The organism is Brevibacillus ginsengisoli, assembly GCF_050113715.1.
GTDB classification, from domain to species: Bacteria; Bacillota; Bacilli; order Brevibacillales; family Brevibacillaceae; genus Brevibacillus_H; species Brevibacillus_H ginsengisoli.
Genome location: NZ_JBNJQR010000003.1, coordinates 114865 through 171535 on the forward strand (window position 1 = coordinate 114865; position 56671 = coordinate 171535).

Genomic DNA, 56671 nt, shown 5'->3' on the forward strand with positions numbered 1-56671 from the left:
ATGATACCTATGGCGGCAGCAGAGCCGGTCAAAGAAAAAAACGTGCAGGAACCTGGGCAGCTTACAGAAGATGATCCGGTATGTGCGGAAATCCGCTATAAAAAACTGATCACTGAAGCAGACCTGAGAAAGCTGCATATGAAAAACCTGACTGAAATCGTCATCGGTTCGAAAAGCATTTTGACACCGCTGGCAAACGATTTCATTCGGACACAACGGATAAAAGTACGTCGGGTATAATGGAGGAACCTTATGCTGATCGGTGAAGTGACAGGTAGTTTGTGGGCAACGAGAAAAGATGAGAAGCTGAATGGATGGAAGTTTCTCGTCGTAAAGCTGCATTTCAATGAAGGAAATAACGCGAAACAGTATATCGTCGCTGCGGATAATGCCGGTGCGGGAGTAGGGGATACAGTCATGATTACCCAGGGGAGCTCCGCCAGAGCTTCTGTAGGGAATCAGACTGTGCCTGTCGATGCCGTGATCGTCGGAATTATTGACTCAATCGAGATGGATCATGAATAACTCGGTTGGCATTCTGGAGCTTCGCAGCATCAGCAAAGGATTCGAAACAGCAGATGAGATGGTAAAAACGGCCGCTGTCGAGGTTCTAACGATGCGGCCCATCTGTCCCGGAAAATTCCTAATTATGATTCATGGCGATGAGGCAGCAGTCGAAGAAGCGATGAATGTAGGTACTACCATGGCGAAAGGACAGGCTGTCGATTCATTTGTGCTGCACGGCACCCATCCTGCCGTCATACAAGCATTAAAGCATCGGTATGAGCGTGGTGAAATCGACGCAGTTGGAATTTGGGAAACGTCTAGCGTAACATCTGGTTTGGCCTCATTCAACAAAGCGATTAAAGAAAGCAACATCCGCTTGGTACGGATGATCTGCGGTAACGGAATCGGAGGCAAATTCGTTGCTGTTATGACAGGGAGCGTAAGCGATGTTCGGGAAGCAATCGATATTTGCGTTCGCAATACGGACGAAAAACGCATCGTGAATGTTGCGGTCATTCCTGCGCCAAGCGAAGTGGTTAAAAAACAATTCGACTAACGTTCGGATGACAGCTTCAGATAAAGGCTTTCATCTATGCGAAAAGGACGTGAAAGTATGAGTATTAATGAAATTATTATATTTGCAATGGTGATTTTCATGGCACTCGGTGCCATCGACAAATGTATTGGAAACAAATTTGGTTTAGGTGAAAAGTTTGAAGAGGGCTTCAATGCAATGGGCGCTTTGACAATCTCTATGGTTGGTATCATTTGTTTAGCTCCTGTACTTGCCAAAGTATTAAGTCCTATTGTAGTCCCTCTCTATAGCGCATTGGGGGCAGACCCTTCCATGTTTGCGACCTCTTTACTTGCATGTGACATGGGCGGTTTTGCCTTGGCAGTTGAAATGGCGAAAACTCCTGACGCAGGATTGTTCGCTGGTGTCATTCTTGGTGCAATGATGGGTCCTACCATCGTGTTCAGTATTCCTGTTGCTTTAGGAATTATCCAAAAAGAAGATCATAAATACCTCGCTACAGGCATTTTGTCAGGAATCATCACCATTCCAATTGGTTGCCTCGTTGGTGGTTTGGTCGCTGGTTACAGCATGTCTTTGATTCTGAGCAATCTGGTTCCAATCATTTTGTTCGCTCTGATTATCGCGCTTGGACTCTGGTTTATCCCTGAAAAGATGATCACAGGATTTAACTATTTCGGACAATTAGTCGTTATCGTTGCTACAGTTGGACTTGCCGCTGGTGTAATCGAAAAATTGACTGGTATCGTCGTCATTCCAGGTATGGCTCCAATTGATAGCGGTATCAAAATCGTAGGCGACATTGCTGTTGTTTTGGCAGGTGCCTTCGCACTGGTATTTGTCATCACCAAGCTCTTCAGCAAACCACTGTTGAAAATGGGTCAAGCTCTTGGCATGAACGATATCGCCGCTGCTGGTCTGGTGGCAACACTGGCTAACAACATCCCAATGTTCCAAATGATGAAAGACATGGACCCAAAAGGTAAAGTAATCAACGTCGCGTTTGCCGTATCCGCAGCATTCGTATTCGGTGATCACCTCGGCTTTGTTGCAGGTGTTGCAAAAGAGATGATCTTCCCAATGATCGTCGGTAAACTGGTTGGTGGCGTCACCGCGATCGTAGTCGCTATTTTCATGGCAAACCGCATGTTTGGCTCCGATAAAGCGAATGAAGCGAGAAAAGAGGTAGCTTAATATGATCGATCAAAAAATGTTGGAAGAACTCGTTCGAAACATCATCGCGGAAAAATTGGCAGGACAAAGTAATAAAGATTTTGACTGTCACCGAGATCCAAGCGGAATTACCTCCGTCAAACTGCCTACTGTCAAGGTGGACGAATCCAATCGCATGGACACTGGCAAACCAGGTGACATCGTCTATACGAAGGATCTCTTTACACTAGAAGAAAGCCCTCGTCTAGGCTGTGGCATGATGGAAATGAAGCAAACCACTTTTGATTGGACACTAAATTACGATGAGATCGACTACGTCATTGAAGGACATTTGGATATCATAATCGATGGACGCAAGGTATCAGCAGATGCGGGAGAAATCATCCTGATTCCAAAAGGATCGAGTATTCAATTCTCCGTTCCTGATTACGCCCGCTTTCTGTATGTAACTTACCCTGCTGATTGGGCTTCCCAATAGGGCATAGGGACACTTCAAAACGTGCAGTCCTAAGACGTTCAGTCTGGGGTCTGCGCGTTTTTGTATGAGGAGTCGACAACCTGGTTATTGAATCTCTTATGAACGGATAGAAATAACCGCAGGAATCGGCTGCTTAGCCGATTCCTGCGGTTATTTTTGTTCGTAAATAGGAACGTAGATAAGTTTCTGATTTATATAAGTGGTCGGCTAAATGCTCAACGTCCTGTTGAAACACTCAGCAAGGACGCAACATCTTGTTGCATTGCTGACACTAATGCGTCCTGCATGGCGGCGACACTCCTGTTTATTCTGTAATCAATAAAAAGGCTATGTTTAACCTTAATGTTGATTCTAAGCATAAAGATAACCGCCTTCTGAGGGGGACGGTTATCTGAGCTAACGTCTCCGTTAGTTGAGCCCACAACGGCTTTCTATTGAGACAACTTCAGGATATATTCTTCAACTTCCTCAGATCGTGAATTGGAGTATCCCTTGTCTTCTCCTTTTATCTCAAAGCCACACTTTTCTAATACGCGAATGGAAGCAATGTTATCCTTCACCGCGCGAGCATAAAGGGGTCGAGTGGTTATACAATCCAGAAATTGAGAGAGTGCCTCACTCGCTAAACCTTTCCCCCAGTATTCTCGCCCGATCCAGTAGCTGACTTCCCGTTCACCGAACTGTTCAAAGCTTAGGACATGTCCTGCCACTTTTCCACAATAAATTACCGTCTTTTTAATAATCGTCTCATTGTTTAAAATTTTCACCCAATGTGCCTTAAAAGCGACATTATCCGAGGGGTCCTTTGCAGTAAAGGCGGCCATGAAATTGGCGGTCGTGTCCATTTGCTGTTCAAAAAAAATCGACAGGTCATCATCGATTACGTCACGCAACATCACGATTTCCATTTTACACCTCATTAAGGTAAAAGTTTTTCAAACCACAGATTAATTTAAACATTTATATCGAAGTATTCTCCTATTTGTTCAGCGTAGTATTTTCATACTCCTTGCTGTCAACATATCGGAACTAAGCCAAGTTATGTTGCAGATACTATCGTCCAAAGCATCAGCGAGTTTCTTTAATTGCTTTAGATTCAAAGGTTAATCAACTCCAGACCAAGATGTTAACCTAACTATAGAACAAATGTTCGAAATCGTCAAATATTAACAATGCAATTTAACATAACCAATAAAAAAAGATTGGATTCCTCCAATCTCAATGGGCGGTAGAATATTTGAGTGGAAGACGATTATCGTAACACTCGATCTTTCGCAGGCTGGCAGGGCGTAAGCAGCTCCAGGAGCTCTTCTTTTCGTCTGGGAAGCTCCTCTTGCGACGGAACATACCCGTGCTTTACCAGATGCTCGTATATTTCCATGAGCAAGGGTTTCTCCAGTTTACAGGCTTGCAGAATTTCCTGACGCTCTAGAACCTGCTTGGGGGAGCCTACTGCAATTACTTTTCCGTCACACATGATCACCAGTTCTTCCGCCCATTCGTAGGCGAGATTGATATCATGCGTGGATAGGACAAGTGTTTTGCCGCTTTGATGGAGTTCATCTAGCAATTGAATGAGCTTACGGGAATAGGCGGCATCCAGTCCGGCAGTTGGTTCATCCAAGATAATAATCTCCGGATTCATGGCTAGTACGCCGGCGATGGCGACCCGTTTTTTTTCGCCAAGACTGAGCGAGTGGATTGCCTTTTCTCGCATTGCCAGTGTGCCGGTTTGTTCCAAAGCCCAGTGAACAGCTTCTGCGACAGTTTCCTGGGAGAGACCCAGATTTTTGGGACCATAGGCGACATCATCATAGACGGTGGGAGAAAATAATTGTTCATCCGGATTTTGAAAGACCAGACCAATGCTTTTTCTCAACTGTTGCAAGCTTTTTTTCGAGTATTCGACGGGTTTCCCCTTGAAGTATACAGTGCCAGATGTTGGCTTGAGAATGCCGTTAAGATGCATGAATAAGGTGGATTTACCCGCGCCGTTGTTGCCAAGAACAGCAATCTTCCTTCCTTTGGCGAGCGAGAGGGTAACTCCCTTCAAGGCGTTGGTATGATCCCCATAGTAATAGGTGATATTTTGTGTGGAAATAATCGGATCCATCATGGGAATCCTCCTTACCTTACATATAGAAAGATTAAGAGAAACAATAATCCAAAAATCATGAACCAGTTTCTGACGGAGAAAACATAGCCGATCTCCCCAGCCGTAAAATCGCCGTATCCCCCGCGTGACTCGATGGCTTCATGCATTTTTGTCGCTTTTTGCATACTTTTCATAAAGAGTGAAAAGCTTAATCCTCCCAAGGAATGGATTCCCTGACGAAAAGTCGAATAGCCAAGTCGGGAAGCTTGCGATTGATAAATAATCCGTGATGTGTCGAACAGAATAAACACAAAGCGATAAGAAAAAGCGATAATTTCCAGAAGCACAGGTGATACATGCAGTCTCTTCAAAAGATAAAGAATGTCAGCCAAGGGTGTGGTTAAGATGAGCAGGAACAGACAGCTGACACTGCTTGTAGCCACGAAAAAAAGCTGGTATGCCGCTTTCAGACTTGCGGGGAGCGTATAAATCGTAAGACCTGCAAACTGCCAGCTTCCAATCGCCCCGTCCACAGGTGAAGCTTGGGTAGTTACCTGAAAAATGACGGTGACAAGACCCGTCAGGATGAAAGCCAGCGGCAGACATAAGAGTTTCAGATAAAACCTCCAGGGGATTTTAGCCAACAGGATGATAATGCTTGCGATCAGAAAAACCATAATACTAATGGAAGCTTCCCGGGCGAACATGGAAATGATGAGCATCGACAGGGAGAGCAGAGCTTTCTCCAGCGGATGAATCGACCGCAGCCGATTGGTATAGGAATATTTATCGATTAGAAACATATTTCTTGTGCTCCTCGGCGTCCATCTTTAAGAGCTTTTTGGTTCTGGACACTCCGATAAAATAGCCTAGGGCTCCAGCACCAATCGCTGCTTGCAGAGCGAACAGCAGACTTTCCACTTCACTGCCTGGAGGCGTCCAAATATTCTTGACCCATGGTTGGTAACCAGGCGCCAGGGACTGAATGACTTCTGTGGCTTGTCCATCCGTTCCCGAGAATTCTGAATGCGATTGAAACATGAACGGTATGACGATCAGACAGACAACGGCAACGAGTAGAATCCAGTTCTTATTCATGTTTGGTTTTCACTCCGATCGGTAATTTCAAGAGCGATAATTCCTGCAGGTTGTATTTCAATAGAAGGTTAATGACCACCACGGTGAGCAAGCCTTCACTGGCGGCAAGCGGCACCTGGGTGATCATGAAAATGCCAGCAAACTTGGCGAAAGAAGCCAGAACACCACCCGTTTCAGCCGGAAAGGCAAGGGCCAATTGAAACGAGGTAACCAGATAGGTGGTGATATTTCCGAGAAAAGCAGCCAGAAAGATCGAGACACGATAGGAGATTCCAAGTTTTTTGGCTAGGCAAAGGATGGCATAAGCGATCATCGGTCCGGCAACAGCCATAGAAAAAGCATTGGCCCCAAGCGTAGTGAGACCGCCATGGGCGAGAAGCAAGGCCTGAAATAAAAGGACGATAAATCCGACAAGGCTCATGGTTAAAGGTCCAAACAAGGCTGTACCCAGTCCGGTTCCGGTAGCATGAGAGCTGCTTCCGGTAACGGAGGGAAGCTTCAGCGCTGACAGAACAAAGGTAAATGCGGCAGAGAGACCCAGCAGCATTTTGGTTTCCGGTGCTTCTTCGACACGCTTGCGGACGGCCCTAACACCTAAAATGAGAAACGGAATATACACAGCCCACCACACGATCACCCACTTGAGCGGCAAAAACCCTTCGGATATATGCATGGCATAGGCGGTTTCATAAGAATTGATCCAGAAGTATCCGGTTAGCGCGAAAACTGTCAAAGCTGTAAGTGATTCTTGCCATTTGCGTTTCATCGCGTTCAGCTCCTAAAAAGATTGATTTCCATAAGCAAAAAGGCATTCTAAACCGTTGGGGGGTTAGAATGCCTAGCGTTAAAAGCCAATTGGACTTAAAGCACAATGACACAACCTATAATCCCGTAGGTTTGGTGCTGGATAAACAGGCAGGTATCCTGACTCATAGTCATCGTTCCCTGCGTCTTCCCATCTCCATTGACAGTGACATATGCAGGGAGCTCTCTATTTACAGTGGCGGGAACCGTGCCGGAATTAAACCGGCTTCCCTATTATGTTGATGTCTACATCAACACCTGTTTACGCTCTATGTAATTTTTCTTTGCGCCCTCAGTATAGCCCTTGCCGAGGGGTATGTCCATTGCATAAAGTGTGAATATTATTAGGTGATTGGTGCGATTCACAAAAGTTTCAATATTCGATAGTTAAAATGTTTTATGGATCAACATTTTTGATACAAGTAAAGAAATTCAATATTTGTCCACTTGTTTCTCAGGGATTTCTGAGGTTAACTGAGAGCAACGGCAAGAGATTGCCTGGAAAATGAATGGAAAAAGTGAATATGAGAATTGTTGAAAGTGCTCAGGTCGCTGAGTTAAAAGGGAAATCGGTTAAAAGCCGATGCAGCCCCCGCTACTGTAATTGCTGACGAAATCGTACTGACCCACTGGGAAACCGGGAAGGGACGAGAGTAGGGTGAAGCATGAGCCAGGAAACCTGCTTTTAACTTCTTATCTAGTTCTTCGGAGGGAAGAATGGGTAGTATACCATCCAATTTATTTGGATTTCCTATGCTCGAACAAATCCTTAGCCCCTTTGAAGGCTAGGGATTTTTTTATTCGTTACCAGTAAATGTCAAGAGGCGAAAAATTATTGGAGGGTGGCGTTGTTGATGGGCGGCAAGTTGCTCGTAATTGGATGTGGACCGGGAAGCATTAAGCATTTGACGGAAAGGGCGAGGGAAGCGATACAGGAAAGCGACTGCATCATTGGCTATAAAACCTACGTCGCGCTGATCGAGGAGCTGATTACTACCCAGGAAGTGGTCAGCAATGGCATGTCCGAAGAGGTCACGAGGGTGCAGGAGGCAGTCAGGCTTGCCCGACTCGGAAAAAAAGTAGCGGTTATCTCCAGTGGTGATGCCGGTGTATACGGAATGGCCGGACTTACTTACGAGATATTGATCGAACAGGGTTGGTCAGGGGATGAGGATGAAGACGTGCAAGTGGAGATCATTCCCGGTGTTTCTGCCATCCAATCAAGTGCGTCGCTCTTGGGAGCACCATTGATGCACGACGCTTGCACGATCAGTTTAAGTGATCACCTGACACCCTGGGAAGTGATCTCCAGACGGTTGGAAGCGGCGGCATATGCTGATTTTGTGATTGCCCTGTACAATCCGAAAAGTGGACGCAGAACCGCACAGATTGAAGAGGCGCAGAAAATTCTGCTGCGTACCAAATCGCCGGACACGCCGGTTGGCCTGGTGAAAAACGCCTATCGGGAGCAGCAGGACATCACGATAACCACCCTGGGCGATATGCTCAACCATGAGATTGGGATGTTAACCACTGTGATTATCGGTAATTCTTCCACCTTTGTGAGCGCGAATAAACTGATCACGCCAAGAGGCTATCAAAATAAATACTCGCTTGTGGAAAGCGAACAACGATTAAAAAAACATGAACGATTGCGGCATGAAAACGAGCCATGGGCCCTTCACCAAGGGAAAGCGGGTAATGCTAGCGACCCGACCTATACTATCGCGCTCGAAGCCTTGCAAAAAGCGGAGGATTATCAAACGAAGAGAAAGCTTGACGGGGAGGAATAAGAGTGAAAGCGCTGTTAATGGTTGCCCATGGTAGCCGAGACCCGGAAGGAAATGAGCGGGTTCTACAGTTTATCGAGTATCTGAAGCCATCGTTAGATCCCGACTTGCTGGTAGAGACGTGCTTTTTGGAGTTCGTAACGCCTGACATCCAGATGGGCATCGACGCGTGTGTACGGCAAGGAGCCGAGCAGATCGTCGTTATTCCGATTATGCTTCTTCAGGCCGGACACTCGAAAATACATATCCCTGCCGCCATTGATGAGGCCAAAAAAAGATATCCCCAGCTCCATTTTACTTATGGCAGACCGATTGGAATTCATCCCGAGATACTGGAAATTTGCAGAGAACGGCTGGAGGAGATCGGCGAAGAACCGTTGTCGCCTGATCCACAAACGGCTGTGCTGCTGCTTGGCAGAGGCGGAAGCGATCCAGATGCCAACAGTGACTTGTACAAGATTTCACGCCTGTTATGGGAAAGGTTGGGCTACAAGCTCTTGGAGCCAGCCTTTATCGGGGTAACAGACCCGCTTATGGCGGAAGGAGTGGATCGTTTAATCAAGCTTGGCGCCAAAAAGGTGATCATTCTTCCCTACTTTTTGTTTACGGGTATCCTGATCAAGCGATTGGAGAAAATGATGGACGATTTTCGGAGCGCTTATCCGCACTGTGAATTCCAGCTGGCCGGATATTTGGGACTCCATAAACGGCTGGTTACCACTCTGTTGGATAGGATAGAGGAAGCCTTGCAGGATAAGGTCCGAATGAATTGTGATACCTGCCAGTACCGGATGGAGGCGGGGGAACTCATCGGCCATCATCACCATCACGACCACCATCATGGTGAAGAGCATCATGCCTGCGATCATGGCCATCATGGTCATGGGAAACATGTTTGCTGCCATGATCACCACGGTCAGGGAGAACATGATTGTCATCATGGTCATCACGGCCACGATCATGCTTGCCACCGAGAGCATCATCCGGTGCAAGTGGCGGCGAGCGACAAATGATTCTTTTACTAGCCGGAACAAGTGATGCGAGAATCCTTGCCCGACTAATCAAGGAGCAGGGGATGAAGGTGACCGCCACTGTCGTCAATGAGCGGACAGCCAGAGAAATCGAACGCATAGGGGTACGGGTGCATGTAGGCAGAATGTCTGCGGAAGCTTTTACGGAGATGATTCAGAAGCAAGGAATTACGGCAGTGGTAGATGCCAGCCATCCCTTTGCGGAGGAAGCGAGTCTGAACGCCATACAAGCCACTGCTAACTGTCAGGTGCCCTATCTGAGGTACGAGCGGCCAAAGCTTGAGTTTATCCATTCATCCCTTATTCCGGTGGAAAGTTATCGGGAAGCCGCAGAACTAGCCACACAGAAGAAGGGAGTCATCCTGCTGACAACCGGAAGCAAAACACTCCCGCTGTTCGCCGAAAAGCTGAACAATCAACCGGACATTCGAGTGCTCACACGAATTCTGCCGCGAATGGAAAGCCTGCTGGTTTGTGAGAAACTCGGCTTTGCGCAGGAGAATATCATTGCGATCCAAGGGCCATTTTCCAAGGAGCTGAACAAGGCGATCTATCAGCAATTTGGGGTCACCCTGATGATCACCAAAGAAAGTGGACAAGCCGGGTCAGTTGACGAAAAAGTGGCAGCAGCCATCGAGCTCGGTATCGAAACGATTATGATCAGACGTCCTTCCATCACGTACGGTACCGTGTATAGCCAGTACGAGGATGTGATTAAGCATTTACAACGTATACGAGAGGAAGATGAGTCATGATTGATTTTAAGACTCAGTTTACGCCGGAAACCATCCAGCCAAAGCAAATTGAAGGTCTCAGCTTTGAATTGATTAACGCGGAGATTGGTGAGCATTCCTACAACGCACAGCAGTATCCAATTGTCCAACGTGTGATTCACTCTTCGGCCGATTTTGAATTGGGGAAAAGCATTCGCTTCCATCCTGATGCTGTCCAGGCAGGGATTCAAGCGATTCGCGCGGGGAAGAAAATCGTCGCGGATACTCAAATGGTGCAGGTGGGCATCAGTAAACCCCGATTGGCTAAATATGGATGCGAGGTGCTTAGCTACATATCGGATCCTGAAGTGGCCAAAGAAGCGGAGCGCCTGCAATTGACAAGGTCCATCATCGCGATGAGAAAAGCGGTCAAGGAAGCGGAGGGCGGAATTTTTGCCATCGGGAACGCTCCGACCGCGCTGCTGGAGCTTATCCGGCTGATCAAAGAAGGGGAAGCCAAGCCCGGGTTGATCATCGGTTTTCCGGTTGGGTTCGTCTCTGCCGCGGAATCGAAAGCCGAGCTGATGCAGCTGGATGTTCCATATATTACCAATGTAGGCCGGAAAGGCGGAAGTACTGTCGCCGTCGCCGCATTAAATGCTATTTCGATCATGGCGGACGCGGACAAGGTGTAGGCCATGACAGAGAATGCGAACGAACGGGGAGAAAAAGCGCTTCGTCAGGGCTATACGACCGGAGCGTGTGCAACAGCCGCTACTAAAGCAGCGTTAACCGCCCTGATTACAGGGGAATCACAAGCGGATGCAACGATTTTTCTGCCGGTTGGAAAATATGCAACCTTTACCATCACCTCCTGTGAGTGCCAGGAACAGCAAGTAACGGCAGGCACGATCAAGGATGGCGGCGATGATCCGGATGCCACTCACGGCAAACTGATCCAATCAACGGTTTCATGGATGGAGGAGCCTGGCATCAGCTTGGATGGAGGCATCGGAGTAGGGAGGGTCACGAAGGAGGGTTTGCCGATTCCGGTTGGCGAGGCAGCGATCAATCCCGTCCCGCGACAAATGATCCGGGAAGCTGCCCAGGAAGTTTTGGCGGAATACGGCGTAACCCGCGGGATTCAAATCGTGATTTCCGTTCCAGAGGGCGAAGAAATCGCGAAAAAAACGCTGAATGGCCGGCTTGGTATCATCGGGGGCATCTCCATATTGGGAACAAGGGGCATCGTGGTTCCTTTCTCGGTGGAAGCGTTTCAGGACTGTATCGTACAGGAGATCAAGGTAGCTCGCGCCTGCGGCAATGACCACTTGGTGATGTCAACAGGTGGACGAAGTGAAAAGTACGGGATGAAACAGTACCCTCATTTACCAGAAGAAGCTTTTATCGAGATGGGTGACTTTGTCGGATTTACCCTGCATGAGTGCAAGCGTCAAGGTGTACGTCGTGTCTCACTGGTTGGGATGATGGGCAAGTTCTCCAAGCTGGCTCAAGGGGAGATGAACGTCCACTCCAAAAGTTCAACGGTTGACTTTCCCTTTTTGGCGAGAGTGGCCAGCGAGACGGGTGCATGCGAGCAGGATGTGGAAGCGATCAAGCAGGCCAACACGACATCGCAGGTGGTTGAGCGGATGCGGGAAGCGGGCAATCAGGAGTTTTTCAACAGGCTTTGCGATTATTGCTGCGAGTCCGCAATCAGGGAAGTAGGCGAGGGCATCGAAGTGGAAACGAGCCTCTATACATTACAGGGAGATTTCCTGGGAAAGGCGGCACAATGATGACACAGCCAATGAAATTAATAGGAATCGGGGACTCCGGGAAGGCCAGCCTGCTTCCGATCTATGAACGCTGGATTGATGAATGTGAGCGGTTGGTTGGCGGAGAGCGCCATCTCTCCTTTTTTCCAGATTACCGTGGAGAAAAAGTGGTGATCAAAGGGGGAATTGCCCCACTGATCGAGCGCCTCGTGAACGAGCCCAAACAAACGGTGATTCTGGCTTCCGGTGATCCGTTATGCTACGGGATCGGGGCTCTTCTTGCGAGACAGATGAAAGTCGAGATTTATCCGTATCTTAGCTCGATTCAGCTCGCTTTTGCCAAAATGGGAGAGTCTTGGCAGGATGCTTATATCACCAGTGTGCATGGACGCTCGATCAAAGGACTGGCCCAACGGATCGACGGAAGACATAAGGTGGCGCTCTTGACCGACGAGGAGAACCATCCGGGCATAATTGCCAGTTACCTCAAATCGTTTGGCATGACCGAATATCGCGCGTTTATTGCCGAAAATCTGGGCTCAGATACGGAGCGCGCGGGCTGGTATGAGCTTGACGAGCTGGAACATACGACATTTTCACCCTTAAACGTCGTGATATTACATAGCAAAAGCCGCCCGCCGGAGTGGACGATCGGGATTGAAGACGATCAGTTTTTCCAAAGAAAGCCGGAGAAAGGGCTGATTACCAAGAAAGAAATTCGCACCCTTTCGCTTAGCGCACTCAAACTGAAAAAAGATAGCATCGTCTGGGACATTGGCACCTGCACAGGCTCCATGGCCATTGAGGCGGCTAAAATCGCCAACGAGGGCATGGTGTACGCGATTGAAAAAAACGAGCCTGATCTGGAGAACTGCCGAAAAAACATGAGCAAATTTCGCGCGGATATTACACTCGTCCACGGCAGGGCACCCGAGCATCTCGAACAATTTCCTGATCCAGATGCCGTCTTCATTGGCGGTACCTCCGATGAACTTGATCGCATTCTCGATGTCTGCTGCAGCAGGCTGAAACCGGACGGACGCATTGTCATTAACGCTGTAACGATAGAAAAGCTGACCGATGCCATTCGGTTATTCAAGGAAAAGGGAATGGAAACAGACATTACCCTTGCCCAAATTTCAAGAAGCAAACCAATTTTGCAGCTAACCAGATTTGAAGCGCATAATCCGATTTACATCATATCTGCCCGCCAAGAGGGAGGAGTATAAGATGACAGGAACATTACATGGATTGGGAGTAGGTCCGGGCGATCCCGAGCTGATTACCGTTAAGGCTTTTCGCGTATTGAAGGAATCAGCAGTCATTGCCTATCCGGTGAAAAAGAGAGGAAACAAGAGCTACGCCCAACAAATCATCGATGTCTACGTAAATCCGCTGGAAAAAGAAATGCTTGGTCTCGTTTTTCCGATGACGAAGGATGCCCAGGAGCTGGAACGGGAATGGGCCAACGCCGTGGAGCGCATTTGGGAGAAGTTGCGTGAGGGAAAAGATGTTGCCTTCGTAACTGAGGGAGATCCGCTATTTTTCAGTACATTTATTTATCTGATGAGGCTGATGAAGGAGCAGCACCCAGAGGTACCCATCAAGATCGTGCCAGGGATTACTTCGTTCGGTGGGGCAGCATCTCGTCTTGCGCTTCCACTTGCCGACAATAATGACCGAATTGCGATCGTGCCGGCAACAGATGATGTTGAAGAGATGAAAAAAGTGATTCAAGAACATGATTGCATCGTCTTCATCAAGGTGGCCAAGGTCATCAAGCAGATGCTGACGATCCTGCGGGAGCTTGATCTAATCGACAAGGCCTCCGTTGTTTCGAAGGTTACCTCTCCGGAAGAAATCATCTGGGATGTTAACTCGCTCGATGATGTTGATTTGGAATATTTGTCGCTAATGGTGGTGAGAAAATGATGAAGCTTGTGATTATTGGAGCAGGTCCTGGAGATCCCGAATTGATTACGGTAAAAGGGCTGCGCTACTTAAAAGATGCTGATGTTGTTTTTTATGCGGATTCATTGGTAAGTGAATCGATGGTCGATCAAGCGAAGCCAGGTGCGGAAATCGTCAAAACGGCTGCGCTCGATTTGAATGTGATGGTGGACATGATGGAGGCGCGGCTTCAAGAAGGCAAAAAAGTGGTACGCGTCCATACCGGTGACCCAGCGATTTATGGTGCCATTATGGAGCAGATTGCCTTACTGAGAGAGCGTGACATTGAAGTGGAGGTCATTCCGGGGGTTAGCTCCGTGTTTGCCTCGGCCGCAGCCGTATGTGCCGAGCTGACGATCCCTGATTTGACCCAGACCGTGATCCTGACTCGGGTGGAAGGCCGTACGCCTGTACCGGAGACAGAAAAACTTCGGGAGCTGGCTAAGCATCATTGTACGGTTGCACTCTTTTTAAGCTCGGCGCTGACGAAGAAAGTGGTGGCCGAGTTTCAAAGCGCGGGCTGGCGAGAGGATACGCCAGTGGCTGTCGTATACCGGGCAACGTGGCCCGATCAAAGAATCATCCGCACGACGCTCTCGAAGCTGGATGAAGATATGCGATCAATGGGGATCAGCAACCAGGCTATGATTTTGGCAGGCTGGGCATTGGATGAACGAATTTTTGAAAAGGATTTTCGCTCCAAGCTGTACGATCGGGAGTTTACTCACGGATTCCGTCAGGGTGTTATCGGATGACCAGCTATGCCGTCGTCGCCATCACCAAACATGGGGCGGCCATTGCCAGAAAACTGGGCCAAGCTTTGCCGAACGCTGACGTGTACATCAAGCGTCAGCATCAGCAAGAGGAGGCAGAAATCGGGCAAACAGCGAATCAAGCAGACGAGTTAGAAGGCGATCAACATGGCGATCATGCAGAGGAGTCCATCCGGTTTTTTGACGGCAGCGTCGGAATGTTGCTGCCGACGATCTTTTCAGCCTACAAGGGTTTGATCCTGATCTTCTCGCTTGGTGCCGTGGTTCGCCTCATTGCACCGCATCTAACGGATAAGAAGCATGATCCGGCGGTTGTGGTCGTGGATGAGCAGGGGCAGCATGCAATAAGCGTGTTATCCGGCCATCTGGGTGGCGCAAACGAACTCACCTTGAAGGTGGCTGAACTGCTGCAGGCCCATCCGGTCATCACAACAGCATCTGATTTGCAGCAAACGATTGCGGTTGATCTCTTGGGCAGAGAATTCGGTTGGCGTTGGGATTCTCCCGAGCATCTAACCGCAGTAAGCGCCACGGTGGTGAATGGGAAACAGGTCGCCATCGTTCAGGAATCAGGCGAGAAAGGGTGGTGGCCGAAGGATCGGACATTGCCCGCCAATCTCACCTGTTACGAGTCAATTACGGAAGCGATCCAATCCAAACCGGAGGCTGCCTTGCTGATTACCCATCGAATGCTGGAAACCGACGAACAAAGCCTGCTGAACAAAGGCGTTCTATATCGGCCCAAGGTGATTGTACTCGGTATCGGGTGCAACCGTGGCACCTCCTGTGAGGAGATTGAAACGGTAATCACCGAGACCCTGGCTGAGCTGAAATTCTCGCTTGCCAGTGTCAAGGCCATCTGCACCATTGAATTGAAGAAGGATGAGGTCGGTTTGCTGGAAACCGCCCGCAAGCACGACTGGGAGTTTGTCTGGTTCACAGCGGATGAGTTGAATACGGTAACGCTTATGCAGCCATCCGATACCGTCAAAAAACACACCGGTGCTTATGGTGTGAGCGAACCGGCGGCGAAGCTTTACAGCGGAGCAACGAAGCTTGCGCTGGTCAAAAAGAAGTCAGGAAATGTGACCATCTCCGTTGCCGTGATCCCTTAGGAATCGGAGTCGAAAAGAGGTTGGAAAAATGACAGAACGTAGATTGGTGATCGCCGGAACCGGAAGCGGTGTTGGCAAAACGACGCTAACGATCGGCCTGATGTCAGCCTTACGCAAGCAAAATGTCATCGTGCAGGGGTTCAAGTGCGGACCTGATTATATCGATCCCTCCTACCACACAGCCGTAACGGACAGACCTTCGCGCAACCTGGATAGCTGGATGCTTCCAGCAGAGGTTGTTCGGGAGATTTTTCTGCGCGGCAGCCGAGGGGCACAGATTTCCATTGTGGAAGGGGTCATGGGATTTTTTGACGGAAGAAGTCCTGACTCCAATGCGGGTAGCAGCGCAGAAATCAGCGAGATTCTGGAGAGTCCGGTGATTCTGGTAGTGAATTGCGCCAGCATGGCTCGCAGTGTAGCGGCGGTCGTCAAGGGCTTCCAAACCTTTTCCGATGGACCCAACATCGTCGGGGTGATTGCCAACCGGGTAGGCAGTGAGCATCATTACCAGCTCGTCAAAGCTGCGATTGAGCAGGAATGCGGGATTCCTGTGGTTGGTTATCTGAAAAAGGAACTTGATATCGAAATCCCTGAGCGCCATTTGGGGCTAGTTCCTTCGATTGAGCGAGGAGAGCTGGATGCTTTTTTCGATCGACTGGGTGAGATGGTACAAGCCACGATTGACCTGGAGCAAATCATGGAGCTTGCCAAGGCCAAGCCGTTGCCACACCAGGAAGTTTCATTATTTGACCGTGCAAGAGGTGGAGAAGAAACCACATTGCTAACCCAAGAAGAGGGATTGGCAGAGGTAACCATCGCGGTAGCGAAAGATGCTGCGTTCAACTTCTACTATCCAGAAAATCTGGAGCTGTTGGAGGCCTGCGGAGCCAAGCTCGTCTACTTTTCTCCATTGAACGAAGAAAAGCTTCCGGAAACAGCGGACGGACTGTATATCGGTGGTGGCTTTCCGGAAGAATTTGCCGAGCAGCTAAGCGCCATGGAAGAGGTCAAAGCGTCGATTCGCCGAGCGATTCAGCGTGGCCTGCCCACTTTTGCCGAATGTGGTGGTTTCATGTATTTGACAGAGGCCATCGAAACCAGAGATGGCAGGTCGTATGAGATGGTGGGCGTAATTCCAGGCAAAGTGAACATGCAAAAACGGCTGGCCGCACTTGGTTATCGCGAAATCAAGGGGATGCCGGGGAACTCGCTGCTTCCCGAGGGTTTGCAGGCAAAAGGGCACGAATTTCATTATTCCATCTACACATCCCAAGAGCCAATTCGTCATGCCTATCAGATCAAAGGGGCGCGCGTCGACAAGGAGGAAGGGTACATGGATGGAAATCTGATTGCGGGGTATACCCATTTTCACTTTGCGTCATGCCCCGACATGGTTCACAACTGGCTTACAAGGTGTAAGGAGGCTAAACACAATGGCTAAAGCGCTTCCACTGATGATCCAGGGAACAAATTCGGATGCTGGAAAAAGTGTGCTTGTCACCGCATTTTGCCGGATTTTTTCGCAGGATGGCTACAAGACCGTACCATATAAATCGCAAAATATGGCCCTTAACTCCTATATTACCGTAGATGGGCTGGAGATCGGCAGGGCACAAGGCGTCCAAGCTGAAGCGGCAGGCGTACTGGCTACGACACAGATGAATCCGATTCTGATCAAGCCAAGTCGGGAGAACGAATCGCAGATCGTCGTTCACGGCAAGCCATACAAGAATATGAATGCGCTGAGTTACCGGAAAGACTTTTTTGACACCGGCCTGCAATTGATCAAGGACTCTCTCGCCTACCTCTTGGGGCATTATGAACGAGTGGTGATTGAGGGAGCAGGCAGTCCAGCGGAGATTAACCTGAACGACCGGGAGCTGGTCAATATGCGGGTGGCTCATCTCGCCAATGCGCCCGTCATTCTGGTGGGGGACATCGAAAAGGGCGGCGTTTTTGCCAGCCTGGTCGGAACGTTGGAATTATTAACCCAAGAAGAGCGGGACCGTGTGATCGGTGTGATCATCAACAAGTTTCGCGGCGATGTTTCCTTACTTCTGCCAGGCCTGAAATGGTTTGAAGAGTATACGGGTAAACCTGTTCTCGGTGTGATTCCCCATTTGCCCAATCTCAATATTGAAGCAGAGGATTCCGTTATTCTGAATCGTTATTCTACCACTAAGAATGAATCGAAGGAGATCGATATCGCGGTGATTCGTTCCCCGAAAATATCGAACTTTACAGATGTGGACCCATTCTTCGTGGAGGAAGATTGCCATGTTCGCTTTGTCAAAACGGCCGAGCAGTTGGGTCAGCCCGACTTGCTGATCCTTCCTGGCACCAAAAATACGATTGAAGATTATCTGTTTTTACAGGAAAGCGGCCTTGCAGAGCGTATCCGGGCGCTTCATGCTAAACAGACCACGATCATTTTCGGTATCTGTGGCGGTTACCAGATGCTTGGGGAAGGAATTCATGACCCTGACGCGATTGAATCTCCCCACCCGTTCGTGCAGGGACTGGGCCTGTTGCCACTCCAAACCAGAATGACCAACGAAAAAACCACGGTTCAATCCAAGGGGACACTTGTCTATGACAACCAACCATTTGACGTTACCGGATATGAGATTCACATGGGTCAGACAGAACTCACTCAAGATTTGCCTCCGCTCATCCACATGGAGGGACGGTCCGAGGGTTGCAAGAACGAGGATGAAACGGTGCTGGGAACGTATTTTCATGGCATTTTCCACAATGATCCGTTCCGCAGTCATTTGCTGAATCGAATCAGAGCGCAGAAGGGGCTTGCTCCACTCACCGAACGTGTCTCGTTTCAAGAGCTGCGTGAAGATGCCTTTAATCGTCTGGCCGATCATGTCAGAAAGAATGTCCAGATGGAGCGGATTGAGGCCGAGATGCAACGGTTTCAGGAGCTGGGGTGAGCAGAAGATGGCATATACCAAAGGCCTCACCCTCGTCTATACAGGGGAAGGTAAGGGAAAAACGACAGCGGCAGTCGGCCTTGCGATCCGCGCGCACGGAAACGGAAAGCGTGTGTGCATGATTCAATTCATCAAATCATCGGATCGATTGTACGGGGAGAAAACCGACTTTGACCAGTTAGGCATGGAGATATACCAGACGGGTATTGGCTTCACCTGGAAGAAGACCCCCGAGGAACATCGGGAGGCATTAAGGCAAGGCTTTCAACTGGCTCGGGACAAAATCAATTCCGGTCACTACGACCTGGTAATTCTCGATGAGCTGAACAACGCGCTGGCCATAGAACGGTTCCCGATTGCCGATGTGCTGCCGCTGGATGAAGTGATCGCATTAATCCAGAATCGTCCGAAAGAACTACATCTCGTCATCACCGGGCGGTCGGCAAACGACTCGATCCTGGGGCTTGCTGATCTCGTCACGGAAATGAGACCGATCAAGCATTATTACGAGGAAGGAATTCCCGCAGTAGAGGGAATTGAGTACTGACAATCCACGCCACACGAGAGTTCGCAGATAAAGAATTGATTGAATTGTTGTGCTTTGTGAAATAAATCACAGATAGGAGTAGTAGAACGTATGTCGATAAAAAAAGTAGGTTTGATCATCGATGGCACTAGGGATTGCTGGATAGCGGAAGCTCTCGCCGAGCGGGAGATTGACGTGCTGATTTACGATCAATCTCGTAATAACACCGCAACCATCCTCTCGCCTATTGAAACCATTCTGGATCAAAAGCTGTCCAAATGGGGGATTACTCAGTCAGAAAAAAAGGTGATTCTCTCACACATCAAGCTGGTAAACGACTTGGAATCACTTCATGGGGTTGATTTCCTAATCGAATCGGTGGGTAACGAGATTGAAGCCAAGAAAGATTTGATCAACCAGCTAGACCGTATCTGTCCGAAAGAGCTGATCATCGCTTCCAATACCTGCATCTTCTGCGCTTCAAAGATTGCAGAGGATGTCGCACATCCAGATAGGGTGATCGGCTTGCATTTTCAGGAGGAGCTGGTGGAGATCATCCCGGGAGAACGTACTTCCGAGTTTACCTTAAAAAAGACCAAAGACTTCGTAGAGTCTATCGGTAAAACAGGGATTTCTGCTACCAATGACAACGGCCTGATTTCGATGCGTTTGATTTTGCCGTTGATGAATGAGGCATTTACGATTCTGCAGGAAGGAAGAGCGACGGCAGAAGAGATTGATCAAACCATGAAAAAAGGATTTGGCTTCAAATTTGGTCCAATTGAAACAGCGGATCGGTTGGGATTGCATCACGTCTTGCTTGCCATGGAGCAGATGTATGAATTAACCAAAGATGCAAGGTTCCGTCCGTCCCCTTGGCTAGTTTCACGCGCCAAGGCCTGTAATTTAGCTGACAAGCGGATGAACTCAGACAAGGAGGAGATCCATTCATGAAAATTCTCGTCATCAACAGTGGTAGCTCGTCGCTAAAATACCAGCTTTTTAATATGGAACACGAGGAAGTTCTGGCCAAAGGGATCGTCGAGCGGATTGGAATGGAGACGGCCATCATCTCCTACAAGGCGGCAGGCGAAGAGGAGATCAAGGAAGTATGTGAAATCCTCGAGCACAAAGAAGCCATCCGCAAAGTGTTGCATGCCCTGACTGATTCCGTTACAGGGGTCATCTCCTCCGTTTACGAGATTTCGGCGGTTGGCCATCGCATTACGCATGGCGGTGAGGATTTCTCAGACGCTGCTCTGGTGAATGAAGCGGTGATGGCAGACGTCCGCAAAAACATCGCGCTTGCTCCGCTGCATAACGCGGCCAACGCAAAGGGAATTGAAGCCTTCCTGGAATTGTTGGGAACCAAGATTCCGATGGTATGTGTTTTTGACACCGTTTTCCATCAGACGATGCCAGAAGAAAGCTACATGTACGCACTACCTAAAGTGCTCTACCAAAAACATAAAATCAGAAAATACGGATTCCACGGCACCTCGCATAAATACGTGAGTTCCCGGTTGAGTGAAATCACGGGTCAATCGCTGGAAGGCAAGAAAGTAATCTCCTGTCACATCGGGAATGGGGCCAGTATCACGGCGATCAAAGACGGCAAATCCTACGATACCAGTATGGGCATGACGCCGCTGGAAGGCTTAATGATGGGAACACGGTGCGGAGACTTGGACCCGGCGATTATCCCGTTTGTGATGGAAAAAGAAGACCTTTCCACAGAGGAAGTCAAATCGCTTTTGAACAAGCACAGCGGACTGGCGGGCATCTCGCAAATTGCAGGCGGAGACATGCGTGAAATTGAGGAGGCTATGCAGGCTGGTCATGCGGATGCTACCTTGGCCTTCAACATGTACGTTCATCGAATCCTGAAGTATATGGGGGGCTTTGCTGCCGAGATGAATGGCGTGGATGCCATTATCTTTACCGGAGGAGTGGGCGAGAACTCTGATTTGGTTAGACAAAAGGTATGTGAGCAGCTTACCTATCTTGGGGTCGCCATCGATGAAGAACAAAATCGCTTACGCGCGCCAAAAGAACGCCGGATCAGCACAGAGGCTTCCAAGGTGGAGGTTCACATCATTCCGACCAATGAAGAACTAATGATTGCTCGCGACACACTGCGAATCATCCAGAACCAGTAAATCCATTTTGACATGAAGCATGTCATTGAAATTGTGCCATACAGCGTGTGATTGAAATAGTGGAAGGCCAAGCAATGATCGAAAGGATGAACCAGGCATGGAAAAGATGGAACGAGTGATCGAATCAATTGGTCTCCTTGATCAGGAAATGATGGAAAAGGCGCAGGTGCGTCTCGACAGCTTGACGAAACCAAAAGGCAGCTTAGGCAAGCTTGAGGATATCGCCAAACAGGTGGCGGGAATTACCGGGGAGCTGATGCCCTCTTTTCCTAAGAAGGCTGTAGTGGTCATGGCAGGTGATCACGGGGTTTGTGCGGAAGGGGTAAGCCCTTGTCCGCAAGAGGTGACGTATCAAATGATCCGCAACTTTCTAAACGGCGGGGCTGCGATCAGTGTACTGTCCAGGCATGTCAACGCTGATCTAGTGTGCGTAGATGTCGGCATTGATGCAGATGTCCATTACCCGGGTTTACATTTACGGAAGGTTCGCAAAGGCACGAGAAATATGGCCAAAGAACCCGCAATGACTCGGGAAGAGGCAGTACATGCCATCACGGTCGGCATCGATATGGTAGATGAGCTGTACAGCAAAGGATATGGTGCATTTGCGATCGGAGAAATGGGAATTGGCAACACCACACCCAGTTCGGCATTGCTAGCTGTCTTGGCAGGGGTAGATGTCGAGGATGCGGTCGGAATCGGCAGCGGTACAGATTCCGAAATGCTGGCTCGCAAAAAACGGGTGATCCAACAGGCCATCCAGGTAAATCAGCCAGACCCGCAAGATCCTCTTGATGTGCTTGCCAAGGTTGGCGGGTTGGAGATTGCCGGCATGGCTGGCGTGATCCTCGGAAGTGCGGCCAGCAGATGTCCGGTGGTCATTGACGGCTTTATTGCTTCCGCAGCCGCTTTGGTGGCGGCGCGATTGGCACCGCGTTCCGTCGATTTCATGATCGGTTCCCATCAATCCATGGAAAAAGGTCATGCGCTTCTCCTTGAGGCAATCGGCCTTTCTCCCATGTTGCAAATGGATATGAGACTGGGAGAGGGGACAGGTGCAGTCTTGGTCTTCCCAATGATCGACGCAGCAGGTAAAGTAATGAGAGAAATGGAAACGTATGAAAGTGCGGGAGTCTCTCGCTAATTCCTGAAAGAAAAGGTGTATGCGCATGGTTGGATTGGTAACAGGCGGGGCACGAAGCGGAAAAAGTACCTTTGCCGAAAAATATGCGGAAAAATTGGGTTCAGCAGGAATCTATGTCGCGACCTCGCAGATATTCGATACGGAGATGGAACAGAGAGTCGAGCTTCATCAAAAGCGTCGGATTCAAGCTTCATTTTCCTGGGATACGGTAGAGGAGCCGTACGAGCTTGCTGCTTTGCTGGATCGTTTGCAGGAGATCCCAGAGGTGGCGGCACACGAAAAGACAATTCTCGTCGATTGTTTGACGCTATGGTTAAGCAATTGGCTGTTGCGGTTCGAACAGGATGATCCCAATCGTCACGTCCTGCAAAAGGTGGATGAATTGGTACAGCTTCTGTCCTCCTTTAAAGGAAACCTGTTACTCGTTTCCAATGAGGTGGGCTATGGAATTGTTCCGGATTCGTCGTTAGGAAGATTGTTCCGGGATCTCGCAGGAATCATGAACCAACGGGTGGCTTCGGTGTGTGACCAGGTTTTTCTGGTTGCTTCCGGGATTCCGGTTGAGCTGAAAAGCATCCAGTACAAGCTGTAAAGTTCAGGCTTCAAGGATGGATGGGGAGATGAGGGCACATGTTATTCTACTCACTAAATGAAACGGTGCTGATGGTACTGGCTGCGATTGTGGTCGATTGGATCATTGGCGACCCAGTACGCGGGACGCATCCGGTTCTGTTGATCGGAAAGCTGATTTCCTGGCTGGAAAAGCGTCTGCGCGGTAAAGAGGCAGACCATTCAGTCGGAAGTTCAGCCAATCCTTCGGTCATGTTCACAAAAGGGGTCTTGCTGGTCATAGCGGTTTGTGGCCTTAGCTTTGGTGTCATGTGGCTAATCAGCTTCCTGGCTTTCTGGATTCACCCATGGCTTGGCTATGCCGTTCAGATCTGGTTCATCTCTACGACAATCGCCATTAAAGGCTTAAAGGACTCCGCTTTATTGGTCTACAAGCCGTTGCAATCAGGGCAGATTGGCGAGGCCCGCAAATACGTGGGTTATATCGTTGGCCGCAACACTGAAAAGCTCGATGAAAAGGAAGTAACCAGAGCAACCGTGGAAACCGTGGCGGAAAACATTGTGGATGCTATGATCTCCCCCCTCTTTTATGCCTTCCTGGGGGGTGCCCCCTTGGCCTTGCTGTACAGAGCGACCAATACGCTGGATTCCATGGTAGGCTACAAAAACGAGAAATACCTGTATTTTGGCCGAGCATCCGCCCGCTGGGACGATGTGCTCAACTGGATTCCGGCTCGACTGACAGGAATCTGTCTTGTCATCGTTGCCTGGTTATCTCCCTTTGCGTCAGCGAAAAAATCGCTTCAATCCGTTATTACCTTCGCTCATCTTCACCCCAGTCCCAACAGCGGGATTCCGGAGTCGGCTGTCGCAGGCGCACTGGGAATCCAGTTAGGTGGCGTCAATGATTATGGCGGCAAGATCAGCGAAAGAGCGCGGATGGGATGGCCTATGCGCCAGATGATTTCGAGCGATATTTTATATACGACAAGATTGTTGTACGGAGTAAGTTACCTAGTGGCAGGTGGTCTGTTGTGCGTTCTCTTATTGAGGCTTTTCGAAATGTGATTCAGGCTTTGGTGGTTGCGATCAATTTTATGACGACGATTCCGATTCCAGGGAATTTTCCGTTTACACAGACGGCTTGTCGGCGAAGTGTCGTCTTTTACCCGTTGGCAGGAGCGTTGATCGGCCTTATTCTCATGCTGGCAGGGATGGGTCTGTCCGAAGTCTTTCCGCTTCCGTTATGCGGGGTGCTGCTGATGGTGATCTGGCTCCTGTTGACAGGGGGGCTTCATCTGGACGGCTTGATGGATACCGCTGATGGTATTTTGAGTCACCGCTCCCGGGAGGAAATGCTAGCGATCATGAAGGATAGCCGGGTCGGGGCAATGGGCGTCATTGTCTGTGTGGCACACCTCCTGCTCAAAACAACCCTGATCGGCACCTGGCTGCAGTTTCCGGATATGAAGGAAGCACTGATTTTGTTTTCGGTCCCCATCTGGAGCAGGTGGTTTGTGGTTCTTTCCATCGCCGGGTGGCCCTATGCGCGTAAACAAGGACTGGGCAGCTATGTCCGCGCTGCTGGCTATAAGCACGTACTGCTGGCAACATTCGTAGCGCTCCTTGTCTCGATGCTTGGATTTTATCTGACGGGTTTTTTTCCGATCGGGCAAGTGCTGATCCTTCCGTTCGCCATGCTAGGGATCGCCGGAATATTCGGATGGCTGATCAATTCCTATTTTCATCGGAACTTGGGTGGACTGACCGGAGATACATATGGAGCGGTGAATGAACTGCTGGAAGTCGTATTGCTTTTGATGAGTTATCTGGTTATTAAATTGATGTAAAGGTTGCGATTCACATGCTGGAACGTTATGGACATGGTGGAGATTTGCGAACAGCTGAAGAACTGTATGGTCGACCAATGGATGATCGCTCCATGCGGCAGTGGCTGGATTTCAGCGCCAATATGAATCCCTTTGGACCACCGAAAGTCGTCGCAAAGATCATGCAGGAGAAGTGGCAGGAGATTGCCCATTATCCCGATCCTGCTGTACGAGAACTGCGCAGGAAGCTCGCCAAGCAGTATCAGCTACCGGAGGAAAGCATCCTGGTCGGAAATGGAGCAGCAGAGTTAATTGATCTGGTGGTTCGGGTACTAAGGCCAAAGGTGACAGCGATTGCCCGTCCGTCCTTCTCGGAATATGAGGAAGCAGTTGTTAAGACAGGCGGAAGCATCTGGGACATACCCTTGCATGCCGAACATGATTTTATTTTACAGGAAAAGGAACTTGGCGAAGCTCTGGAGAAATCAGACACCTTCTTCCTCGGACATCCCAATAATCCAACCGGGAAGCGGGTTCCCCTCCAGCACGTGCAGCGGATTTTGGATGCCGGAAAAAAACTGGTTTTGGACGAGGCATTTATGGATTTTCTACCCGAAGAGGAGCAATCTTTCCTGCAAAAAGCGACCCAAAACCCTGATTTAATCGTGATTCGATCCGTCACCAAGTTCTTTGCTATCCCTGGGATTCGGGTCGGTTTTCTGGTTGCACATCCTTCCGTGATTGCTAGGCTAAAAGAACTTCAGGTACCGTGGAGTGTCAATTATTTGGCCCAGCTGATCGGTACGGCCGTATGGGACGAAAGTGAGTACATTGAGCAGACCAAACGATGGCTTGCAATGGAGCGGCCATGGCTGATGGATCAATTGCGCGCTTTGGGCTTACGAGTATTTTCAAGTGATACGAACTTTCTGCTCTTTTCACTTCCGCAGCAATCGACATACTCGGCCAAGCAAGTTCAGAAGCATTTGGCCAAACGGGGGATTCTGCTTAGGGACGCCTCATTGTTTAAGGGACTGAATGAGAGCTATTGCCGCTGTGCCATTCGCTTGCGGCAGGATAATGAACGCTTCGTTGCCGCATTTAAGGAGCTTCTCGAAGCTGGGATCGATGAAGCGGATGAACGCTAACCGTCAGGGAAAGTGAGGGAGTGCCAGTGAAGTGGATTTGGGTACGCCACGGTGAGACTGATTATAACCGAGCACGCAAATATTTGGGGCATACCGATGTGCCGCTCAATGCAAACGGAAGGGAACAAGCCCGTCAGGTGGCCGAGCTGATTCAGTCGGAATCGATCACTCGATGCTACACAAGCGATCTTATGCGCTGTATGGAGACGGCGAGGATCATCAGTCAGAGTACCCGAATTGCTCCGATTCCGGTTCAGGCATTGCGGGAATCCGATTTTGGTGCTTGGGAGGGCAAAACCTATGAGGAAATCATGGGTCTGGCACCTGAGCTAGCTAGCAGTTGGTACCAAAATCCCTTCGAGGTCTCCCCGCCGGGCGGTGAAACACTAAGCGCAGTGGGAAAGCGTTTGGATGATTGGTTAAGGAAGGAACAACAATCCTTCCAGCCTGAGGAGACTATCCTCTTTGTCAGTCACGGGGGCCCAGTTCGTTGGTTTCAGAGCAAATGGGTTTCCGAAGACGAAAAGCAGTTTTGGAATGTAAAGGGATTATTGCCTGGTCAAGCTTATGCGGCGGTTTGGAGTGATAACGGAAGGTGGATCGAGGGGATGAATGATCATGCGGCTCATACTGCTCAGACACGGAGAAACGAATTGGAATCGGGAAAGAAGAATCCAGGGACAGCTAGATATTCCGCTGAATGAAGCAGGAGTCCTACAGATGAGCAAGAGCTCAGATCATTTCGCCGACAGGCAGATCCACTTTGCGCGTATTCTCAGCAGTCCGCTGCTTCGTGCTAAGCAGTCTGCGGAAATTTGCGGCAGGCGGCTCAGCGTTCTTGTGGAAGAGGCGCCATCTTTTCGGGAACGAGCTTTTGGCGATTTGGAAGGTGTGACGATTGAGGAGATCGTCCGGCGCTACGGGATCGACTGCGAAGAGATCGTCGATTCGAGATACGGAGTGGAGTCCCAGGAAGATGTCCTCGCCAGGATCAGCATGGGCTTTGATGAAATCTTCGAGAGATTTGCGGACCAAAATATCTTGCTGATCACCCATGGCAGTATCATCAAACTGTTCGCCAAACAATATGGGGTGGATGTGGGGATCATGCGTAACGGAACGTATCTGGAGCTTTATCGAAACAAGGTAACTGTGGAATTATTAAATCATCATCTAATGACAGGGTGGGGAGAGATGCTTCGAACCTAGTCTGGATCACCGTAGCTAAACTAGAATAGCGCGATTTCTCATATAGAGAGATCGCGTTTTTGATGTACTCTTCACTTATTCGCTTATGAAAATTGTAATTGACTGGAAAAACCTCATCGTGTAATATGAACTACTAAATACACACGAAGACAAAGGAGTGATTGGATATGCTATATACAAATAAATATCAACGACCAAATACCGAGTATATCCAACTGAATATTCCGATCTGTCTTGACTAGTTTATTATCTCTGATTCACATGACATACATAACTGTCATCCACACAGGTCGGATTTTCCCTACCTGTGTTTTATTTTGTACCGCTCACGTATGCAGAAGAGTGCCACAGATAGAGGGCACTCTTTTTGTTTGTTTTTACATTTAGCGAATGAGGTGCTAGTATGTTTTCTTTTTTAAAAAGTAAAGCAGAGTTATATCCTTGGTACGGGAAACAGCCGATATTGACTTTTATTCAAAAGCATTTGGACAAAAGCGGAAACTTGACTTCGGGTGGAGAGGAGCTTCCAGATTCCAAAGAGTTTAACGCAAATGAGCAGCTCCGCTTTGCAGCAGGCGCGATGGATGGAATACTGATTCATCATACGGCTGGAACTGAAGCTCATGCGCAAAAAGTGAATGAATTGCTTCAACTGTTACGCAAGCAGACAGCCAAACCAAGTAACAAAACGAGGAGAATGACGTATCTGAAGGTGATGGAGGAGAGCGTTCTCAGCATAGTTGATGACTTGCTGGATGCAATCAGACATGGAGGCACTATCAACGCACAGTCGTTGTATGAAGAGGCTCTTTGGTTTATTCACAATGCTGCTCACCGCAATGTGGTCAAATTCGGGATTGCTTTGCTCGGTCTATTCCAATGTGATCGTGAACTTGATTTGCTGTTAACGATCGGAAAGCATGAGGAATTTACCTTGTTTGCTGCGGTTGCTCTTCGTAATGGGACAGAAAATTCAAATCAGCATTTGTTCCAATTAGCACAGCATGTCGACGGATGGGGGAAAATCCACCTTGTCGAAAGATTGGAAATCAATACACCAGAGCTGAAAGAATGGTTGCTGCGCTTTGGTTGTGAAAACAGTGTCATGAACCAGTATCTAGCATACACATGCGCTACAAAAGGTGAGCTGAAAGATGCACTATCGGCTGAGACAATCGATCCAGAGTTATATCGTGGAGCGGGTATCATTTTATCCGCATTGATTGTAGGAGGACCTGCGGAGTATATTGACGACTACCCGGATGCGAAAGAGGCGATTACCGATTATGCTCGCCATTCTTTAACCAACTGTAAAAGTGTAGACGATTTGTTCACGATTGCAGACATCTTAGGGTTTTTGACGGGAAATGAAGAAGAGTGGAACGAGAGGTATGCTAACAACTGGACGCAAGAAACAAGGAGCAGATTAGAAGAACAATGCCGTGAAATCTTTGCGTGGCCCCTATGGAACGACGTGCTTCAGACTCTTTTAGAAAAACAAGATTCTACCGACCTTTATCAAACCTATCGACTGGCTGATCTTTTGCATGTCGATGTTTGGGAGAATTTGTTCCAAATGCTTCAGTCAGAACCGCTGAATAGTAGTTTGTTTTACTATCTGATGAAAACCAACGATAGAGATCGAGTTCTCAACCTAGTGGAATGCGCTGAAAGAAAATTGCCGCTTCAAGAGATCGCTTCGGGTCCAGATTGTGAAATAGGATTTGGACCACAGTATAAAGTCCATGATTGTCTCAATTTTATCCTGCAGGAATTGGATCGATTTGAAGGGGTGGGTCTTGAGCTTATCCAAACAGCCTTACAGAGTCCTGTTGTCCGAAACAGAAATATGGCCTTAAAAGCGTTGGAAGGCTGGAAGAGAGAAGCTTGGGAGGCGGAGGTTCTGCCTGTATTATCCGTTGCTATCGAACTTGAACCGGAAGAAGACGTGAAGAATAGGATGAACGCTTTGCGAACGTCATAGACAAAAAGGGTGAAAAAATATGTTTCAAACAATACAAAATGTAAAAGTATGGGGAGAACCGCTTGATAACGCTGTATCGCAAGCTGTTACCTGCTCGCAGCATGGAAATGTCGTGCAAGTTTTATTGATGGCCGATCATCATAAGGGATATTCACAGCCGGTTGGTGGTGTGGTGGTTTATGATGGACAGATTTCGCCATCTGGGGTTGGTTATGATATCGCCTGTGGGAATAAGGCTGTTCGCACAAATCTGCAATATCAGGATATTCAAGATCAAATTCCCGCCATTATGGATGAAGTAGCCAAGAAGATTGCATTTGGAATGGGTCGAGTGAATAACGAGAAGGTGGAGCATGAGCTCTTTGACGATGAAGATTGGCATGTGTACAAACAAATCGGCAATAAAGAGCACGATTCTCTAAAAGCTCTAGCTCGTAATCAGTTGGGGACGGTTGGGAGCGGCAATCACTTTGTGGATCTTTTTGTGGAGGAAGCGACGGGTGTTGTATGGATAGCCAATCATTTTGGAAGCCGTGGATTCGGACATAAAACAGCAAGCGGATTTTTGAATCTGGCCCATGGTCGCAGGTTTTCCGATAAAGCTCCTGGTGAAAGCATGGATCAAGCTCCTACGCTGTTCGATCTGGATAGTGAACTAGGAGAAATGTATTTTAAAGCAATGGCCTTGGCGGGGAAATATGCGTATGCTGGTCGAGACTATGTAATCAACCAGGTTTTGCATATAGTAGGAGCTGACTCCACCTTTGAAGTTCATAATCATCATAATTTTGCGTGGAAAGAAATGCACGACGGGAAAGAACGGGTTGTCGTCAGAAAAGGAGCAACACCTTCCGCACCTGGGCAATTAGGCTTCATTGGCGGGAGCATGGGAGACATTTCGGTGATTGTGAGAGGAAAAGAATCGCAGGAAAATAAAGAGGCATTCTATAGCACTGTACATGGAGCAGGGCGAATCATGAGTCGTACCGAAGCCGCAGGTAAACTCAACTGGAAGACCCGCACTCGTACCGGCGGGAAAATCACGCTTGAACAAATGCATCAATCGATCAAAGAGTTCGGAGTTGAACTTCGGGGCGCTGGTACAGATGAAAGCCCATTTGTCTACAAACGGTTATCCGACGTTCTAGAAGCCCATAAGGAAACACTAGATGTCTTGCATGTGTTGAAGCCAATTGGTGTTTGTATGGCTGGTGCAGACGAGTTTGATCCTTATAAAGATTAAGAGAAACTGAAAAATGCTAGGCAAAGAGTTTCTCTCGGAAATAACAACTATAATCTGTGTACAGGGAAGTTACTCAGAAGAGAGCAGAGACCATCTGCTCTCTTTCTATTAAATATCAATTGTAAAATATTGACATAATTCATACTTAATTGTCGCACTGTTCTGTATTGTTAGAATATAAGAATTTGATTATGATTATTATCGATCAAAACTTTTTTGGGAGGGGCTGAACGAATGAAGAAAACTGCTTGTTTACTCATGGCATTATCTCTAGGAATTACAACATTAACTGGGCTGCCTATTAGTAAAAGTTTCGCGAGTTCCGAGAAGACCTATCTTGTTCTTTTCAAAGATGATTCCAATCTGCCAAAGGAATACCAAAAAGTCATTAAACAAGCGGGTGGCAACGTAAAAAAGGAACTGAAGAAACTGGGTGCAGTTGAGGTAACGACTGATAATCCCAACTTCCTCGAAGAAATCAAAGACTCAAATTTAGTCCAAGATGTCGGAGTTGAAAACCGGATTCAGCAGGAAAAAGCTGTAGATGTAGAAGCTTTTGATGAGGAGTCCATCTCTTCTAAGGGACATGACCTGTACAATAAATACCAATGGGATATCAAGCAAGTGACCGATAATGGTGAGTCTTGGAATCTTCCAGGAGGAGATGGCAAATCTTCGGACGGTCAAGATATTGTGATCGGGATTATTGATACAGGTATCGACTATACTCACCCTGATATTAAGGCCAACTATCTGTATGGCAAATCCTTTGTCCCAGGCATAGATGACGCGATGGATGAAGATGGTCATGGTACTCACGTGGCAGGATCGATCGCGGCGAATGGTCGGGTAATGGGAATCGGGCCAAATCTTAAACTGGCCGCTTACCGTGTATTCGGACCAACAGGTGATGCAGCTACGGCAGATATTGCCGCCGCACTGATGGAAGCGGGTAACGATAATGTCGATGTGGTTAACATGTCATTGGGCGGATATGATTGGTACCAGGATCCGGAACTTGCCACAAAAGATGTTGTTGCGGATGTGAGGCTTTTTAATCGAGCCATTACATATGCGATTAAAAAGGGTGTAACAGTTGTTGGTTCCGCTGGTAATGCCAACCTCGATCTTTCGAGTCCTGGACAAATCAGTAAGGGCAATGGGGGCAACGGTGCCACTCATCGTAGCCCGAGCAATCAGCAATTAATTCGTGTTGCCTCAAATGGTGAAGCAAAAAATCGCGCCTACTACTCCAATTATGGTGTAGGAAAAATTGACGTAACAGCCCCTGGCGGAGATTATGGATTAGCATGGCTTGAAACTGGTGACAAATCTTTGCGTGATCCATATAAACGTTGCTTGTCCACAGTTCCCGGTGGCTATGCATGGTATATTGGAACATCTATGGCTTCTCCTAAAACAACAGCTATGGCGGGCGTAATTATTGCACAACATGGAAAAGATAAACTTTCACCAGCACAAGTGAAGCACATTATTCAATCTACCGCGATCGATATTAATAAACCGGGATACGATGAAGATTCCGGCTTTGGGCTCATCAACGCCGTCAATGCACTCAAGTAGTGTAATTGACCCAATCAAGTAATTTATCTGCATATGGCTAGAGGGTGTCCTCTCTCAGTAGTTTTAACTACTGTGGGGACACCCTCTCTTTTGAGTTGATTTCATGAAACTAATGCAGCGCTAAGCTCATTCAATCATTATCGCTTCACGCTTCGGAATGCTGGGGGTCTTTTTCACCAGCATAAGATTCTAGTTAATCAAGGACTGCAACGGAGCGGGGATACGTCCACCGCGGCGAATGAATGCTTCAGAACCGAACGGATTCACCTGAATCACGGGAGCTCGGCCGAGGAGCCCGCCAAACTCGACCATTTCGCCTTCTTTTTTGCCTGGTACCGGAATAACGCGTACAGCGGTTGTTTTCTTGTTGATCATTCCGATAGCGGCTTCGTCCGCGATCATCGCCGATAAGGTGGCTGCTGAGACATCTCCGGGCAGGGCAATCATATCCAGACCAACGGAGCAGACACAGGTCATAGCCTCCAGCTTCGGCAGGGTTAGCGATTTGTCGAGAACCCCGCGGATCATCCCGTTGTCCTCGCTTACCGGAATGAACGCACCGCTTAAGCCCCCCACATAAGAGCTTGCCATCGCGCCACCTTTTTTGACCGCATCGTTCATGAGGGCTAGCGCAGCGATTGTTCCATGTGTCCCGACACGCTCAAGCCCGATCTCTTCCAGGATGTCAGCCACACTGTCATTAATCGCGTTGGTAGGAGCAAGTGACAAGTCCATGATGCCGAACGGGATACCGAGTCTTTCTGCTACGATCCGTCCGATCAGCTCGCCGGCACGTGTAATTTTGAATGCTGTTTTCTTGATAATGTCGGATACCTGTCCCAGATCTGCGTTGGGGTAGCGCTTGAGTGCGCTCAGCACCACACCAGGACCGCTAACTCCTACATTGATGACCGCTTCACCCTCGCCTGAACCGTGGAAAGCGCCGGCCATAAACGGGTTGTCCTCAACTGGGTTGCAGAAAACCACCAATTTGGCACAGGCAATCCCGTTCTGATCCTTGGTTCTTTCGGCAGCGTCTTTGAGAATAATACCCATCTGGCGAACCGCATCCATGTTGATACCGCTTCTTGTGGTAGCAATCGAGACGGAGGAGCAGACACGGTTGGTTACGCTCAGCGCTTCAGGCAAAGCGTCAAGCAAAGTCTGATCAGCCTTGGTTATTCCCTTATGCACGAGCGCAGAGAATCCTCCAATAAAATCAACGCCAAGATTCAATGCGGCGCGATCCAGTGTTTTAGCTAGTTCGACCGCTTGTTGGACGGTGGCTTTTCCGATGATTTCTGCGATAGGTGTTATCGAGATCCGTTTATTTATAATTGGGATCCCGAACTCCTTTTCCACCTGTTCGGCTACTTCTTTGAGGTTTTTCGCATAATGAGTAATTTTTTCATAGACTCGTCGATTCATTTTGTCAAAATCGGAATCGGCACAGTCACGCAGGTTGATCCCCATGGTAACTGTACGAATGTCCAGATTTTCCATCTTCACCATGCGAATGGTTTCTAGCATTTCATCTATTGCGATATTCATTTGTTCTCCTCCTCTCTATACCCGATGCATGGCCTGAAAGATTTCTTCAAGCTGAATATTGATTTCCAGTCCAAGTTCTTGCCCAAGTTGATCGAACTCATTTTGCAGTGAAGTCACATTTGCGACGTCCGATACATCGACCAGCATCATCATCGTGAAGAACTCTTGCAAGATCGTTTGGCTGATATCGAGAATATTAATCTGATGGGAAGCCAGAACATTCGTTACTCTAGCAATAATGCCTACCTGATCTTTGCCGATTACACTGACAACTGCACGTCTCTTTTTCATTTGTTCCACTCCTGTTTTTTTGTCTAAAAAATAAAAAAAAGATTGGATTCCTCCAATCTCGACGGGCAGTAGAATAATAAACCTAGGTAGGTTAATCTTCTGTCCTTTTGCCTGAGATTGTGAATCCTTCGGCGTCGCATGACTGCGATCTCTCCAGAAGCTGCTCCCGTTGTAGTGTCATCCACAACGATCATCGCGCGCTATTTATTGAATTAAAGAGATTGTAACGAGATATCCATGGCGCGTCAAGATAGATTCGCCGCATAAATTGGAGATCACTTGTTCAATCCTTCTAGTAATTGATTCTAGCAGATTATGAATGAAGATTGTTTGAATAGTTTAAGACGATTTATTGGACTATCCCCAAATTGTTCCTCCTTCTAATTTGAACTTGGTGAACCTACGACTCTTCCACTTGCCCTGACTCCCGGCGCCGCCAACTCATGAATACCAAGGACAATGCAATTACCGTGAGGACAGCCCCAAGCAGTTGAAATCCACCCGCGCTAAGCTTATCTCCCATTACGACGCCTAGCAACAAGGAAGAGAAAATCGTTCCGAAGTATCTGGATGTCATAAATAATCCCGATGCTACACCGATCATTTCTTTAGGAGAACTTCTGAACAAAGCCGCTTGCATTCCGACACTGTTTAACCCGTTGCTAATACCGAATGCCGCTAACGCCAAACACACACTGATAACCGGTGAAGTTTGATTCAATGTCACGATCCATACTGCCCCAAGTGTCATCAGCATTCCGGACACGATCAATGCTGGCCTTGGACCTGATTTATCGATCCATCGTCCCGCGATTGGAGAAGCAACGAGCGAGCACAATCCTAAGCTTAACATGAGAATCCCTGTATGGAACTCGCTGATATGACGTACCATTTGCAAGTAAGACGGAAGCCCGAAAAAGACAGAGTAAAAAAGTACGTTAACGAGGATGAACTCGACATTGACCCAAGTTATTGCAGGATATTTTGCGAATGTTCGCAATGGAATAAAGGGTAATTTGGTTTTTAACTCATGTCGTACGAAAGCTCCTAGAATAACAATACCGATCATTCCGACAATGATATTCATCAATGATACATGCCCAGAGGATTTTACCGACAGTAAGCCAACAAGCAGGGCAATCAGACCGACTGTGAAAAGCAGGATTCCTGACACATCTATTAAATTCATCCATTTACGAAAGGACATGTTGCGTGTAACAGATGTTGGCTTTTCGTCCTTAGGAATCATCCTCCAAGCTAATAGAAAGCTCGCCACCACGAAAGGAATATTAACGAAAAAGATAGCTTGCCAATCCCACCAGTGAATCAAAATACCTCCAATAAAAGGGCCAAAGGCTGCTGCTCCGGATTGGAAGACGGCCAAAACAGACAGCGCAGTCGCTTGTTTTTCCGTAATATGAATTCGCACGATGGCCATTCCAACTGAAACCATCATGCTAGTTCCGATGGATTGCACAATGCGGAACACGATAAGCCATCCAAAGTTTGGTGATAGTGGAGCGAATAATGATGCAACGAAGGCTACTACAAGCCCGGTAAGAAATATCTTCTTGCGACCGAATAAATCGCTTGCCTTTCCCATGACAGGCTGAGCGATAGCACTCGCAATGTAGAAGGAAAAGATAATCCAGGAAACAGCGGTAAAGTCAAGTTGGAACGCACCTTGCAACCTGGGAATAGCAATAGAAACCATCGAAGAATTCAATGGGTTTAATAGTATCCCAAGTCCAACGGAAATCATCAACCACCTACTGCGAGCATTCATTTTTGATCCCCCCAAAGTGTCTTGAGGTCATCGTACTTGAGATCAATCATTTATTCAAACGCATTTTAAGTTATAATTACATTGACTTGAGGGAATGAACGGAGGGTGCAAAATGGAACTTCTTCAACTGCAATATTTTCTCGCTGTAGCTCGATTGGAACATATGACCGAAGCTGCACGAAGTCTGCATGTTACTCAATCGTCACTAAGCAAAACGATTCAACGCTTGGAGGAGGATCTAGGTGTCCCACTATTTGATCGAACAGGGAGGAACCTACGATTGAATGAGTTCGGAAGCAGATTCCTTTGCCGTGCACAGAGGGCCTTGTTTGAATTGGAACAGGGGAAGCAGGAGCTTAGCGATTTGTCCAGCCCGGAACACGGCACAATCGAATTGGCGGTGACCAACGCAAGCACTTTGCCCAATATCCTTCGAGAGTTTCGGAAAAAGCATCCCCATACCCAATTTCATGTGCAAATGCTGACCACGCAGGAAATGGTTACGCTTCTTCATCGAGGAGAAGTCGATTATTGCTTGTCCTCACCTCCGATACAAGGGGATGACATTGAATGTCAAATCGTGTTCATCGACCCCATCCTTGTAGCTGTTCCAAAGGGGCATCGGCTGGCAGACCGAAGCAGCGTATCTTTGACAGACCTAAGGGATGAATGGTTTGTCGGTGTAAAAAAAGGCTACTTTACTCGCGATTTGGTAGACACCGTATGCAAGTCGGCTGGATTTGTACCTAAATATGTGTATGAGGGAAATGAGCCCGCAAGGCTAAGCACTCTTGTGGAAGCTGAAATTGGCATTGCTTTCATACCAAGCACAGCCATGAATTCTCGGGAACATATCCATTATCTCCAAGTGGAGGATCACGAATTGGTTCGGGAGATTGCTTTATTGTGGCATAGAAGTCGTTATTTTTCGCGGTCTGCTCGGGACTTCCGTGAGGTCGTTGTGGAATATTTTGAGGCGATATCCAAACAGACCAATTAGCATTCCCCTTCAAGTAAACAGTAAGGGGTGTTGCTTCGTATTGTCTACTTAGAGGGGATACTATCAAGAAGGCTCTTTTTTATCGTTACTCGATTTCATCTTTGTCCATAATTTGAGGATTCGTTATATCATATTTTGCCGTATAATTTGTGAAATTCGGTACTTTTGTCGTGCTATGATACTCATGAATTTGAAACACTTTGAAATGGTAGAACTCTTTATAGAAAGGTGTTTTATTCCATTGAATTCATTATTTAACCGTTTATACTCCCTGATGAGAAAAAGTGAAAACAATGTGTTAGAAGATTATTTAACTGAAATTATTGCGGAGATCTTCGAGAATGAGAAAATTCTTACATTATTTGTTCAGAAGTTTCTTAAACAAAATATCCCAAATCCTACAAACATTGAAGTTTCAACACAGAAAACTTATCCGAAATTAAGTCATCATTCTACAGATAGCCGGCCAGACTTGATCGTAAAATTCAAAGCCATAGATCCATTTGTTATTTTTTTTGAAAATAAAATAGATAGCTACGAGGGAACTGATCAGCTTAGCAGGTATGCGGACCATTTAGCCATGTATAAGAACAATGGTTGCAAAACATTCTTAATATATTTAACTAGACGCCATGATCCTAAGAAGCAGGCAGACATCTTCATTAATGGAGTTACAGCAGAGTTCATCCAAATGAGATGGTATGAGTTGTATAACTGGTTACAGCAGTTTTCGAGCAGTTACATAAAGAAAATATTAGCCTATATGGAGGAGTTAAGGTTGAACGAAACAAGAAGATTTGTACCACAGGATATCTATGCCATTCAACAAATGAGTCGAATCCAATCGATGATGGATGCCTGTCTCGACGGGGTTGTTGACGAGGTAATGAACAAATATTTTGGCAGACCAATCGGTTGGTCGAACCGAAATGTACAACTTAGGGATTTTAACCGTTACGTAAAATGTAATGATCAGAATAATGGAACTTGGATTGGTTGTGGGTTTTCCTTTCCGGATGCGGTTTACCCCACCGTCAATATTTACTGGGAAGTGAATCCAAACACTCCCTATAGAAACGATGTAATCACTATCATGAAAAGTTTTGTTAGTAATCATAGCGAATGGAAGGAATCCAACTTAGAAGATCCAATTTCATGGGCGAATATATCCCTCGAGGTAAGCCTTCTAAAATTCCTTAATGAAGATGATCATATCAGTGCAATCCAAAAATACATCATTAAAGCCCTTGAGCAGCTTTATACAGTCAAACAGCAATATCCGAATCTAGGTTGGAAATAAACTTCGAGATAACGACAGATACTTTTACTCGATAAACCAACAAGGAAAATTAAATTGGAAAGTTAACCTGAAAGATTATCAAGTTGGGGATGATGGCCTTACTACAATTGTTTCGGGAAGAGATGGTTTCCTTTACGTACTAAATAGTGGGGATTCTTTTGGAGATAGAACTGGAATAATTTCGAAATTTGATAAAAAAGGACAGAACTATTGGGTAAAAAAGGTCCCAAAAATTCAATGGTTATTCAATGATTTAATAGATATTGACCAAATAGGGAACGTTACCACATTATCCGATGATGGAATCATTCAAATGGACAATCAAGGAGAAGTGCGTTGGATCAATAAAAATATTCAACGAATAACAGAAACAAAACTTTCAACGTCTATCTGGTATCAAACGAACGTTAAAAGAATCGTCTGTGATCATGAGGGAAATGTATATATTGCCACGGACGATCAATTATTTAAAACGGATAGCAAAGGCAACATAATCTGGAGTAAAAACATAAAATTATACGATGATCAAATTTATCTTACCCAAACCGGGTTGGTCATTCTTCCAAACGATAAAGCCATTATCATGCTAAATGGGAGTAATGGAGCCGAAGTTAAGCAACAGCAAGTGAATTTATCAGAAATTGGGGTACCAACTGATGGGAAAAACGGAATCTATTTAAATTATGGAACATTTGGGTTGATGAATATTGATATAAATGGAAAAGTAAAATGGAGATATCTAACGGGTGATTCTCAGTATTACTATTTGGATAATATCGTATCCGATCCATTAGGAAACGTTTACTTCGCCAATACAGCTGGTAATATATATTCTCTAGACGCAAACGACCACGAAAGATTTATTTTAGTAAGGAAAAATGCTATTCAAACATCTTCCTCAATCGTAGTAGGTAAAAATGGTGTTATTTACGTCTATACAGAGAATATAGGCATTATTGCCATTGGCCCTAAAGAAATCCAGAAAAAATGAAGATGTTATATTTGCCTCTTGACCATTGATCAAGAGGTTTTGTCATCGAATTACTGTAATTTGGTGGTGATTACAATGGATATTGGATTTGAAGCGAAAGTATGCCACATTGGTTTTTCCATTGGTTACTTTACAAAAGAGTACATCATTTCGTGGTCTGACAAAGTGATTAGCACTCTTGAGGTTCCTGAAATTCCTGATAATATTTTCGATCTTTCTATGGCTAAAAAGACCGAGGATATTTCTGGATTGCTAACAAGTTTAATAAGCCTGGATACTAACGAGGATGAAGCACTAAAAACGATAGTCGGGATGATTTGCCTTAATTATCGGGATCAACAATTAAGTCTGTATGAGACTTGTGAATTGCTATATAGATTATCAAACTACGTGGATTCTGATCATGTGTGGAATACCTACTTATATGACATTACTGGTAGGCTTGAAATAGCTTTGGATGGTTATGGGGATGTAGAAGTCTCATTAGTGAAAATTGAAAGATTCTTAGTTGAGCACGAAGGGTTTTCAACGCATTTCGACCCGACATTTGTTCCAACCAGACCATTGATTAAAGAATTTAAACCAAAGATGGAACACGTAATTATTGATGTATCCAAAGTATTTTCCGCGTTCGATCTGCAATTACGATTAAAAAATGAATTGGATTTTCCAGATTTCTATGGTATGAACTGGAATGCATTTTGGGACGCAATTACCGGTATGGTTAAAATGCCCCAAAAACTAACGATTTCAGGTTGGAGCGTACTAATGAAGAGACTTCCAGACGAGTCTAAAATGTTAGAGGACCTTTTATTGAAGTATAAAGCTCAATACAATCATAATTTTAAAGTGAGTTTGGAATAGAACAATAATGAGATATATCTATTCCATGTATATTCACATGATAGTTTTACTTATAGTTGCCAACCAGAGTAATCCAATCCGCAAAACTTTAAACCTATAAATCGGATACGAATTAACGGGATTCCACATTTTTAGTTTTAAAAACCCCTCACAACACGCTATACTGGTTAATGGGAATATCATGGTTTTCATGGTATCATTTTATATCGCAAACTAACGAGTAAGGGGTATTCATATGGAAAAAACATTGATTTTCGGTCATAAAAATCCGGACACTGATTCAATTTGTTCCGCACTTGTCTATGCGGATCTCAAAACCAAATTGGGAGCGAATGTTGAGCCTGTTCGTCTGGGCAGCGTGAGCAATGAAACACAATATGCGCTGGACTACTTCAAGGCTGAAGCGCCTCGCCAAGTAGAGACAGTGGCAAACGAAGCAAACGACGTGATTCTGGTTGACCACAATGAGCGCCAGCAAAGTGCGAATGATATCGAGAAAGTGCGCGTAGTGGAAGTAATCGACCATCACCGTATCGCGAACTTCGAAACAAGCCATCCGTTGTACTACCGCGCTGAGCCAGTTGGCTGCACAACAACGATCTTGAAAAAAATGTACAAGGAAAACGGCGTAGAAATCCCGAAACAAATCGCTGGACTAATGCTGTCTGCGATTATTTCTGACACGCTTCTTTTGAAATCCCCAACTTGCACCGAGCAAGATGTGGCAGCGGCGCGCGAATTGGCTGAAATCGCTGGAGTGGATTTGGAAACCTACGGCTTGGAGATGCTAAAAGCGGGTGCGGATCTTAGCGATAAATCCATCGCTGAACTGGTTTCTCTTGATGCGAAAGAATTCCAAATGGGCAATTACAAAGCGGAAATCGCTCAAGTGAACGCAGTAGACCTGAACGACGTGCTTGGTCGTCAGGCAGAGCTCGAGGCAACTCTTAATAAGATCATCGCGGATAAAGGATTGGATTTGTTCTTGTTCGTCGTGACTGACATCATTAATAGCGACTCTGTTGGTATTGCGCTCGGAAGCCAAACCCAAGCGGTTGAGAAAGCATTTAACGTTACTTTGGTAGACAACAAGGCCGTTCTCAAAGGCGTTGTTTCTCGTAAAAAACAAATCGTTCCAGTTTTGACCGATACGTTTAACAATCTGTAGGCGAACCGAGAAGAGACACATCGTTCACCATGAAGGCTGCCAGAATTTTATTGGCGGCCTTTTTTAATGCAGCTACGGCATTGCAATCGCTGAGTTTTCTAATTTAGTAGCTAGGGGGCAACCATGCACAAAAAGATTTATACGGAAACCAAAAGACTTGTGCTAAGGCAAGTTGAGACGGAAGATGTAGAGGCTTTTCATCGGTATCGTTCAAATCCAAATATCGCAAAATTCCAATCTTGGGAGAACTACCAATATGAACAGGCGGCAAAATTTATTGAGGAACAAGCTTCTAATACACCCAATGTACCTGGAGCTTGGTTTCAATACGCCGTTGCCCTGAAAGAAGGTCAACTCCTAATTGGAGACTGTGCGGTTCATACTCTTCAGCTCGACCCCAGAGTTGTAGAGATTGGTTTTACGCTCGCTCCTGAGTATCAGGGACGTGGATTAGCTACAGAAGCAGTAATAGGTTTGTTGGACTATCTTTTCGAGAAACTCCAAAAGCATAAAGTGATCGCCCACGTGAACGTTGCCAACACCTCATCAATTCGTTTGCTCGAACGAATCGGGATGAGAAGGGAGGCACACTTTCTGGAGAACTACTTCATAAAGGGCCAGTGGGTAGATGAATACCTCTATGCCATCTTAGAACGGGAATGGTTGTCACACGGTCAAAGTATAACGGGAGAGCATAAGTAGTCGAATGGTTGGCGGCTCTTTTTTGTTTTTAGGTTTTACTGTGGAAGATAGGTCACGAACCAGCTATTAACAAGTTCAATTACCTGACCAAACTGATCCAAAAAGCTGTGATTCGCTCCGTCAATCACAACAAGCTGCGATTCACTTGAGAGGAATCGCATCCCTCGATTGGATCTTTCGCAGAGGAGACGCTCTTCTTCATCATTGTTGCCGTGAATGATGAGGACGGGGCAGGTAACGCGTTGAAGGAGCTCCTTTTGATTGACGAGTTCGAAATCAAGCAGCATTTGCTGGTCGATCTTAATCTGACGGCGCATTCCTTCGGTGCGAATTACGGTAATCATTCCGGTCTCCTGAAGTTCCCTCAGCTGTTCCTGATTGAACTGTTCCTCCCACTTGTAGTACATAGCAGCTGTTAATGCCCCTGAGACCACGATCGTAGCAATCTCAGGAGAATAGCACGTAAGGCAGATCAGGCTGCCTAGACTGTGACCGTAAAGCCCAATCTGTTGATAACCTAATGATTGCGCGAACCGAATCGCAGCCCGTAAATCATCTACCCATTTCTTAGTGGTTAGAGAGTCATCATCGCTCTCTCCACAACCGCTGAAATCAAACGCAAGCGCATCAAAGCCCGATCGGTTAAACGCTTCAGCCAGGCGCGGAAACCTGCCCTTGGATAACCGGTCTGATGTAAAGCCGTGGGCCATGATGATGATCGACTTGGAAGAAGCTGAATAGAGTGTGCCCACTAGGGTTTTTGCTCGTGTATTGGAGAAGGTGACTCGCGACAAGGGTTTGTTCACTCCGTTCTATTTGTGAATCATTTTCCCGATGATACAAAAAGAACCAAAGCTTCAGAAAATGAGCTTTGGTTCTTGGGAAGGTATGAGCTATGAAGAAATTATGAGGTCTTGTCCAGAGGAATACGTTAATTCCTGGAGCAAGCCTCATCTATACCGCCCAATCAAAACAGCTTCTTGCCCATCACGTGATCGAGAGGGATATACCCGAGCTCTCGACTATCGCGACTGTTGTTCCGATTGTCTCCCATGACGAAGATGCTATTCTCTGGAACGACCCATTTGGAATCGGAGACAAAATCCATGGTTTCCTTTGTATAAGGTTCTTGAAGTTCCACTCCGTTACGGATCACATGATGATTTTTAAACTCCAGCACATCACCCGGTTTGCCAATGACGCGTTTGACATAGAAGGTGTGCTCGCCTGATTTGGCGGAGAACATGCTGATGAACGGATTATCGAGAAGATCGTCTTTGAACGTCCGTTTCCGATCAATTCGACTGTCGATAATTACGATATCTCCATAGTCAGGAAGATAAGAAAACGTATGTGAGAGTTTGGAGACAAGAATATGCTCCTGATCATACAAGGTCGGGTCCATGGAATGACCTTCAACTTTAAATGGTTGAAACACAAATATACTAATACAGATCGCTAACACGATTGCAAATCCTAACGTTTTTGTCCAATCCCATACTACTTTCGCTGCACTCATTTGAGACCGCCTTTCCAACGAAGTTGTCCATATCATTCCTCTATACAATAAATGCTCCGTCCTCAGTTGACAACACCTTATTATATAGAAGGCATGGTTTAACAGAGTAGTTAGTCAGGGAAATCGCGTCTAGTTCTGGGGAGAAAGCCTGTCACAAGTAGGGTTCCGATCATGGTCAGTATGTACAGATGATACGACATACTCATGAGGGTTCTTTGCGTATAAGGAGTTTTTCCTGCACCTAGCGCTTCCAAATCTTCCTTTGCTTCCGATAAAAGTGCTGTTCGAGAGCAAGAGGTCGTGACAAGTCCCTCTTGGACACGATTCATAGTGTTCTCATTGGCGTATACCAGATAGGTCGCCCCTTTTGTGAATGAGTATCCGCAATCACCGCCACCGTCTCCCATACTGGTTGAGACTGCTACCTGTGAATAATTTACGCCTTTCCACGCATGGTTCACCTCAAACAATACCTGATAGCCCTTTGGTACTTGTGTAATTTCTTTAACGGTTCCTGTAAAGACAGCTTCTGAGTTCTGGAGCGCTTTAGATGGGGGAGGATGCGGTGCGCAGGAACAGGAAAAGACAGGCGGTGAGAGGATGAGGAAAGCGGCTGTAAAGAATAACAAGGAAACAAAGATTTTGGAGAAGTGCTGATTGATCAAGGCCATTCACCGTCCTGTAGTTAACAAAATTCCCATTCTCACCAATCGACGAACTCCAAAAGTTATATGATGCAGTATATACCATAAATTACCATACAAAAAATATGATTTGTCAAGAAAAAGGAGAACTTCATGAAAATTAGGAAAGCGGCCAGGCTTCTGGTATTAGACACCCAAAATCGTCTTCTTCTGTTCAAAATCAAAGACCCCTTCAATCCGGAGACGGGCGAATTTTGGGTCACTCCTGGTGGAGGTTTGGATGAGGGAGAAAGCTTTGAAGAAGCGGCCTTACGAGAACTGTGGGAAGAGACGGGTATACGTGACGTCCACATCGGTCCGTGGATTTGGACAAGGGAAGCCCAATTCCTATGGGAAGATGAGAGGATTCAGGCCCACGAACGATATTTTGTGGCACGAGTCAATACCACAGAGGTTACACTAAAGAATTTCACGGCTTTGGAAAAAGAAAGCTATCGCGAGCACAAGTGGTGGAAGGTAGGGGAATTAGCCGTAACGAACGACCTGATCATTCCCAACAAGCTAGCAGAGCTGTCCCTTCCGGTGATTACTGGTTCTCTTCCTGATGAACCACTAGACATTGCGTGAAAAAAGAAAATGCACCAAATCTTGGTGCACTTCAAGAAAAACGGCCAGTATTTATTTTAATATCGGAAAGTTTAATTGCTTTACAGTGGTAAAGTAATTAAACTTATCCTTTCGCGTAAGCCCACCAAGAAAAGACATCGTCCGCTTGCAGCCTCCTTGGAAGTGATACTTAGCGAAAGAACGGAGAAAGGGATAAGAGTCGTCACCCAACCCCTTTAGGGGCGCGAAGCGTTTGGCGACTCCCTTTCATAGTGAAAGAGCGGACTTTATTTCTTCCCTGCGAACTTTCACAGAGCGACGTTTCAGTCCCCCGATGAGAGGGGAAAAGGGACGAAGTCTTTTCTTAATTCTGATGGGTAAATTGCTCGTATTGGCTATAGATATCTTTTACCGCTGCGATTAACGCATTGACGGCTCTGCCTCGGTAATACTGGTGCAAATCATGAATAATCTCATCCATATCCTCTTTTAGGCTGTGTCCACGCAGTAGATTTCCAACAAAATCACGCCCTTGTTGAGTTGCCAGCGTACAGGATGCCGTGAGAATCACACCGTATTTGGGTTCAATCTCAACAGTAATCGTTAATGTCTCATAGACGCTAGTGGCGGCCATTCCTTGAGGGAGTCTGGCATGTCCGGCAAAAAAATAAGTATTCATGTTTGCATAAGCCCCCATTTCGGCAAAAGAGTATAATCCAACAATACCGTAAAGGGGAGGAGATGAAAACAAGGAAGAGCAATAATTTACCAAATTATTCGAACGGCCAGGAAGGAAGCATGTTGGAAATTGGTTTATCTGTACGGTATCCAAGCGCATATTCCGCTTGCATAATCGTGTGGATTTCTCTTGTTCCTTCATAAATAACAGGTGCTTTCGCGTTGCGGAGGAAACGTTCTACAGGATATTCGCTGGAGTAGCCGTATGCCCCGTGAATTTGGACAGCGTCATTGGCTGCCTCGAATGCCGCGTCGCATGCAAACCATTTCGCCAATGAGGTTTCACGCGTATTGCGTTTTCCTTCATTTTTTAAGCAGCCTGAACGGAATACAAGTAAACGAGAGATATCCAAATTCGCAGCCATTTTGGCGATCATCTGTTGAACCAGTTGGTGTTTACCGATCTCTTTGCCGAACGTATAGCGTTCGTGGCAGTATTGAATGCTCGCCTCAAGAGAAGCGTTGATTGTCCCGCAAGCGCCCGCCGCTACAGTAAATCGGCCGTTATCTAAGGCTGCCATAGCGATGGCAAAGCCTTCTCCTTCTTTCCCCAAAAGGTTTTCGGCAGGGACGCGAACTTCGTCGAGGAAGACTTCGCCTGTATTGCCAGCTCGGATTCCCAGTTTTCCTTTGATTGCCTTGGTGCTGACGCCAGGGTAGGTTCGCTCGACGATGAAGCAGCTAATCCCTTTATGCTTGGCTTCCTTGTCAGTCTTGGCAAAAATCAGGAAGTGATCAGCGACGTCACATAGCGAGATCCAGGTCTTGGAACCATTCAGAATATACTCATCGCCCACTTTGCGAGCCGTTGTTTGCATGGCGGCAACATCGGAGCCAGCATTGGGTTCAGTTAAGCCAAAAGCGCCGATTTTATGACCTTGGGCTTGCGGGATCAGGTATTTTTCTTTTTGAAACTCATTTCCCCATTGCAAGAGAGTCATACTGTTTAGCCCCGTATGAACGGATACGGCTGTTCGGAAAGATGTGTCCCCACGCTCCAACTCATCACACACAATGGCCAGCGTATTGTAATCCATGCCTGCACCGCCGTATTTCTCAGGAATGCAGACACCCATCAAGCCCAGATCGCTTAAAGAGGTAAGGATTCCTTTTTCAAAATGTCCTTTGGCATCCCACTCACCGATGTAAGGGATGATTTCTTTGTCTGTAAAGGAGCGTACCATCTTTCTCACTTCTGATTGTTCGCGGGTTTCTTCAAAATTCATCATTGAATATACCTCCTAAATGGTTTGGTTTTCTTTTAATTCCTTAATTTGTTGGTGGCGGTAGCCGAGTTGAAGCAGAATTTCTTCGGTATGCTCGCCATGCAAGGGAGGGTGCCGTTTCATTTCTACCGGAGTTCTGGATAGTTTGAGCGGGCTGCCAACCAATGTGACCGTGTCTGCTGTCGGATGTGGAAGTGTCACAAGCATATCCCGAGCGGTTACCGTAGGATCGGTCAAAGCCTGTTGCAAGTTGTTAATCGGCCCGCAGGGTATTGTCGCCTGTTGCAAGAGAGGTAGCCATTCTTTAGCTGGCTTGGTCTGTAACCTGCTGCTGATGATCTGCACCAGTTCTTCTCGGTGCTCCACTCGTTTTGGATTGGTGCGAAATCGATCATCTTCAGCCAGCAGAGGCAGTTCCAACAGATGCGCCAGATTGCCGAATTGCGAGTCGTTGCCAACCGCGATGACGATACTCTGGTCTTGGGTAGGAAATACCTGATAGGGAACGATGTTGGGGTGCTGATTGCCAAGAGCGGAAGGAATTTTTCCCGTCACCAAATAATTGCTGGCTACGTTCACTAGAGCGGACAATTGAGAATCAAATAGAGAAATATCCACATGCTGTCCAAGCCCTGAGTGATTGCGCTCCTGGATGGCGGCCAGAATACCAATGGTGGTATAAAGCCCAGTAAGAACATCTGCGATGGCAACACCTACTTTTAGCGGGCCAGAGGATGGGCTGCCGGTAATGCTCATGAGACCTGACATCGCCTGAATAATGAAATCGTATCCGGGATGATCGCTATATGGCCCTGTTTGCCCAAATCCGCTGATGGAGGCCAGAATAATCCGGGGATTTATTGATTTTAAAACCTCGTAGCCAAGCCCCATCTTGTCTAACGTTCCGGCTTTAAAATTCTGCACCACGACGTCCGAGCCAGGAAGCAAATCTTTAATAATGGATTGACCTGACTTTGATTTCAAGTCGACGGTGATCGCCCGTTTATTCCGATTGGCGCATAGAAAATAAGCACTCTCTCCTCCTGTGTAAGGTGGCCCCCAGCTGCGGGTCTCGTCTTCAGCAAGCGGATGCTCCACTTTGATGACTTCTGCGCCCAGATCACCAAGAATCATGGTGCAGAAAGGCCCGGCCAAGACTCGGCTGAGATCCAGTACGGTGATCCCTTCTAATGCTTTAGCCACACAATCCCTCCTAACTTTTAAGAAACGATAAATAAAAAAGCCAGCTAAACCACATGAAAGAACATGAGGCTTATCTGGCATGCAACCCGCGAACAGTCTCCTGGCATGGAAGATCTAACGGGTATAGGCAGTCGATATGAACGTTGCGTTAGAAGTAATTTTTAACTGTTGATTGAAAATTGTCAATAGTTTATTTTTTGCATAATCAATTCATTGTTGCATAACAACAAAATGAAACTCTTAAGGATTCCCCGAATTTCCTAGAGAATCGATTGGCATGGATATTGCTCCTCACTTTATGACAGACATTGACAAAGGGGCGAATAAACATGGAATTTGACTACTTGTATGACGAGATTGAGAGACCGTTTACCCGGTTCGTATCGTATGTGGCAAAGAAGAAACGGTATGATTTTGTGCTAATGTACACACAGCACTTTGAAGGAAAGTGCATGGTTATGTCTTTGCAAACGATGAGAATGGTGATGCTCTCCTCTGATGATATTCCCTTGGGAGAAACCTGGGTGAAACAATTGGATATTGCGGAAGAAGATAGAGAGATTGTGACAGATTTCTTTCGTATAGCACTCTCAGGCAGTCAGAAAGGTTTTGTACAATATTAAGTTTACGGGTGGGGAACGGTTTTGAGAACGATGGGCATCGCCAAAAAAATAATCATTTGTACAGCGATAATCCTCTTCCTGTTTACCATGGCTTATGGCTTTGTTAGCTTTAAGGGAATTCAAATGACTGTAGAACAAAGTGTGGGCAAAACAGCCATCTTACTGGCTCAAAATGTAGCCAAGCAATTGAATGTCAAGGACTACGAACAATTTCTGGAAAATCCGCAGGAAGGTGAACTTTACTGGAAGCTGCGCCAATCTCTCGACGAGTATAGGGTGACGTTGGGAGCGCTCTATGTTTACACACTGCAAGTTGACCAGGATCAGTTGAAAATCTTGATAGACGGCCAACCCAAAACTTCTCATGTAGCCTCGCCGATTGGGGAAGCAGTGACGTCTCCGACACGGGAGGAAGTAAGTCCAATACTTCAGGGAGGTACCATTAGCACGAGGATGATTGATGACCCGAAGTACGGACACTATCTCTCCGCTTTCGTTCCAATCCGCAACCAAGACGGCTCTGTCATCGGAATTCTGGGAATGGATATTGAAGCGAATCATGTCTATGCCGTAGGCAAACAAGTGATGATGGAACAGCTGCCACAATTGATCGCCATAACGGCTGTGCTTGTAACGATGGCCTTGACCTTCCTCGTTCTATTTATCCGTCGAATGATTCAGCCGCTTCACCAACTGAAAGAGTCTGCGCAAAATATAGCGTCCGGTGATTTGAGAATGATCGTAAGACGAGAAGCAGATCCTGCCTCTCAAGATGAAGTTGTGGCGTTGTCACAGGCTTTTCACCTGATGGTCGCTGATTTGCAGCATCTCATTAACCAAGTGAAAATGACCTCTTCTGAAGTAGCCAAAGCCTCTGTGGAACTATCGGCAAGCGCAAGTGACCATACACAAGCGGCAATGGAGATTGCAAGTTCGACGGTTGAATTGACCAAGGGAGCTGAGTCCCAGCTTGAGACGGTCGTTCAAGTAGCCAAGTGGATGGAGCAACAAAAAGTTGAAGCAAAGACGATGAGAGTCAAAGGTGAAGTGATGAGTGAACGAGCTACTGACGCGGTTCGAATCTCTCAAATCGGCAGGATGACGGTCGAGGATGTCGTTTCACAAATGAATGAACTCAGTGAGACAGTAGAAGAGACAGAGAAAAGAATCGCCAGTTTACATGAACACTCTAAGGAGATTGAAGCGATTGTTGGTTTTATCACCTATATCGCCAGTCAAACCAACCTTCTTGCTCTTAATGCCGCGATCGAATCCGCTCGTGCCGGAGAACATGGACACGGATTTGCGGTAGTAGCGGGAGAAGTGCGTAAATTGGCGGAACAAGCAGCAGCTTCAGCCAGCCAAATTGCCCAGCTTACCGAGGTCATTCAACGTGAATCGAGAAAAGCGGAAGAAATTATGCAGCAAGGAGCAATACAGGTTAAACAAGGTCTGGACAAAACGAATCGAGTTCACCAAGTTTTCCAGCAGATTCAGGAGAATGTCATCATCTTTCAGGGAAAATCGCATGAAGTATCTACTACCCTGCAAGAATTAGAACAGAGTAGGTATCAGGTCGTAGAGGCGGTCAATGTAGTGGCCCAAGAGGCGGAGTTGGCAGCCAAGCTAAGTGGGCAGAACGCGGCTTCAACGGAAGAACAGTTTGCCTCTATGAGTGAAATCCAGGATTTTGCTCATTCCCTTGCCGAATTGGCTGAAGAGTTGGAAAACACCTTAACCAAGTTTCGTTTATGATCTATGCAAAAATGAATAATCTATTCGAATTTGAATAATAAGTATCAAAGGCAACAGTAGAGTTTACCTAATGATTGTCGAACGAATAACTATTTTTGGGTTGGCATGAAGATTGCTTATAACAAAAGTGAGATATTCCTAAGCGAAGGAGTGACAATTCAATGGAACTCAAGATGCATGTAGATGGTGAATGGGTAAACGCTTTGTCGAAAGAAACACGTCCCGTAATCAACCCGGCGAATGGAGAGGTAATCGCACACGCCGCGGAAGGCGGAGTGGAAGATGCGAAGAAAGCGATTCAAGCAGCAAGGGTCGCTTTTGACAGCGGAGTATGGTCCGGAATTCCAGCTGCAGAGCGGGCCTCTTATCTGTTTGCGATAGCGAATAAGTTGGAAGAAAAAGCAGAAGAGCTTGCCCAGTTGGAAACACAGGACAATGGCAAACCACTTCGTGAAACAAAGTTTGATGTGAGTGATGCAGTCGCTTGTTTTCGCTATTATGCAGGATTGACTACCAAGCCGGATGGGCAAACCTATCACGTGGCTGACCCAATGCAAGCCATGGTTGTGAGAGAGCCGGTAGGCGTTTGCGGACTGATCACACCATGGAATTATCCGCTGCTTATGTCCGTTTGGAAAATTGCACCCGCCCTCGCTGCTGGGAATACCATTGTTTTCAAACCGTCTGAGGTAACTCCAGTAACAGCTGTCAAACTATTTGAAATCATCGAAGAAGTAGGAGTGCCGAAGGGTGTGGCCAACCTGGTGATGGGTCCAGGGGCGACAGTGGGGAATGAAATCGCCGAGAGCCATCTGGTGGATATGGTGGCTTTTACAGGGGGAACAGTGACTGGCCGAAGCATTATGCGGGCGGCAGCAGGCAACATTAAGAAAATTTCTTTGGAACTGGGTGGCAAATCCCCCAACATCGTCTTTGCCGATGCTGATTTTGAAACCGCTGTCGATTATGCCTTATTCGCGATCTTTGCCAATTCTGGTCAGGTTTGTTCCGCTGGTTCACGCCTGCTTCTTGAAGAGAGCATTCATGACCGCTTTATCGAGAGATTGGTGGAGAGAGCTCGTAAAATTCGCGTAGGTTTCGGCAATGACCCAGCTACTGAAATGGGTCCACTCGTAAGCCAAGCGCACTTGGAGAAGGTTCTCCACTACATTGAAGTAGGTAAGTCTGACGGAGCGACACTTGCCTGCGGAGGAAATCGCATTACGGCCAACGGCTTAGATCAAGGATACTTCGTGGAGCCAACCATCTTTACGAATACGACACCGGATATGCGCATTGTTCAGGAAGAGGTTTTTGGACCAGTACTTGCCATTCAGAAGTTCTCTACCGAAGAGGAAGCGGTCGAGTTGGCGAACGGTACGGTGTATGGTCTCGCTGGGGGAGTATTTACCCAAGATGGGGCTAAAGCCCTTCGCGTGATCAAAAAATTACGCGCAGGTATCACATGGATCAACAGCTACCATCCAACCTACAACGAAGCGCCTTGGGGCGGGTACAAGCAAAGCGGAATTGGCCGTAATTTAGGAACCTTTGGATTTGATGAATTCACTGAAGTGAAGCAAATCAATATTAATTTGCAAGTGGAACCAATTGGGTGGTTTGAAAACTAGAAGTCATCACGATCATTCATTCAGGTAAATAGGGAGGATATAACTATGACAACAGTTACTCGCAAAGATCAAAATGAATTGGTAGAGAAGTTTGCCAGTGTATATGAATACACCAATAAAGTCTTGAACCTCATTGAAAAAGAAGATATCACCAAAGAAGAAGCGGAATGGGTAACCCGCCAGACCGTGGATAACTTCCGTGATCATGTGAATCCAGGATTTCTTGCTTATCGCAAATCGGTAACCAAGGATGGCCAATTCGCCTCGGTTGAGTGGAAAGATTCTGGCCCGAACTGCTTTATGGACGTGAATGGCAAAGAGTATATTGACTGCTTAGGCGGATTTGGGATTTATAACGTAGGCCATCGCCATCCCAAGGTAGTTCAAGCGGTTATTAATCAATTGAACCGTCAAGCCCTGCACAGCCAAGACCTGCTGGATCCTCTCCGCGCTATGTTGGCCAAAATTCTTGCCGACATAACACCGGGAGATTTGAAATATTCGTTCTTTGCCAACAGCGGTACCGAGGCAGTGGAAGCGGCTCTGAAGATGGCCAAGATGTACAGTGACCGCACGACCTTTATTGCGACGACACGCGCCTTCCATGGTAAAAGCTTGGGATCGCTCTCTGGTACAGCCAAGGGTGTGTTCCGCAAACCATTCCTGCCGATGATTCCAGGATTCAAGCATGTCCATTTTGGCGATATTGAGATGCTCCGCAAAACGATGGAATGCTGCGCAATGGTTGGCGAAGAAGTAGCGGCTGTGCTTGTTGAACCGATTCAAGGGGAAGGTGGCGTAATCGTTCCGCCAGACAACTACCTGAAACAAGTGCGTGAGCTTTGTGATGAATTTGGAGCGCTGCTCATTTTTGATGAAGTGCAGACCGGTATGGGACGTACAGGAAAAATGTTCTGTGCGGAGCATTACGACGTTGTGCCTGATATTATCTGCTTGGCTAAAGCCTTTGGCGGCGGTATCATGCCAGCTGGTGCGGTTGTGGCGAAAGAAGAAGTTTTCAAAAGCTTTTTCCCTAACCCATTCATGCATACGACCACGTTTGGCGGAAATCCACTCGCGTGTGCGGCGGCTATTGCAACGATCAATGTGCTCATTGAGGAGAACCTTCCTGCCAGAGCAGAAGAACTGGGAGACTATTTGATGAAAGGCCTGCGTGAGGTAGCGGCTGATTATCCGGATAAAGTAATGGAAATTCGCGGCAAAGGTCTATTGATCGGTATTGAATTCCATAATGATGAGATTGGCTATGAAGTGTCCAAAGGAATGTTTGACAATGGCGTGCTGGTAGCAGGAACGTTGATCAATGCCAAGACGATCCGCATTGAACCACCACTTACGATCACATATGAACTAGCTGATGAGGTCATTCAAGTATTCCGTAAAGCGCTTGATTTGGTAGAGTTATAAAATCATTGAAAAAAGAAGGCTGACTCTTCTAAATCGGCCTTCTTTTTCCACTTTTTATTCAATTTTGCATTATACTATAGGAAATCTCGTTAAATGCAGTAGTTTTTCAAGGAGGCCGCAGCATGGGTTCGAAATGGTTCGTCAGAGAAGCATTCACGGTCACTTTTGACTCAACAGGTAATGATGTGTGGAATATCATGTCTCGTTACAATGAATCATATGTGTTTATACGTAATGAACAAGAGGATGGCAAAATTGTCGCATTTATACGCAATACCGATATGATTCCTTCCTTGAACAACCCGGATTGGATGAATCGTCCGGTTCGTTCGCTTCCTTACAATACGAACGTGATGTTTATTCAACAAGAAGCGGACATGTTAGATTTTTTTAAGGTATTTGGTGAAGAAGTAGTCGTCATTCTTGACCGAGATGGGGATTATCAAGGATATCTGCAACGAGAAGATATTCTGTATTACCTGTTGACCAATCAGTCATCTGGTACCGATTGGATTCGCTCGCTCCTAAACTCCATTCCGATGGGCATAATCATTGCTGATATTCATGGCAGGATTGAAAACTTCAGCTCGGAAGCGCTTCGAATGATTCGCTTGACACCCGAAGAAATCCGCAAACAGCATGTGGGAGAAATCCTGGATCGTGGGATATTTGAAAAAGTAATTGAGAGCGGTAAAGCCGTCTTGAATCATATCATTATTAACGAAAAAATTGGCGTGCTAGCTGATTTTGGTCCGATTCGCAACAAGCATGGGAATGTCACGGGAGCCATCATGGTCTTGCAGGACCTACCCTATATTGAGAATATGGCGATGGAATTGGAGTACGTCAAAAATCTTAACACCGATTTACAGGCCATTCTCTCTTCGATCTACGATGAAATTGTGGTTGTGGATGACAAAGGGGTTCTTTTGCGATACAGTGGCAATCTGATTAAGGACTTCTGGGAAATCGACAAAGAGCAGCTGATCGGGATCAACCTGATGGAGCTTGAGCATGAAGGCACCTTTTTCTCGGCGATCGTAAAAATGGTGTTGGAAAAAAAGAAGAAGGTTTCTGTCATGCAAGAGAGCCGCTCCGGCAAAAACGTATTGGCTGTCGGTAATCCCGTGTTTAACCAGAACGGAAAATTGGAGAGAATCATCATTGCCTTGCGTGATATTACGGAGACGGTTTTGCTGAAAGAAGAACTGCTTCACGTCAAAAAAATGTCGGAGAAGTACAAGAAAGAACTGGAAGTCTTACGCGACCAAAAACCCTTCGTGAAGAACCGACAAGTAGTCTATTGCAGCGATAAAATCGAGAAGGTATTGAGATATATTCAGAAGATCTCCAATGTCTCGTCCACCGTTCTCTTAACGGGTGAATCGGGCGTGGGGAAGGAAGTATTTGCCCGGACGATTTATGAGAATGGGGCAAGAAGCAGTAAACCGTTTATTAAAGTGAATTGCGGAGCGATCCCTGAGACATTGTTGGAAAGCGAACTGTTTGGTTACGAAAAGGGCGCGTTCACTGGCGCCAACAGCAACGGGAAGCTAGGGTATTTTCGGATGGCCAACAAAGGAGTTCTGTTCCTCGATGAAATCGCGGAGATGCCGCTTAATCTGCAAGTGAAGCTCTTGCGTGTGCTGCAGGAAAGAGAAATCATTCCGATCGGTGGTTCAAGTGTAGTAGAAGTGGACGTGCAAATCATTGCGGCGACCAACAAGGATTTGGAGAAAATGGTGGAGCAAGGCACTTTTCGCGAGGATCTTTTCTATCGCTTGAATGTTATTCCGATTCATATCCCGCCGCTCAGGGAAAGACCAGAAGATATACCGCTCTTAAGCCTTCATTTCTTGCAAATGTTTAATGAAAAATACCAAAAAAACAATCAGCTTTCCCAGGATGCGCTAGATGTGCTGGAATCCTATTCGTGGCCAGGCAATGTGAGGGAGTTGCAAAATATCATCGAACGAGTCTCTGTCACCTCTGACGAAGAGTTAATCGATTCTCAGCAAATTACTCAATTATTGCGCAAAGGGAAGCAACGGGTTGATCGAAACCGCAAAGCGAAAATCATGTCGTTGAAGGAAGCCACAAGAGCGGTGGAAGAAGAGATGATTAAGCTTGCGATGGATGAATACAAGACGACTTCATTGGCCGCAAAAATGCTCGGGGTAAGTCAATCGACGATCAGCCGTAAATATCAAGAGATTCAAAATAAACTGGAGAGAGGTGAGCGGACTGGTGCTAAAATTTGATGTCATTACCCCTTTTGCGGGCACGGTTGAGCAAATTTTCTTCCGGCAGGGGGAGCGGGTAGAAGAAGGGGATAAATTGTTTACCATCAAAGGAAAAGACAATGTGTACGACATACAGTCACCCATTACAGGATTCACAGACCAGATTGAGGTCTCGCATGGGGATCAAGTAATCTGTGGTACGATATTAGCCCAAATCAAGGAAGCGGCCATCACGCAGAAGGCAAATAGAAAAGACCCGTAGAACAAAACGGGTCTTTTTCTGTGAGAATCGGTTAAATCTCATGAATGGCTTCTTCAAAATCAATAGTCGGCGGCTTATAGGTAAAGAACTTGGTCGTGTAGACGAGATAAACGATTCCAAGAGCAGCCCAACTGAGCCCAAGGATGAGTGAATGGAAATCTAGATTTGTCCAAAGGAATGCGACGAAGCTGGCGCCAATCAGAGGTGCCACTAGATAGTTGAGAAAGGCTTTAAATCCACGTTCTTTCTTTTTGAAAATAAAATGGGCAATGACACACACATTCACTGCGGTAAATGCCGTAAGGGCTCCAAAGTTGATAAACGACACGGCCGTTTCCAGGTCAAGGAATAATGCGCTGAGACAAAAAATACCAATGATAATGATGTTGCTAACAGGAGTTTGATATTTAGGATGAACATATCCAAATACTTTTTTCGGAAGGACACTTTCTCTTCCCATCGCGTACAAGAGTCGAGACGCGCTGGTATGAGAGGCTAGACCAGAGGCGACGGTACCAGTCAAAGCTCCGGCCAAGAAGATGGATTGGAATAAGGTTCCTCCTAGAAAATACGCAATTTCTGGAGAAGCTGCTTCAGGATCTTTAAACATTGATGCGCTTGGATACAGAGACTGACCAAAGTAGGAAGCCGTGATAAAAATGACCCCACCAATCAGGGCAACTAAGAAGATACCGCGTGGAATTGTTTTCTTCGGATTAATCGCTTCTTCTGTATAGGTCGTTACCGCATCAAACCCTAAGAAGGAGAAACAGAGAATAGCCGCACCGCTAAAAATTGTACCGATGTTCATATCGGAAGTGAAGAATGGGGCAATCGTAAATAAATGGCTTCCATTATCGCCACGCATGAGATGTTGGATGGTTAGAACGACGAATGAAGTGGTTACGAGCACTTGGAAAATGACGAGGAGAGTATTAAAGTTGGCGGTAATATGGGCTCCT

At 46.7% G+C, this 56671-nt stretch carries 57 protein-coding genes, 1 pseudogene and 3 riboswitches (2 of these 61 running past the window's edge); of the genes and pseudogenes, 43 read left to right on the forward strand and 15 right to left on the reverse strand.

Features of this window, described 5'->3' with window-relative positions; translation table 11 throughout:
- The 5 genes in view from ACQCN2_RS07660 to ACQCN2_RS07680 are tightly spaced (at most 57 nt apart) and all read left to right on the forward strand, a layout consistent with a single transcriptional unit that may run on beyond the window.
- Positions 1–240, forward strand: partial view of a flavoprotein gene (locus ACQCN2_RS07660; protein ID WP_426928302.1) — the final stretch only. It extends 459 nt beyond the left edge of the window; 240 of the gene's 699 nt are visible here — the last part of the coding sequence; the start codon falls outside the window, past its left edge; its stop codon occupies positions 238–240.
- Between the two features lie 12 nt (positions 241–252).
- Positions 253–525: a EutN/CcmL family microcompartment protein gene (locus ACQCN2_RS07665; protein ID WP_426928303.1), complete on the forward strand. Its 273-nt coding sequence runs from the start codon at positions 253–255 to the stop codon at positions 523–525.
- A complete protein-coding gene (locus ACQCN2_RS07670) occupies positions 518–1063 on the forward strand; it encodes a BMC domain-containing protein (RefSeq protein ID WP_426928304.1) in 546 nt (181 codons plus the stop codon). Before ACQCN2_RS07665 ends, ACQCN2_RS07670 begins: the two co-directional genes overlap by 8 nt.
- A gap of 57 nt (positions 1064–1120) precedes the next feature.
- On the forward strand, positions 1121–2236 hold the full coding sequence (gene eutH, locus ACQCN2_RS07675) for an ethanolamine utilization protein EutH (protein WP_426928305.1): 1116 nt from the start codon (positions 1121–1123) through the stop codon (positions 2234–2236).
- A 1-nt stretch (position 2237) separates the two neighbouring features.
- Positions 2238–2693 (forward strand): cupin domain-containing protein, encoded by a 456-nt coding sequence (locus ACQCN2_RS07680; RefSeq protein ID WP_426928306.1) that lies wholly within the window; start codon positions 2238–2240, stop codon positions 2691–2693.
- 431 nt (positions 2694–3124) lie between these two features.
- Here the strand turns inward: ACQCN2_RS07680 and ACQCN2_RS07685 are convergent, their stop codons facing one another.
- The 5 genes from ACQCN2_RS07685 to ACQCN2_RS07705 all read right to left on the reverse strand — a co-directional run bounded on the left by ACQCN2_RS07685 (position 3125) and on the right by ACQCN2_RS07705 (position 6652).
- Positions 3125–3601, reverse strand: coding sequence for a GNAT family N-acetyltransferase (locus ACQCN2_RS07685; RefSeq protein WP_426928307.1), 477 nt, complete (start codon positions 3599–3601; stop codon positions 3125–3127).
- 344 nt (positions 3602–3945) lie between these two features.
- Positions 3946–4809, reverse strand: coding sequence for an energy-coupling factor ABC transporter ATP-binding protein (locus ACQCN2_RS07690; RefSeq protein WP_426928308.1), 864 nt, complete (start codon positions 4807–4809; stop codon positions 3946–3948).
- An 11-nt stretch (positions 4810–4820) separates the two neighbouring features.
- Positions 4821–5591, reverse strand: a complete 771-nt coding sequence (gene cbiQ / locus ACQCN2_RS07695) for a cobalt ECF transporter T component CbiQ (protein ID WP_426928309.1) — start codon at positions 5589–5591, stop codon at positions 4821–4823.
- A complete protein-coding gene (locus ACQCN2_RS07700; RefSeq protein WP_426928310.1) occupies positions 5575–5886 on the reverse strand; it encodes an energy-coupling factor ABC transporter substrate-binding protein in 312 nt (103 codons plus the stop codon). Before ACQCN2_RS07700 ends, cbiQ begins: the two co-directional genes overlap by 17 nt.
- On the reverse strand, positions 5879–6652 hold the full coding sequence (locus ACQCN2_RS07705) for an energy-coupling factor ABC transporter permease (RefSeq protein ID WP_426928311.1): 774 nt from the start codon (positions 6650–6652) through the stop codon (positions 5879–5881). Before ACQCN2_RS07705 ends, ACQCN2_RS07700 begins: the two co-directional genes overlap by 8 nt.
- Before the next feature lie 131 nt (positions 6653–6783).
- Positions 6784–6967: riboswitch (cobalamin riboswitch) on the reverse strand.
- Positions 6968–7211: 244 nt separating this feature from the next.
- Positions 7212–7391, forward strand: a riboswitch (cobalamin riboswitch).
- Between the two features lie 153 nt (positions 7392–7544).
- Between ACQCN2_RS07705 and cobJ the strand changes: the two are divergent.
- The 24 genes and pseudogenes from cobJ to ACQCN2_RS07825 form a co-directional block, all read left to right on the forward strand.
- Positions 7545–8462, forward strand: a pseudogene (gene cobJ / locus ACQCN2_RS07710) (precorrin-3B C(17)-methyltransferase); the annotation flags it as partial.
- A 23-nt stretch (positions 8463–8485) separates the two neighbouring features.
- Positions 8486–9493, forward strand: a complete 1008-nt coding sequence (locus ACQCN2_RS07715) for a sirohydrochlorin chelatase (protein ID WP_426928312.1) — start codon at positions 8486–8488, stop codon at positions 9491–9493.
- Positions 9490–10266 (forward strand): precorrin-6A reductase, encoded by a 777-nt coding sequence (cobK, locus tag ACQCN2_RS07720; protein WP_426928313.1) that lies wholly within the window; start codon positions 9490–9492, stop codon positions 10264–10266. The genes ACQCN2_RS07715 and cobK overlap by 4 nt, the downstream gene beginning before the upstream one ends.
- The gene (locus ACQCN2_RS07725) at positions 10266–10919 is read left to right on the forward strand and encodes a precorrin-8X methylmutase (protein ID WP_426928657.1); all 654 of its coding nucleotides are present in this window, start codon (positions 10266–10268) and stop codon (positions 10917–10919) included. The genes cobK and ACQCN2_RS07725 overlap by 1 nt, the downstream gene beginning before the upstream one ends.
- A gap of 3 nt (positions 10920–10922) precedes the next feature.
- Positions 10923–12023: a cobalt-precorrin-5B (C(1))-methyltransferase gene (locus tag ACQCN2_RS07730; protein ID WP_426928314.1), complete on the forward strand. Its 1101-nt coding sequence runs from the start codon at positions 10923–10925 to the stop codon at positions 12021–12023.
- Positions 12023–13231: a precorrin-6y C5,15-methyltransferase (decarboxylating) subunit CbiE gene (gene cbiE / locus ACQCN2_RS07735; RefSeq protein ID WP_426928658.1), complete on the forward strand. Its 1209-nt coding sequence runs from the start codon at positions 12023–12025 to the stop codon at positions 13229–13231. The genes ACQCN2_RS07730 and cbiE overlap by 1 nt, the downstream gene beginning before the upstream one ends.
- Position 13232: 1 nt before the next feature.
- Positions 13233–13934: a precorrin-2 C(20)-methyltransferase gene (gene cobI, locus ACQCN2_RS07740; protein ID WP_426928315.1), complete on the forward strand. Its 702-nt coding sequence runs from the start codon at positions 13233–13235 to the stop codon at positions 13932–13934.
- Positions 13934–14707 (forward strand): precorrin-4 C(11)-methyltransferase, encoded by a 774-nt coding sequence (cobM, locus tag ACQCN2_RS07745; RefSeq protein ID WP_426928659.1) that lies wholly within the window; start codon positions 13934–13936, stop codon positions 14705–14707. The genes cobI and cobM overlap by 1 nt, the downstream gene beginning before the upstream one ends.
- On the forward strand, positions 14704–15840 hold the full coding sequence (locus ACQCN2_RS07750; protein WP_426928316.1) for a cobalt-precorrin 5A hydrolase: 1137 nt from the start codon (positions 14704–14706) through the stop codon (positions 15838–15840). Before cobM ends, ACQCN2_RS07750 begins: the two co-directional genes overlap by 4 nt.
- A gap of 28 nt (positions 15841–15868) precedes the next feature.
- On the forward strand, positions 15869–17281 hold the full coding sequence (locus tag ACQCN2_RS07755) for a cobyrinic acid a,c-diamide synthase CobB (protein ID WP_426928317.1): 1413 nt from the start codon (positions 15869–15871) through the stop codon (positions 17279–17281).
- A complete protein-coding gene (locus tag ACQCN2_RS07760) occupies positions 17274–18782 on the forward strand; it encodes a cobyric acid synthase (protein WP_426928318.1) in 1509 nt (502 codons plus the stop codon). The genes ACQCN2_RS07755 and ACQCN2_RS07760 overlap by 8 nt, the downstream gene beginning before the upstream one ends.
- 7 nt (positions 18783–18789) lie before the next feature.
- On the forward strand, positions 18790–19329 hold the full coding sequence (gene cobO / locus ACQCN2_RS07765; protein ID WP_426928319.1) for a cob(I)yrinic acid a,c-diamide adenosyltransferase: 540 nt from the start codon (positions 18790–18792) through the stop codon (positions 19327–19329).
- A 90-nt stretch (positions 19330–19419) separates the two neighbouring features.
- The gene (locus ACQCN2_RS07770) at positions 19420–20262 is read left to right on the forward strand and encodes a 3-hydroxyacyl-CoA dehydrogenase family protein (protein WP_426928320.1); all 843 of its coding nucleotides are present in this window, start codon (positions 19420–19422) and stop codon (positions 20260–20262) included.
- Positions 20259–21467 carry an acetate/propionate family kinase gene (locus ACQCN2_RS07775; RefSeq protein WP_426928321.1) on the forward strand — a complete coding sequence of 403 codons (1209 nt, stop codon included), beginning with the start codon at positions 20259–20261 and terminating at the stop codon, positions 21465–21467. Before ACQCN2_RS07770 ends, ACQCN2_RS07775 begins: the two co-directional genes overlap by 4 nt.
- A 97-nt stretch (positions 21468–21564) precedes the next feature.
- Positions 21565–22611, forward strand: coding sequence for a nicotinate-nucleotide--dimethylbenzimidazole phosphoribosyltransferase (cobT, locus tag ACQCN2_RS07780; protein WP_426928322.1), 1047 nt, complete (start codon positions 21565–21567; stop codon positions 22609–22611).
- A gap of 25 nt (positions 22612–22636) precedes the next feature.
- Positions 22637–23203, forward strand: a complete 567-nt coding sequence (gene cobU / locus ACQCN2_RS07785; RefSeq protein WP_426928323.1) for a bifunctional adenosylcobinamide kinase/adenosylcobinamide-phosphate guanylyltransferase — start codon at positions 22637–22639, stop codon at positions 23201–23203.
- A 38-nt stretch (positions 23204–23241) separates the two neighbouring features.
- A complete protein-coding gene (gene cbiB, locus ACQCN2_RS07790; protein WP_426928324.1) occupies positions 23242–24249 on the forward strand; it encodes an adenosylcobinamide-phosphate synthase CbiB in 1008 nt (335 codons plus the stop codon).
- Positions 24216–25031 carry an adenosylcobinamide-GDP ribazoletransferase gene (cobS, locus tag ACQCN2_RS07795; protein WP_426928325.1) on the forward strand — a complete coding sequence of 272 codons (816 nt, stop codon included), beginning with the start codon at positions 24216–24218 and terminating at the stop codon, positions 25029–25031. The genes cbiB and cobS overlap by 34 nt, the downstream gene beginning before the upstream one ends.
- Positions 25032–25045: 14 nt before the next feature.
- Positions 25046–26158, forward strand: coding sequence for a threonine-phosphate decarboxylase CobD (gene cobD, locus ACQCN2_RS07800; protein WP_426928326.1), 1113 nt, complete (start codon positions 25046–25048; stop codon positions 26156–26158).
- Between the two features lie 26 nt (positions 26159–26184).
- Positions 26185–26862, forward strand: a complete 678-nt coding sequence (locus tag ACQCN2_RS07805) for a histidine phosphatase family protein (protein ID WP_426928327.1) — start codon at positions 26185–26187, stop codon at positions 26860–26862.
- Positions 26777–27367: a histidine phosphatase family protein gene (locus tag ACQCN2_RS07810; RefSeq protein ID WP_426928328.1), complete on the forward strand. Its 591-nt coding sequence runs from the start codon at positions 26777–26779 to the stop codon at positions 27365–27367. Before ACQCN2_RS07805 ends, ACQCN2_RS07810 begins: the two co-directional genes overlap by 86 nt.
- 403 nt (positions 27368–27770) lie before the next feature.
- The gene (locus tag ACQCN2_RS07815; protein WP_426928329.1) at positions 27771–29351 is read left to right on the forward strand and encodes a limonene hydroxylase; all 1581 of its coding nucleotides are present in this window, start codon (positions 27771–27773) and stop codon (positions 29349–29351) included.
- Between the two features lie 19 nt (positions 29352–29370).
- A complete protein-coding gene (locus ACQCN2_RS07820) occupies positions 29371–30594 on the forward strand; it encodes an RtcB family protein (protein WP_426928330.1) in 1224 nt (407 codons plus the stop codon).
- A 234-nt stretch (positions 30595–30828) separates the two neighbouring features.
- Positions 30829–32178: a S8 family peptidase gene (locus ACQCN2_RS07825; protein WP_426928331.1), complete on the forward strand. Its 1350-nt coding sequence runs from the start codon at positions 30829–30831 to the stop codon at positions 32176–32178.
- Between the two features lie 189 nt (positions 32179–32367).
- Here ACQCN2_RS07825 and ACQCN2_RS07830 read toward each other — a convergent pair whose 3' ends face one another.
- The 3 genes from ACQCN2_RS07830 to ACQCN2_RS07840 form a co-directional block, all read right to left on the reverse strand.
- On the reverse strand, positions 32368–33729 hold the full coding sequence (locus tag ACQCN2_RS07830) for a PFL family protein (RefSeq protein ID WP_426928332.1): 1362 nt from the start codon (positions 33727–33729) through the stop codon (positions 32368–32370).
- Between the two features lie 15 nt (positions 33730–33744).
- Positions 33745–34020, reverse strand: coding sequence for an ACT domain-containing protein (locus ACQCN2_RS07835; RefSeq protein ID WP_426928333.1), 276 nt, complete (start codon positions 34018–34020; stop codon positions 33745–33747).
- Between the two features lie 89 nt (positions 34021–34109).
- Positions 34110–34187: riboswitch (glycine riboswitch) on the reverse strand.
- A gap of 233 nt (positions 34188–34420) precedes the next feature.
- Positions 34421–35806, reverse strand: coding sequence for an MFS transporter (locus ACQCN2_RS07840; protein WP_426928334.1), 1386 nt, complete (start codon positions 35804–35806; stop codon positions 34421–34423).
- A gap of 112 nt (positions 35807–35918) precedes the next feature.
- Here ACQCN2_RS07840 and ACQCN2_RS07845 point away from each other — a divergent pair, with 112 nt between their 5' ends.
- The 6 genes from ACQCN2_RS07845 (at position 35919) to ACQCN2_RS07870 (ending at position 41831) form a co-directional block, all read left to right on the forward strand.
- A complete protein-coding gene (locus ACQCN2_RS07845; RefSeq protein WP_426928335.1) occupies positions 35919–36806 on the forward strand; it encodes a LysR family transcriptional regulator in 888 nt (295 codons plus the stop codon).
- A gap of 241 nt (positions 36807–37047) precedes the next feature.
- Positions 37048–38106, forward strand: coding sequence for a PD-(D/E)XK nuclease family protein (locus ACQCN2_RS07850; RefSeq protein WP_426928336.1), 1059 nt, complete (start codon positions 37048–37050; stop codon positions 38104–38106).
- 313 nt (positions 38107–38419) lie between these two features.
- A complete protein-coding gene (locus ACQCN2_RS07855; protein WP_426928337.1) occupies positions 38420–39097 on the forward strand; it encodes an outer membrane protein assembly factor BamB family protein in 678 nt (225 codons plus the stop codon).
- Between the two features lie 75 nt (positions 39098–39172).
- Positions 39173–39961 carry a barstar family protein gene (locus ACQCN2_RS07860; protein ID WP_426928338.1) on the forward strand — a complete coding sequence of 263 codons (789 nt, stop codon included), beginning with the start codon at positions 39173–39175 and terminating at the stop codon, positions 39959–39961.
- 235 nt (positions 39962–40196) lie between these two features.
- On the forward strand, positions 40197–41129 hold the full coding sequence (locus ACQCN2_RS07865; RefSeq protein ID WP_426928339.1) for a manganese-dependent inorganic pyrophosphatase: 933 nt from the start codon (positions 40197–40199) through the stop codon (positions 41127–41129).
- A 123-nt stretch (positions 41130–41252) separates the two neighbouring features.
- Positions 41253–41831, forward strand: a complete 579-nt coding sequence (locus ACQCN2_RS07870; protein WP_426928340.1) for a GNAT family N-acetyltransferase — start codon at positions 41253–41255, stop codon at positions 41829–41831.
- Positions 41832–41866: 35 nt separating this feature from the next.
- Here the strand turns inward: ACQCN2_RS07870 and ACQCN2_RS07875 are convergent, their stop codons facing one another.
- Positions 41867–42625: an alpha/beta hydrolase gene (locus ACQCN2_RS07875; protein WP_426928341.1), complete on the reverse strand. Its 759-nt coding sequence runs from the start codon at positions 42623–42625 to the stop codon at positions 41867–41869.
- A 70-nt stretch (positions 42626–42695) separates the two neighbouring features.
- Here ACQCN2_RS07875 and ACQCN2_RS07880 point away from each other — a divergent pair, with 70 nt between their 5' ends.
- A complete protein-coding gene (locus tag ACQCN2_RS07880) occupies positions 42696–42887 on the forward strand; it encodes a histidine phosphatase family protein (RefSeq protein WP_426928660.1) in 192 nt (63 codons plus the stop codon).
- Here the strand turns inward: ACQCN2_RS07880 and lepB are convergent.
- Positions 42799–43350, reverse strand: coding sequence for a signal peptidase I (gene lepB, locus ACQCN2_RS07885; protein ID WP_426928342.1), 552 nt, complete (start codon positions 43348–43350; stop codon positions 42799–42801). The two genes, ACQCN2_RS07880 and lepB, sit on opposite strands and share 89 nt — an antisense overlap.
- 110 nt (positions 43351–43460) lie before the next feature.
- Positions 43461–44021: a hypothetical protein gene (locus ACQCN2_RS07890; RefSeq protein ID WP_426928343.1), complete on the reverse strand. Its 561-nt coding sequence runs from the start codon at positions 44019–44021 to the stop codon at positions 43461–43463.
- A 126-nt stretch (positions 44022–44147) separates the two neighbouring features.
- Between ACQCN2_RS07890 and ACQCN2_RS07895 the strand changes: the two genes are divergently transcribed.
- Complete coding sequence (locus ACQCN2_RS07895) at positions 44148–44621, forward strand: NUDIX hydrolase (protein WP_426928344.1); 474 nt, start codon at positions 44148–44150, stop codon at positions 44619–44621.
- A gap of 343 nt (positions 44622–44964) precedes the next feature.
- On the opposite strand, the gene ACQCN2_RS07900 is transcribed toward ACQCN2_RS07895, so the two are convergent.
- The 3 genes from ACQCN2_RS07900 to ACQCN2_RS07910 all read right to left on the reverse strand — a co-directional run bounded on the left by ACQCN2_RS07900 (position 44965) and on the right by ACQCN2_RS07910 (position 47767).
- Positions 44965–45279, reverse strand: coding sequence for a DUF3870 domain-containing protein (locus ACQCN2_RS07900; protein WP_426928345.1), 315 nt, complete (start codon positions 45277–45279; stop codon positions 44965–44967).
- Positions 45280–45373: 94 nt separating this feature from the next.
- Entirely contained in the window at positions 45374–46564 is a 1191-nt protein-coding gene (locus ACQCN2_RS07905; protein ID WP_426928661.1) for an acyl-CoA dehydrogenase family protein, read from the reverse strand.
- A gap of 15 nt (positions 46565–46579) precedes the next feature.
- The gene (locus tag ACQCN2_RS07910) at positions 46580–47767 is read right to left on the reverse strand and encodes a CaiB/BaiF CoA transferase family protein (RefSeq protein WP_426928346.1); all 1188 of its coding nucleotides are present in this window, start codon (positions 47765–47767) and stop codon (positions 46580–46582) included.
- Between the two features lie 329 nt (positions 47768–48096).
- Here ACQCN2_RS07910 and ACQCN2_RS07915 point away from each other — a divergent pair, with 329 nt between their 5' ends.
- From ACQCN2_RS07915 to ACQCN2_RS07940, 6 genes are all read left to right on the forward strand, one after another.
- Positions 48097–48390 carry an SAV0927 family protein gene (locus ACQCN2_RS07915; RefSeq protein ID WP_426928347.1) on the forward strand — a complete coding sequence of 98 codons (294 nt, stop codon included), beginning with the start codon at positions 48097–48099 and terminating at the stop codon, positions 48388–48390.
- 30 nt (positions 48391–48420) lie between these two features.
- Positions 48421–50145 (forward strand): methyl-accepting chemotaxis protein, encoded by a 1725-nt coding sequence (locus ACQCN2_RS07920; RefSeq protein WP_426928662.1) that lies wholly within the window; start codon positions 48421–48423, stop codon positions 50143–50145.
- Between the two features lie 161 nt (positions 50146–50306).
- Positions 50307–51776 (forward strand): aldehyde dehydrogenase family protein, encoded by a 1470-nt coding sequence (locus ACQCN2_RS07925; protein ID WP_426928348.1) that lies wholly within the window; start codon positions 50307–50309, stop codon positions 51774–51776.
- A 45-nt stretch (positions 51777–51821) separates the two neighbouring features.
- Complete coding sequence (locus ACQCN2_RS07930; RefSeq protein ID WP_426928349.1) at positions 51822–53204, forward strand: putrescine aminotransferase; 1383 nt, start codon at positions 51822–51824, stop codon at positions 53202–53204.
- 122 nt (positions 53205–53326) lie between these two features.
- Positions 53327–55465 (forward strand): sigma 54-interacting transcriptional regulator, encoded by a 2139-nt coding sequence (locus ACQCN2_RS07935; RefSeq protein ID WP_426928350.1) that lies wholly within the window; start codon positions 53327–53329, stop codon positions 55463–55465.
- Entirely contained in the window at positions 55452–55709 is a 258-nt protein-coding gene (locus tag ACQCN2_RS07940; RefSeq protein ID WP_426928351.1) for a biotin/lipoyl-containing protein, read from the forward strand. Before ACQCN2_RS07935 ends, ACQCN2_RS07940 begins: the two co-directional genes overlap by 14 nt.
- 31 nt (positions 55710–55740) lie before the next feature.
- Here ACQCN2_RS07940 and ACQCN2_RS07945 read toward each other — a convergent pair whose 3' ends face one another.
- Positions 55741–56671: the 3' portion of an APC family permease gene (locus ACQCN2_RS07945; protein WP_426928352.1), read on the reverse strand. It continues 437 nt past the right edge of the window; 931 of the gene's 1368 nt are visible here — the last part of the coding sequence; its start codon lies off the right edge, out of view — the gene reads right to left on this strand; its stop codon occupies positions 55741–55743.

What these genes read in the sequence shown, in the direction of transcription:
- cobI (WP_426928315.1), top strand. Translation starts at nt 13,233, where the DNA reads ATGACAGGAACATTACATGGATTGGGAGTAGGTCCGGGCGATCCCGAG.
- ACQCN2_RS07750 (WP_426928316.1), top strand. Translation starts at nt 14,704, where the DNA reads ATGACCAGCTATGCCGTCGTCGCCATCACCAAACATGGGGCGGCCATT.
- ACQCN2_RS07815 (WP_426928329.1), top strand. Translation starts at nt 27,771, where the DNA reads ATGTTTTCTTTTTTAAAAAGTAAAGCAGAGTTATATCCTTGGTACGGG.
- ACQCN2_RS07825 (WP_426928331.1), top strand. Translation starts at nt 30,829, where the DNA reads ATGAAGAAAACTGCTTGTTTACTCATGGCATTATCTCTAGGAATTACA.
- ACQCN2_RS07890 (WP_426928343.1), bottom strand. Translation starts at nt 44,021, where the DNA reads ATGGCCTTGATCAATCAGCACTTCTCCAAAATCTTTGTTTCCTTGTTA.
- ACQCN2_RS07860 (WP_426928338.1), top strand. Translation starts at nt 39,173, where the DNA reads ATGGATATTGGATTTGAAGCGAAAGTATGCCACATTGGTTTTTCCATT.
- ACQCN2_RS07915 (WP_426928347.1), top strand. Translation starts at nt 48,097, where the DNA reads ATGGAATTTGACTACTTGTATGACGAGATTGAGAGACCGTTTACCCGG.
- ACQCN2_RS07900 (WP_426928345.1), bottom strand. Translation starts at nt 45,279, where the DNA reads ATGAATACTTATTTTTTTGCCGGACATGCCAGACTCCCTCAAGGAATG.
- ACQCN2_RS07845 (WP_426928335.1), top strand. Translation starts at nt 35,919, where the DNA reads ATGGAACTTCTTCAACTGCAATATTTTCTCGCTGTAGCTCGATTGGAA.
- ACQCN2_RS07770 (WP_426928320.1), top strand. Translation starts at nt 19,420, where the DNA reads ATGTCGATAAAAAAAGTAGGTTTGATCATCGATGGCACTAGGGATTGC.
- ACQCN2_RS07705 (WP_426928311.1), bottom strand. Translation starts at nt 6,652, where the DNA reads ATGAAACGCAAATGGCAAGAATCACTTACAGCTTTGACAGTTTTCGCG.
- ACQCN2_RS07690 (WP_426928308.1), bottom strand. Translation starts at nt 4,809, where the DNA reads ATGATGGATCCGATTATTTCCACACAAAATATCACCTATTACTATGGG.
- ACQCN2_RS07835 (WP_426928333.1), bottom strand. Translation starts at nt 34,020, where the DNA reads ATGAAAAAGAGACGTGCAGTTGTCAGTGTAATCGGCAAAGATCAGGTA.
- ACQCN2_RS07820 (WP_426928330.1), top strand. Translation starts at nt 29,371, where the DNA reads ATGTTTCAAACAATACAAAATGTAAAAGTATGGGGAGAACCGCTTGAT.
- ACQCN2_RS07930 (WP_426928349.1), top strand. Translation starts at nt 51,822, where the DNA reads ATGACAACAGTTACTCGCAAAGATCAAAATGAATTGGTAGAGAAGTTT.
- ACQCN2_RS07775 (WP_426928321.1), top strand. Translation starts at nt 20,259, where the DNA reads ATGAAAATTCTCGTCATCAACAGTGGTAGCTCGTCGCTAAAATACCAG.
- eutH (WP_426928305.1), top strand. Translation starts at nt 1,121, where the DNA reads ATGAGTATTAATGAAATTATTATATTTGCAATGGTGATTTTCATGGCA.
- cobK (WP_426928313.1), top strand. Translation starts at nt 9,490, where the DNA reads ATGATTCTTTTACTAGCCGGAACAAGTGATGCGAGAATCCTTGCCCGA.
- ACQCN2_RS07685 (WP_426928307.1), bottom strand. Translation starts at nt 3,601, where the DNA reads ATGGAAATCGTGATGTTGCGTGACGTAATCGATGATGACCTGTCGATT.
- ACQCN2_RS07925 (WP_426928348.1), top strand. Translation starts at nt 50,307, where the DNA reads ATGGAACTCAAGATGCATGTAGATGGTGAATGGGTAAACGCTTTGTCG.
- ACQCN2_RS07855 (WP_426928337.1), top strand. Translation starts at nt 38,420, where the DNA reads ATGGACAATCAAGGAGAAGTGCGTTGGATCAATAAAAATATTCAACGA.
- ACQCN2_RS07920 (WP_426928662.1), top strand. Translation starts at nt 48,421, where the DNA reads ATGGGCATCGCCAAAAAAATAATCATTTGTACAGCGATAATCCTCTTC.
- ACQCN2_RS07680 (WP_426928306.1), top strand. Translation starts at nt 2,238, where the DNA reads ATGATCGATCAAAAAATGTTGGAAGAACTCGTTCGAAACATCATCGCG.
- cobO (WP_426928319.1), top strand. Translation starts at nt 18,790, where the DNA reads ATGGCATATACCAAAGGCCTCACCCTCGTCTATACAGGGGAAGGTAAG.
- lepB (WP_426928342.1), bottom strand. Translation starts at nt 43,350, where the DNA reads ATGAGTGCAGCGAAAGTAGTATGGGATTGGACAAAAACGTTAGGATTT.
- ACQCN2_RS07830 (WP_426928332.1), bottom strand. Translation starts at nt 33,729, where the DNA reads ATGAATATCGCAATAGATGAAATGCTAGAAACCATTCGCATGGTGAAG.
- cbiE (WP_426928658.1), top strand. Translation starts at nt 12,023, where the DNA reads ATGACACAGCCAATGAAATTAATAGGAATCGGGGACTCCGGGAAGGCC.
- ACQCN2_RS07895 (WP_426928344.1), top strand. Translation starts at nt 44,148, where the DNA reads ATGAAAATTAGGAAAGCGGCCAGGCTTCTGGTATTAGACACCCAAAAT.
- cobT (WP_426928322.1), top strand. Translation starts at nt 21,565, where the DNA reads ATGGAAAAGATGGAACGAGTGATCGAATCAATTGGTCTCCTTGATCAG.
- cobD (WP_426928326.1), top strand. Translation starts at nt 25,046, where the DNA reads ATGCTGGAACGTTATGGACATGGTGGAGATTTGCGAACAGCTGAAGAA.
- ACQCN2_RS07865 (WP_426928339.1), top strand. Translation starts at nt 40,197, where the DNA reads ATGGAAAAAACATTGATTTTCGGTCATAAAAATCCGGACACTGATTCA.
- ACQCN2_RS07935 (WP_426928350.1), top strand. Translation starts at nt 53,327, where the DNA reads ATGGGTTCGAAATGGTTCGTCAGAGAAGCATTCACGGTCACTTTTGAC.
- cobU (WP_426928323.1), top strand. Translation starts at nt 22,637, where the DNA reads ATGGTTGGATTGGTAACAGGCGGGGCACGAAGCGGAAAAAGTACCTTT.
- ACQCN2_RS07840 (WP_426928334.1), bottom strand. Translation starts at nt 35,806, where the DNA reads ATGAATGCTCGCAGTAGGTGGTTGATGATTTCCGTTGGACTTGGGATA.
- ACQCN2_RS07810 (WP_426928328.1), top strand. Translation starts at nt 26,777, where the DNA reads ATGCGGCTCATACTGCTCAGACACGGAGAAACGAATTGGAATCGGGAA.
- ACQCN2_RS07870 (WP_426928340.1), top strand. Translation starts at nt 41,253, where the DNA reads ATGCACAAAAAGATTTATACGGAAACCAAAAGACTTGTGCTAAGGCAA.
- cbiB (WP_426928324.1), top strand. Translation starts at nt 23,242, where the DNA reads ATGTTATTCTACTCACTAAATGAAACGGTGCTGATGGTACTGGCTGCG.
- ACQCN2_RS07880 (WP_426928660.1), top strand. Translation starts at nt 42,696, where the DNA reads ATGAGCTTTGGTTCTTGGGAAGGTATGAGCTATGAAGAAATTATGAGG.
- ACQCN2_RS07700 (WP_426928310.1), bottom strand. Translation starts at nt 5,886, where the DNA reads ATGAATAAGAACTGGATTCTACTCGTTGCCGTTGTCTGTCTGATCGTC.
- cobM (WP_426928659.1), top strand. Translation starts at nt 13,934, where the DNA reads ATGAAGCTTGTGATTATTGGAGCAGGTCCTGGAGATCCCGAATTGATT.
- ACQCN2_RS07665 (WP_426928303.1), top strand. Translation starts at nt 253, where the DNA reads ATGCTGATCGGTGAAGTGACAGGTAGTTTGTGGGCAACGAGAAAAGAT.
- ACQCN2_RS07760 (WP_426928318.1), top strand. Translation starts at nt 17,274, where the DNA reads ATGGCTAAAGCGCTTCCACTGATGATCCAGGGAACAAATTCGGATGCT.
- ACQCN2_RS07730 (WP_426928314.1), top strand. Translation starts at nt 10,923, where the DNA reads ATGACAGAGAATGCGAACGAACGGGGAGAAAAAGCGCTTCGTCAGGGC.
- ACQCN2_RS07670 (WP_426928304.1), top strand. Translation starts at nt 518, where the DNA reads ATGAATAACTCGGTTGGCATTCTGGAGCTTCGCAGCATCAGCAAAGGA.
- ACQCN2_RS07905 (WP_426928661.1), bottom strand. Translation starts at nt 46,564, where the DNA reads ATGAATTTTGAAGAAACCCGCGAACAATCAGAAGTGAGAAAGATGGTA.
- ACQCN2_RS07755 (WP_426928317.1), top strand. Translation starts at nt 15,869, where the DNA reads ATGACAGAACGTAGATTGGTGATCGCCGGAACCGGAAGCGGTGTTGGC.
- cbiQ (WP_426928309.1), bottom strand. Translation starts at nt 5,591, where the DNA reads ATGTTTCTAATCGATAAATATTCCTATACCAATCGGCTGCGGTCGATT.